This window comes from Pseudomonas sp. GW821-FHT01C01 (assembly GCF_059422645.1).
Genome location: NZ_JBWKXF010000035.1, coordinates 1 through 56,074, shown reverse-complemented (window position 1 = coordinate 56,074; position 56,074 = coordinate 1). Strand labels below are relative to the sequence as shown.

Annotated in this window: 56 protein-coding genes (1 of these 56 cut by a window edge); 27 read left to right on the top strand and 29 right to left on the bottom strand. The window is 59.3% G+C overall.

The window, feature by feature from the left end:
• Nucleotides 1-438: the 5' end (the start) of a LysR family transcriptional regulator gene (locus AC07XF_RS19920; RefSeq protein WP_495027814.1), read on the bottom strand. The gene continues 477 nt to the left of window position 1, outside the view; 438 of the gene's 915 nt are visible here — the first part of the coding sequence; it begins with the start codon at nucleotides 436-438; the stop codon falls past the left edge of the window.
• 151 nt (nucleotides 439-589) lie between these two features.
• Between AC07XF_RS19920 and speB the strand changes: the two genes are divergently transcribed.
• From speB to AC07XF_RS19895, 5 genes are all read left to right on the top strand, one after another.
• On the top strand, nucleotides 590-1,591 hold the full coding sequence (gene speB, locus AC07XF_RS19915; protein ID WP_108230635.1) for an agmatinase: 1,002 nt from the start codon (nucleotides 590-592) through the stop codon (nucleotides 1,589-1,591).
• A gap of 69 nt (nucleotides 1,592-1,660) precedes the next feature.
• Nucleotides 1,661-3,172: an aldehyde dehydrogenase family protein gene (locus AC07XF_RS19910; RefSeq protein WP_495027813.1), complete on the top strand. Its 1,512-nt coding sequence runs from the start codon at nucleotides 1,661-1,663 to the stop codon at nucleotides 3,170-3,172.
• Nucleotides 3,173-3,500: 328 nt separating this feature from the next.
• On the top strand, nucleotides 3,501-5,075 hold the full coding sequence (locus AC07XF_RS19905) for a purine-cytosine permease family protein (RefSeq protein ID WP_495027812.1): 1,575 nt from the start codon (nucleotides 3,501-3,503) through the stop codon (nucleotides 5,073-5,075).
• A gap of 17 nt (nucleotides 5,076-5,092) precedes the next feature.
• Nucleotides 5,093-6,781: a choline dehydrogenase gene (gene betA, locus AC07XF_RS19900; protein ID WP_495027818.1), complete on the top strand. Its 1,689-nt coding sequence runs from the start codon at nucleotides 5,093-5,095 to the stop codon at nucleotides 6,779-6,781.
• 198 nt (nucleotides 6,782-6,979) lie between these two features.
• Entirely contained in the window at nucleotides 6,980-7,438 is a 459-nt protein-coding gene (locus AC07XF_RS19895) for a GNAT family N-acetyltransferase (protein WP_495027811.1), read from the top strand.
• Nucleotide 7,439: 1 nt separating this feature from the next.
• On the opposite strand, the gene AC07XF_RS19890 is transcribed toward AC07XF_RS19895, so the two are convergent.
• Nucleotides 7,440-7,757: an NIPSNAP family protein gene (locus AC07XF_RS19890; RefSeq protein WP_495027810.1), complete on the bottom strand. Its 318-nt coding sequence runs from the start codon at nucleotides 7,755-7,757 to the stop codon at nucleotides 7,440-7,442.
• Nucleotides 7,758-7,987: 230 nt separating this feature from the next.
• Here AC07XF_RS19890 and AC07XF_RS19885 point away from each other — a divergent pair, with 230 nt between their 5' ends.
• A complete protein-coding gene (locus AC07XF_RS19885; RefSeq protein WP_495027809.1) occupies nucleotides 7,988-8,632 on the top strand; it encodes an ATPase in 645 nt (214 codons plus the stop codon).
• Between the two features lie 83 nt (nucleotides 8,633-8,715).
• A complete protein-coding gene (locus AC07XF_RS19880) occupies nucleotides 8,716-9,057 on the top strand; it encodes a hypothetical protein (RefSeq protein WP_495027808.1) in 342 nt (113 codons plus the stop codon).
• Between the two features lie 19 nt (nucleotides 9,058-9,076).
• Here AC07XF_RS19880 and AC07XF_RS19875 read toward each other — a convergent pair whose 3' ends face one another.
• The 4 genes from AC07XF_RS19875 to ppk2 all read right to left on the bottom strand — a co-directional run bounded on the left by AC07XF_RS19875 (nucleotide 9,077) and on the right by ppk2 (nucleotide 13,550).
• Entirely contained in the window at nucleotides 9,077-9,733 is a 657-nt protein-coding gene (locus tag AC07XF_RS19875) for a DUF2931 family protein (RefSeq protein WP_495027807.1), read from the bottom strand.
• 85 nt (nucleotides 9,734-9,818) lie between these two features.
• Entirely contained in the window at nucleotides 9,819-10,475 is a 657-nt protein-coding gene (locus tag AC07XF_RS19870) for a DUF2931 family protein (RefSeq protein ID WP_495027806.1), read from the bottom strand.
• A 2-nt stretch (nucleotides 10,476-10,477) separates the two neighbouring features.
• On the bottom strand, nucleotides 10,478-12,085 hold the full coding sequence (locus AC07XF_RS19865) for a phospholipase effector Tle1 domain-containing protein (RefSeq protein ID WP_495027805.1): 1,608 nt from the start codon (nucleotides 12,083-12,085) through the stop codon (nucleotides 10,478-10,480).
• 547 nt (nucleotides 12,086-12,632) lie between these two features.
• A complete protein-coding gene (gene ppk2, locus AC07XF_RS19860) occupies nucleotides 12,633-13,550 on the bottom strand; it encodes a polyphosphate kinase 2 (RefSeq protein WP_347911755.1) in 918 nt (305 codons plus the stop codon).
• A gap of 177 nt (nucleotides 13,551-13,727) precedes the next feature.
• On the opposite strand from ppk2, the gene AC07XF_RS19855 reads away from it, so the two are divergent.
• From AC07XF_RS19855 to AC07XF_RS19840, 4 genes are all read left to right on the top strand, one after another.
• Nucleotides 13,728-14,657: a Ppx/GppA phosphatase family protein gene (locus AC07XF_RS19855; RefSeq protein ID WP_495027804.1), complete on the top strand. Its 930-nt coding sequence runs from the start codon at nucleotides 13,728-13,730 to the stop codon at nucleotides 14,655-14,657.
• Between the two features lie 23 nt (nucleotides 14,658-14,680).
• Complete coding sequence (locus AC07XF_RS19850) at nucleotides 14,681-15,094, top strand: arsenate reductase ArsC (RefSeq protein ID WP_495027803.1); 414 nt, start codon at nucleotides 14,681-14,683, stop codon at nucleotides 15,092-15,094.
• A gap of 91 nt (nucleotides 15,095-15,185) precedes the next feature.
• Nucleotides 15,186-15,587, top strand: a complete 402-nt coding sequence (locus AC07XF_RS19845; RefSeq protein WP_495027802.1) for a DUF1801 domain-containing protein — start codon at nucleotides 15,186-15,188, stop codon at nucleotides 15,585-15,587.
• 174 nt (nucleotides 15,588-15,761) lie between these two features.
• Entirely contained in the window at nucleotides 15,762-16,151 is a 390-nt protein-coding gene (locus AC07XF_RS19840) for a c-type cytochrome (RefSeq protein WP_495027801.1), read from the top strand.
• Here the strand turns inward: AC07XF_RS19840 and AC07XF_RS19835 are convergent, their stop codons facing one another.
• Nucleotides 16,152-17,021 carry a LysR substrate-binding domain-containing protein gene (locus tag AC07XF_RS19835; RefSeq protein ID WP_495027800.1) on the bottom strand — a complete coding sequence of 290 codons (870 nt, stop codon included), beginning with the start codon at nucleotides 17,019-17,021 and terminating at the stop codon, nucleotides 16,152-16,154. It abuts the gene before it with no gap.
• A gap of 134 nt (nucleotides 17,022-17,155) precedes the next feature.
• On the opposite strand from AC07XF_RS19835, the gene AC07XF_RS19830 reads away from it, so the two are divergent.
• Genes AC07XF_RS19830 through AC07XF_RS19815 form a run of 4 tightly spaced genes read left to right on the top strand, consistent with a single transcriptional unit; the run spans nucleotide 17,156 to nucleotide 21,397 of the window.
• On the top strand, nucleotides 17,156-18,208 hold the full coding sequence (locus tag AC07XF_RS19830; protein WP_495027799.1) for an agmatine deiminase family protein: 1,053 nt from the start codon (nucleotides 17,156-17,158) through the stop codon (nucleotides 18,206-18,208).
• A gap of 4 nt (nucleotides 18,209-18,212) precedes the next feature.
• Nucleotides 18,213-19,121, top strand: coding sequence for an N-carbamoylputrescine amidase (gene aguB / locus AC07XF_RS19825; RefSeq protein WP_495027798.1), 909 nt, complete (start codon nucleotides 18,213-18,215; stop codon nucleotides 19,119-19,121).
• Nucleotide 19,122: 1 nt separating this feature from the next.
• Complete coding sequence (locus AC07XF_RS19820) at nucleotides 19,123-20,223, top strand: extracellular solute-binding protein (protein WP_495027797.1); 1,101 nt, start codon at nucleotides 19,123-19,125, stop codon at nucleotides 20,221-20,223.
• 49 nt (nucleotides 20,224-20,272) lie between these two features.
• A complete protein-coding gene (locus AC07XF_RS19815) occupies nucleotides 20,273-21,397 on the top strand; it encodes an agmatine deiminase family protein (RefSeq protein WP_495027796.1) in 1,125 nt (374 codons plus the stop codon).
• A 138-nt stretch (nucleotides 21,398-21,535) separates the two neighbouring features.
• On the opposite strand, the gene AC07XF_RS19810 is transcribed toward AC07XF_RS19815, so the two are convergent.
• The 11 genes from AC07XF_RS19810 to AC07XF_RS19760 form a co-directional block, all read right to left on the bottom strand.
• A complete protein-coding gene (locus tag AC07XF_RS19810) occupies nucleotides 21,536-21,964 on the bottom strand; it encodes a nuclear transport factor 2 family protein (RefSeq protein WP_495027795.1) in 429 nt (142 codons plus the stop codon).
• Nucleotides 21,957-22,700 (bottom strand): SGNH/GDSL hydrolase family protein, encoded by a 744-nt coding sequence (locus tag AC07XF_RS19805; protein ID WP_495027794.1) that lies wholly within the window; start codon nucleotides 22,698-22,700, stop codon nucleotides 21,957-21,959. The genes AC07XF_RS19810 and AC07XF_RS19805 overlap by 8 nt, the downstream gene beginning before the upstream one ends.
• A gap of 27 nt (nucleotides 22,701-22,727) precedes the next feature.
• Entirely contained in the window at nucleotides 22,728-22,928 is a 201-nt protein-coding gene (locus tag AC07XF_RS19800) for a helix-turn-helix transcriptional regulator (RefSeq protein ID WP_007988375.1), read from the bottom strand.
• Nucleotides 22,925-23,299, bottom strand: coding sequence for a hypothetical protein (locus AC07XF_RS19795; RefSeq protein WP_103395546.1), 375 nt, complete (start codon nucleotides 23,297-23,299; stop codon nucleotides 22,925-22,927). The genes AC07XF_RS19800 and AC07XF_RS19795 overlap by 4 nt, the downstream gene beginning before the upstream one ends.
• A 284-nt stretch (nucleotides 23,300-23,583) precedes the next feature.
• A complete protein-coding gene (locus AC07XF_RS19790; RefSeq protein ID WP_495027793.1) occupies nucleotides 23,584-24,156 on the bottom strand; it encodes a chorismate mutase in 573 nt (190 codons plus the stop codon).
• Between the two features lie 81 nt (nucleotides 24,157-24,237).
• Nucleotides 24,238-24,528, bottom strand: coding sequence for a DUF7693 family protein (locus tag AC07XF_RS19785; RefSeq protein ID WP_495027792.1), 291 nt, complete (start codon nucleotides 24,526-24,528; stop codon nucleotides 24,238-24,240).
• A gap of 183 nt (nucleotides 24,529-24,711) precedes the next feature.
• Nucleotides 24,712-26,265 (bottom strand): amino acid permease, encoded by a 1,554-nt coding sequence (locus tag AC07XF_RS19780; RefSeq protein ID WP_495027817.1) that lies wholly within the window; start codon nucleotides 26,263-26,265, stop codon nucleotides 24,712-24,714.
• Between the two features lie 161 nt (nucleotides 26,266-26,426).
• Complete coding sequence (locus AC07XF_RS19775; RefSeq protein ID WP_495027791.1) at nucleotides 26,427-27,587, bottom strand: iron-containing alcohol dehydrogenase; 1,161 nt, start codon at nucleotides 27,585-27,587, stop codon at nucleotides 26,427-26,429.
• 3 nt (nucleotides 27,588-27,590) lie between these two features.
• Nucleotides 27,591-28,982: an aldehyde dehydrogenase family protein gene (locus tag AC07XF_RS19770; RefSeq protein ID WP_495027790.1), complete on the bottom strand. Its 1,392-nt coding sequence runs from the start codon at nucleotides 28,980-28,982 to the stop codon at nucleotides 27,591-27,593.
• A gap of 7 nt (nucleotides 28,983-28,989) precedes the next feature.
• Entirely contained in the window at nucleotides 28,990-30,363 is a 1,374-nt protein-coding gene (locus AC07XF_RS19765; RefSeq protein WP_495027789.1) for a glutamine synthetase family protein, read from the bottom strand.
• A gap of 294 nt (nucleotides 30,364-30,657) precedes the next feature.
• Nucleotides 30,658-32,247: a winged helix-turn-helix domain-containing tetratricopeptide repeat protein gene (locus tag AC07XF_RS19760; RefSeq protein ID WP_495027788.1), complete on the bottom strand. Its 1,590-nt coding sequence runs from the start codon at nucleotides 32,245-32,247 to the stop codon at nucleotides 30,658-30,660.
• Between the two features lie 258 nt (nucleotides 32,248-32,505).
• On the opposite strand from AC07XF_RS19760, the gene AC07XF_RS19755 reads away from it, so the two are divergent.
• From AC07XF_RS19755 to AC07XF_RS19740, 4 genes are all read left to right on the top strand, one after another.
• Nucleotides 32,506-33,258, top strand: a complete 753-nt coding sequence (locus tag AC07XF_RS19755; protein WP_495027787.1) for an SDR family oxidoreductase — start codon at nucleotides 32,506-32,508, stop codon at nucleotides 33,256-33,258.
• A 44-nt stretch (nucleotides 33,259-33,302) separates the two neighbouring features.
• A complete protein-coding gene (locus tag AC07XF_RS19750) occupies nucleotides 33,303-33,716 on the top strand; it encodes a cupin domain-containing protein (protein ID WP_495027786.1) in 414 nt (137 codons plus the stop codon).
• Between the two features lie 97 nt (nucleotides 33,717-33,813).
• The gene (locus AC07XF_RS19745) at nucleotides 33,814-34,911 is read left to right on the top strand and encodes an HlyD family secretion protein (protein ID WP_495027785.1); all 1,098 of its coding nucleotides are present in this window, start codon (nucleotides 33,814-33,816) and stop codon (nucleotides 34,909-34,911) included.
• Nucleotides 34,908-36,476 carry a DHA2 family efflux MFS transporter permease subunit gene (locus AC07XF_RS19740; protein WP_495027784.1) on the top strand — a complete coding sequence of 523 codons (1,569 nt, stop codon included), beginning with the start codon at nucleotides 34,908-34,910 and terminating at the stop codon, nucleotides 36,474-36,476. Before AC07XF_RS19745 ends, AC07XF_RS19740 begins: the two co-directional genes overlap by 4 nt.
• A 69-nt stretch (nucleotides 36,477-36,545) precedes the next feature.
• On the opposite strand, the gene AC07XF_RS19735 is transcribed toward AC07XF_RS19740, so the two are convergent.
• The 6 genes from AC07XF_RS19735 to AC07XF_RS19710 all read right to left on the bottom strand — a co-directional run bounded on the left by AC07XF_RS19735 (nucleotide 36,546) and on the right by AC07XF_RS19710 (nucleotide 42,405).
• Nucleotides 36,546-36,947 (bottom strand): hypothetical protein, encoded by a 402-nt coding sequence (locus AC07XF_RS19735; protein ID WP_007996958.1) that lies wholly within the window; start codon nucleotides 36,945-36,947, stop codon nucleotides 36,546-36,548.
• 251 nt (nucleotides 36,948-37,198) lie between these two features.
• Entirely contained in the window at nucleotides 37,199-37,891 is a 693-nt protein-coding gene (locus tag AC07XF_RS19730) for an RES family NAD+ phosphorylase (RefSeq protein WP_495027783.1), read from the bottom strand.
• Nucleotides 37,885-38,289: an antitoxin Xre-like helix-turn-helix domain-containing protein gene (locus AC07XF_RS19725; protein ID WP_495027782.1), complete on the bottom strand. Its 405-nt coding sequence runs from the start codon at nucleotides 38,287-38,289 to the stop codon at nucleotides 37,885-37,887. The genes AC07XF_RS19730 and AC07XF_RS19725 overlap by 7 nt, the downstream gene beginning before the upstream one ends.
• A gap of 325 nt (nucleotides 38,290-38,614) precedes the next feature.
• Nucleotides 38,615-40,213: an ArnT family glycosyltransferase gene (locus AC07XF_RS19720; protein ID WP_495027781.1), complete on the bottom strand. Its 1,599-nt coding sequence runs from the start codon at nucleotides 40,211-40,213 to the stop codon at nucleotides 38,615-38,617.
• Between the two features lie 195 nt (nucleotides 40,214-40,408).
• Nucleotides 40,409-41,905, bottom strand: coding sequence for a methyl-accepting chemotaxis protein (locus AC07XF_RS19715; RefSeq protein ID WP_495027780.1), 1,497 nt, complete (start codon nucleotides 41,903-41,905; stop codon nucleotides 40,409-40,411).
• Between the two features lie 365 nt (nucleotides 41,906-42,270).
• Nucleotides 42,271-42,405 carry a hypothetical protein gene (locus AC07XF_RS19710; protein WP_495027779.1) on the bottom strand — a complete coding sequence of 45 codons (135 nt, stop codon included), beginning with the start codon at nucleotides 42,403-42,405 and terminating at the stop codon, nucleotides 42,271-42,273.
• Between the two features lie 341 nt (nucleotides 42,406-42,746).
• On the opposite strand from AC07XF_RS19710, the gene AC07XF_RS19705 reads away from it, so the two are divergent.
• The 4 genes from AC07XF_RS19705 (at nucleotide 42,747) to AC07XF_RS19690 (ending at nucleotide 47,770) form a co-directional block, all read left to right on the top strand.
• Nucleotides 42,747-42,995 (top strand): hypothetical protein, encoded by a 249-nt coding sequence (locus AC07XF_RS19705; protein ID WP_495027778.1) that lies wholly within the window; start codon nucleotides 42,747-42,749, stop codon nucleotides 42,993-42,995.
• 55 nt (nucleotides 42,996-43,050) lie between these two features.
• Nucleotides 43,051-43,233: a hypothetical protein gene (locus tag AC07XF_RS19700; protein WP_495027777.1), complete on the top strand. Its 183-nt coding sequence runs from the start codon at nucleotides 43,051-43,053 to the stop codon at nucleotides 43,231-43,233.
• A gap of 586 nt (nucleotides 43,234-43,819) precedes the next feature.
• On the top strand, nucleotides 43,820-44,398 hold the full coding sequence (gfa, locus tag AC07XF_RS19695) for an S-(hydroxymethyl)glutathione synthase (RefSeq protein WP_495027776.1): 579 nt from the start codon (nucleotides 43,820-43,822) through the stop codon (nucleotides 44,396-44,398).
• A 453-nt stretch (nucleotides 44,399-44,851) separates the two neighbouring features.
• Nucleotides 44,852-47,770 (top strand): multicopper oxidase domain-containing protein, encoded by a 2,919-nt coding sequence (locus AC07XF_RS19690; protein WP_495027775.1) that lies wholly within the window; start codon nucleotides 44,852-44,854, stop codon nucleotides 47,768-47,770.
• Nucleotides 47,771-47,980: 210 nt separating this feature from the next.
• Here the strand turns inward: AC07XF_RS19690 and AC07XF_RS19685 are convergent, their stop codons facing one another.
• Complete coding sequence (locus AC07XF_RS19685) at nucleotides 47,981-48,547, bottom strand: eCIS core domain-containing protein (RefSeq protein WP_495027774.1); 567 nt, start codon at nucleotides 48,545-48,547, stop codon at nucleotides 47,981-47,983.
• 432 nt (nucleotides 48,548-48,979) lie between these two features.
• On the opposite strand from AC07XF_RS19685, the gene AC07XF_RS19680 reads away from it, so the two are divergent.
• Nucleotides 48,980-50,407 (top strand): GGDEF domain-containing protein, encoded by a 1,428-nt coding sequence (locus AC07XF_RS19680; RefSeq protein WP_495027773.1) that lies wholly within the window; start codon nucleotides 48,980-48,982, stop codon nucleotides 50,405-50,407.
• 578 nt (nucleotides 50,408-50,985) lie between these two features.
• On the top strand, nucleotides 50,986-51,423 hold the full coding sequence (locus AC07XF_RS19675) for a GNAT family N-acetyltransferase (protein ID WP_495027772.1): 438 nt from the start codon (nucleotides 50,986-50,988) through the stop codon (nucleotides 51,421-51,423).
• Between the two features lie 126 nt (nucleotides 51,424-51,549).
• Here AC07XF_RS19675 and AC07XF_RS19670 read toward each other — a convergent pair whose 3' ends face one another.
• The 4 genes from AC07XF_RS19670 to AC07XF_RS19655 form a co-directional block, all read right to left on the bottom strand.
• A complete protein-coding gene (locus AC07XF_RS19670) occupies nucleotides 51,550-52,170 on the bottom strand; it encodes a tyrosine-type recombinase/integrase (protein ID WP_223507891.1) in 621 nt (206 codons plus the stop codon).
• Nucleotides 52,171-52,334: 164 nt separating this feature from the next.
• Nucleotides 52,335-52,904, bottom strand: coding sequence for a lipid-binding SYLF domain-containing protein (locus AC07XF_RS19665; RefSeq protein ID WP_030131011.1), 570 nt, complete (start codon nucleotides 52,902-52,904; stop codon nucleotides 52,335-52,337).
• 339 nt (nucleotides 52,905-53,243) lie between these two features.
• Entirely contained in the window at nucleotides 53,244-53,684 is a 441-nt protein-coding gene (locus AC07XF_RS19660; RefSeq protein ID WP_495027771.1) for a DUF2628 domain-containing protein, read from the bottom strand.
• Between the two features lie 284 nt (nucleotides 53,685-53,968).
• On the bottom strand, nucleotides 53,969-54,535 hold the full coding sequence (locus tag AC07XF_RS19655) for a TetR/AcrR family transcriptional regulator (protein ID WP_007995252.1): 567 nt from the start codon (nucleotides 54,533-54,535) through the stop codon (nucleotides 53,969-53,971).
• A gap of 113 nt (nucleotides 54,536-54,648) precedes the next feature.
• Here AC07XF_RS19655 and AC07XF_RS19650 point away from each other — a divergent pair, with 113 nt between their 5' ends.
• Nucleotides 54,649-55,296 (top strand): glutathione S-transferase family protein, encoded by a 648-nt coding sequence (locus AC07XF_RS19650; RefSeq protein WP_225603497.1) that lies wholly within the window; start codon nucleotides 54,649-54,651, stop codon nucleotides 55,294-55,296.
• Nucleotides 55,297-55,548: 252 nt separating this feature from the next.
• Entirely contained in the window at nucleotides 55,549-55,890 is a 342-nt protein-coding gene (locus AC07XF_RS19645; protein ID WP_495027770.1) for a hypothetical protein, read from the top strand.
• The last annotated feature ends 184 nt before the right edge of the window (nucleotides 55,891-56,074 follow it).

Here is a 56,074-nt window from a genome sequence, read left to right as displayed (position 1 = left end):
GAGCACCCGTTCTTCGAGCTCCGCCGGAGTGCCGACGTACACGTTCAGGTGCACGTCATGCCCGCGGGAGACGAAGCGCTGGGTGGTGCGCGGAATCGGTGAATCGGGGTCGGTAATCGTGGTGTCGATGATCCCCAGGTTGAGCTTGCCGCTGATGTGCTGCTTGAGCACGTCGGCGTCCATGCAGAAATTTTCCACCGCCGACAGCAGGCGCTGGGTGGCTTCATGAATCGCCACCCCTTGCTCGGTCAGGCGAAAGCCGCTGCGCCCGCGCTGGCAGAGTTTGACCCCGAGGCGGGTTTCCAGGTGGGTCATCTGTTCGCTGATGGTTGACTGCCCGGCGTTCAACGCCGCCTGCGCAGCGGAAAAGCCGCCACACCGGACAATCGTGGCAAATACTCTGAGCAACTTCAGATCGACATCGTGCAGCTGAATCACCTGGAACCTCCCGCCTGTGGATGCATCGGTAATGCCGATATGAGTATCTGATGTTTAGCATTTTTTCCACGAAAACCTGCGCCCATAGTCTTTCCAACGGCGGTCGCCTTGCAGTCCGCCAGGCCGATAACAAGAAGTGGAGAGGCTAGAAATGTCGAACAACGGTTATGAATCCGGTCGCCTGAACCTGCCATTCGTGGGTCATTGCACCTTTGGCAAATCCCCGGTGTGCACCGATTGGGACGCCCTGGATGCCGACGTCGCGGTGCTTGGCGTACCCAACGACATGGGCACCCAGTGGCGCTCCGGTGCACGCTTCGGACCACGCGGGATTCGCGAAGCATCGACGCTGTTTTCCTTCGGCCACGCCGGCGCCTACGACCACGAAGATGACGTGATGTACCTCACCGCTTCGGACGTGCGCATGGTCGACGTCGGTGATGCCGACATCGTGCACACCGACATGGAAACCAGTAACAAGAACACCGAATACGCCGTACGCAAGATCCTCGATGCCGGCGTGATGCCGGTGGTGCTCGGCGGCGATCACTCGGTGCACGCGCCGGTGATCAAGGCCTTTGAAGGCCGTGGCCCGATCCACATCATTCACTTCGATGCGCACCTGGATTTCGTCGACGAACGCCACGGCGTGCGCTACGGCCACGGCAACCCGCTGCGCCGTGCCTCGGAAATGAACCACATTGTCGGCATGACCCAAATGGGCATCCGCAACGTGTCGTCGTCCAACCGTGACGACTACGAAGCGGCCCATGAGGCCGGCTCGAAAATCCTTTCGGTGCGTGATGTGCGTCGCCTCGGCGTCGAGGGCGTGCTGGCGTTGATCCCGCAGAACATCAACTACTACATCACCATCGACATCGACGGTTTTGACCCGTCCATCGCCCCCGGCACCGGCACCCCGAGCCACGGCGGCTTCCTCTACTACGAAGTGCTGGAAATCATCCAGGCCCTGGCCAAGCGCAGCAAGGGCAACATCGTCGGCATGGACCTGGTGGAAGTGGCGCCGGTGTACGACCCGACCGGCATGACCTCGATCCTGGCCGCGCAACTGCTGCTCAACAGCATTGGTTTCATCTTCCACGAACGTGGCAAGGTGCGGGCCGCCGCCGAGAGCGAGTCGACTCCAGCCTGATCATCGAAACCACAAAGCTCAGAAACCAGAGCCCCGGCAGGACCTGACTGCCGGGCAGAGAGAATAAAAATGGACACGATCGTCAAAAGTTACCTGCAAAAATTCGGCGTCAGCGAAGCCACCCAGACCTTCCTCAGCAAGGTCCAGAAAATGTTCATCGGCGGCGCCTGGGTCGAATCCAGCAACGGCGAGACGTCAGATGTTATCGAGCCGTCCACCGAAGGCTTGATCACCCGCATTCCCATGGGCACCACCGATGATCTGGACCGCGCCGTGCAAGCCGCCCGTGCCCAGTTCGACGGCGGCGCCTGGCGTCAGGCCAAACCGGCCGAGCGCGAACGCATGATGCAACGCCTGGCCGACCTGATCGAGCAGAACGCCGCGGAGCTGGCGGAAATCGAATCCATCGACATGGGCAAATCCGTGGCCTTCGCCAAGGACGTCGATATCCAGGGCACCGTCGATACCCTGCGCTACTTCGCCGGTTGGGCCACCAAGCTCCACGGACGCACCGTCGAACCTTCGCTGCCGGGCAATTACCTGGCTTATACCCGCAAGGAAGCGGTGGGCGTGGTCGGCGCCATCGTGCCGTGGAACTTCCCGTTGCAGACCATGGCCTGGAAACTCGGCGCGGCCCTGGCGACCGGTTGCACCGTGGTAGTCAAACCCGCCGAACTGACCTCGTTGTCGGCCCTGCGCTTCGCTGAACTGGTGCAGGAAGCGGGCATCCCCGACGGCGTGATCAACATCGTCACCGGGCGCGGCAGCGTGGTCGGTGCGGCCATGGCCACCCATCCCGGCATCGACAAACTGACCTTCACCGGATCGACTCCGGTCGGTCAGACTGTCGGCCGCGCAGCGCTGGATGACATGAAGCGCCTGACCCTCGAACTCGGCGGTAAATCACCGGTCATCGTCTGCGCCGACGCCGACATCCCGGCCGCAGCGCAAGCGGTCGCCAACGGCGTGTTTTTCAACTCCGGACAGGTATGCGATGCCGGTACACGGGCCTATATTCATAGCAGCGTCTATGACGAATTCCTGCGCGAGCTGATCGCCTACACACGCACCCTGAAAATGGCCCCGGGCCTGGCCCCGGACTGCTTCATCGGCCCGCTGGTCTCGGCCCTGCAAAAGCAGCGTGTGACCGAGTACATCGAAACCGGCAAGGCGGAAGGCGCCGAACTGGTCTACGGCGGCCAACCGGTCGATGGCCCTGGCTTCTTCGTCGAGCCGACCATCTTCGCCAATTGCCGCAACGACATGCGCATTGTCCAGGAAGAGATCTTCGGGCCGGTGCTGGTCACCGCGCCGTTCGATGATGAGGAAGAGGCACTGGCCCTGGCCAACGACTCGCCCTATGGCCTGGCGGCCGCACTGTATTCCAACGACCTTGGCAAAGTGCACAGCCTGATCCCGCGCCTCAAGGCCGGTTCGGTCTACGTCAACGCCCACGGCACCCTCGATCCGTCGATGCCGTTCGGTGGCTACAAACAGTCCGGATTCGGCAAGGACCTGGGCGCCGAGCAGCTCGATTACCTGCTCGAGACCAAGGCAGTCTGGATCACGCTGCCAGGCTGACGCGCGCCCTTGTGGGAGCGGGCTTGCTCGCGAAGAGGCCGGCACATCCGACATCTATGTTGCCTGACCCACCGCTTTCGCGAGCAAGCCCGCTCCCACAGGTTTTGCGTCTTGATTCGTTCCAGTAAGGCATCTGCAACAACGCCAGGTAGGCACGGGCAACACTGAACCTGTGGCGAGGGAGCTTGCTCCCGTCGGGTCGCGAAGCGGCCCTGAAAATGGGACTGCTTCGCAGTCCAGCGGGAGCAAGCTCCCTCGCCACAGGGGAGTTGTTCACCCGAAAGAACGCGGTTATCTCGTCATGATCTTCCAACAATAAGAGTCCATCATGAACACTAACGCCAAGTCCGCCACGAGCGTGTCCAGCCTCGACGAAAAATCCGTCGTCGAGGGGCATTCGATTGACTTCATCCCCGAGAACGAGCGCACCGACAAACTGTCGAGCCAGGGCCCGTTCTGGTTTCTAGGCAATTTCACGTTCTTCACCATGACCATCGGCTTCGTCGGCCCGAGCGTCGGCCTGACCGCGCTGTGGACCACGCTCGCCGGCACGCTGGGCATCATGTTCGGCACGCTGTTCATGGCGTTCCATGGCTCGCAAGGCCCGCACCTTGGTTTGCCGCAGATGATCCAGTCTCGTGCGCAGTTTGGTTATCGCGGAGTGATCCTGGTGCTGTTGGCGACGCTGTTCGTGTTCGCCGGCTTCAATATCGTCAACCTGGTGTTGATGATGCAGGGGTTGCACACGCTGTTCGGGTTCAACCCCGCGGTGATCGCGGTGGCAGTGACCATCCCGGCGGCGGTGCTGGCAATTCTCGGCCACGACTGGATGCACCGCAGCTTCAAATGGGCATTGTTCCTGTCGCTGCCACTGTATGGCCTGGTGACCCTGGCAGTGTTGATGGGATGGGTGCCGGACGTGGCCCTGCCGGCGCTGGCGGCGGGCGAAGTGGCCCGGGAGCCGCTGGGTTTCAACTGGACCGGTTTCATCGCGCAGTTTGCGGCGGCCGCCAGCTACAACATCGCCTATGCGCCTTATGTGTCTGATTACTCGCGCTACCTGCCGAAGAACACCTCCAGCGGCAAGCTGATCGCGGTGGTGTTCCTTGGGGCTTCGCTGTCCGGTGCGTGGATGATTTCCGTGGGTGGCTGGCTGGCCGATCACCTGCATTCCACTGACGTGCTGGTGGCCCTCGGGCAAGTCGGCAACACCGTGTCGCCGCTGGTGGGCACGGCGGTGGTGGTCGTCACCATCCTGGCGTTCCTGCCGGTGATCGCGATGAACATCTACAGCGCCAAATTGACCACGCTGACCTGTGTCGACTCGATCAAACACATCGAGCCAACACGTAAGGCACGCATCCTGGCCATCGGCTTCGTGATCCTGCTGCAACTGGGCGTGGCGCTGAGCATCCAGAGTTCGGGCAAAGGCCTGTCGGTGCTGGGCATTTACCTGGTGGTGATGCTGTACTTCCTGGTGCCCTGGACCTCGGTCAACCTCACCGACTACTTCTTCGTGCGCAAGGGCCGCTACGCCATCCCGCACTTCTTCATGCCTCACGGCAACATCTATGGCAGCTGGGGACTGCGCGGGATCGCCGCGTATGCCATCGGTTTTATCTCGATGATCCCGTTCTTCTACATCTTCGATGGTGTTGAACAGCGCGAGGTGTATGTCGGCCCGCTCGCCAAGGCACTGGGCAGCATCGACATCGCCTGGCTGGTCGGGCTGATCGTCTCGGGGCTGGCGTACTACTGGCTGAGCCGCTCGATCGATCTCAAACGCGAAGAAGCGGTGATCCAGCACATCGAAAAAACCTCCCCGCAATACACCACCGGCGACACGCTGACCCACAAGCAGCAGCCACCGCGGGTATTCACTGAATCGACGGTCGGGAGATAACTATGACCACGCAAAGAATGACCACGCAAAAATACGACTACATCATCATTGGCGCAGGCTCGGCAGGTTGTGTGTTGGCCAACCGCCTGAGCGAAGACCCGGCTACCTCGGTACTGGTCCTGGAGTTCGGCGGCAGTGACAAGAGCGTAGTGATCCAGATGCCCAGTGCCTTCTCGATCCCGATGAACACCAAGAAATACAACTGGCGCTACGAGACCGAGCCGGAGACTTACCTCAACGGCCGGCGCATTCACTGCCCACGGGGCAAGGTGCTGGGCGGTTCGTCGTCGATCAACGGCCTGGTGTACATCCGTGGCCACGCGCTGGATTTCGACGAATGGGAATCTTTGGGTGCCGAAGGCTGGGGCTATCGCAACTGCCTGCCGTACTTCAAGCGCGCCGAAAGCTACGAGTCGGGTGGTGACAACTATCGCGGGCAGACCGGGCCGCTGCACACCACCAACGGCAACCACATGAAAAACCCGCTGTACGGGGCCTGGGTCGAAGCCGGTGCCGAAGCGGGCTACATCAAGACCGAAGACTGCAACGGCTACATGCAGGAAGGTTTCGGTGCCATGCACATGACCGTGAAGAATGGCGTGCGCTGCTCCACGGCCAACGCGTATCTGCGCCCGGCCATGGGCCGTCCGAACCTGACGGTGATCACCCATGCGATGACCCGCCAGATCATCCTCGAAGGCAAGCGGGCGGTGGGGGTCATGTATGACCACGGTGGTCAGACCCACCAGGTGCGATGCAACCGCGAAGTGCTGATCTCGTCCGGCCCCATCGGTTCGCCGCACCTGCTGCAACGCTCCGGCATCGGCCCCGCCGAGGTTCTGCGCAAGGCTGGGATCGGCGTGCGCCATGATCTGCCGGGGGTAGGGGAGAACCTGCAGGATCACGCCGAGGTGTATATCCAGTTCGGCTGCAAGGAACCGGTGACCCTCAACAGCAAGATGGACCCGCTGAGCAAACTGATGATCGGTTTGCGCTGGCTGCTGTTCAAGGATGGCCTTGGCGCCACCAACCATTTCGAGGCCGGTGGTTTCATCCGCTCCGAGAAGGGCCTGCGCTGGCCGGACATCCAGTTCCACTTTTTGCCGGCGGCGATGCGCTACGACGGCAACAAGCCGATCAAGGGCCATGGTTTCATGGTGCTGACCGGGCCGAACAAACCGAAAAGCCGCGGTTATGTGCGGGTACGTTCGGCCGATCCGTACGAGCATCCGGAGATTCGCTTCAACTACCTGCAACGGGAAGAGGACCGCGAAGGCTTCCGTCGCTGCATTCGCCTGACCCGGGAAATCATCGGCCAAAAAGCCATGGACCGCTTCCGCGATGGCGAAATCGCTCCGGGCGCACAGGTGACCAGCGATGAAGACCTCGACGCCTTCGTGCGTGACAACCTGGAAAGCACCTACCATCCGTGCGGTTCGTGCCGCATGGGCGAGGACGACATGGCGGTGGTCGATTCCGAACTGCGCGTACGTGGCATCGCCGGTCTGCGGGTGATCGATTCGTCGGTGTTCCCGACCGAGCCGAACGGCAACCTCAATGCGCCGACCATCATGCTCGCCGAACGGGCGTCCGATCTGGTGCGTGGCGTGAAGATGCTGCCGGCGTCGGATGTGCCGGTGGGGCTGGTCGACGGCTGGGAAAGCAGCCAGCGCACTTCGTTGCCGGGGCGTAACGTGCGGGTCTGACGGCAATCCGCAATCAATGTCGGAACCTAATGTGGGAGCGGGCTTGCTCGCGAAAGCGGTGGATCAGTCACATCCATGTTTAATGTGCTGCCGCCTTCGCGACCCACAGGGTTAACGGTGCTTTCAGGAAAATAGTGCGTCGTTGTTTCTTGGCCATTGCTAGTCTGTAAATCCTTGAGACCGCAATGGAGCACCCTCATGGCTATTCAGGCCCTGCGCGCCGACGCATCGCACATCGACCAAGTCGCCCCTTTGTTTGACGCCTACCGGATGTTCTACAAGCAGCCGTCGAACCTGGCGCAATCCCGTGCCTTCATCGCCGAGCGGCTCGCCCGGGATGAATCGGTGATTTTTCTTGCCCGGGACACCGACGGTGAAAACCTCGGGTTCGTCCAGCTGTTCCCGACCTTTTCCTCGATCGAAGCCCACCGCACCTGGCTGCTCGGTGATCTGTTCACCACGCCCGCCGCCCGGGGCAAAGGCGTCGGCACACTGCTGATGAACACCGCCCGCGACTTTGCCCGGTTGGCCGGCGGCAAGGGCATGACCCTGGAAACCGCCACCGACAACTTCACCGCCCAGCGCCTGTATGAATCCCTGGGCTGGGTGCGCGACACCGGTTACTACACCTATTGCCTGGATCTGAGAAAAGACTGAGTCAGCGATCCTGTTCGCCAAACACTGGCCGCATGAATGAACGCTCATAGCTGAGGATGAATTTCCTCTCTTCGGCGTACTTGAACGCCGCGATGCACTCCGGATCGTTCATCGATTGCTGCCGGTAATGTTCGTAGGCCGCCAGGCTGGGAAAGGTGAACAGCGCCAGGGCGATGTTGTTGGCGCCTTCCGACGGCAAAAAGTAGCCGTGGTGCTGGCCGCCGAACTTTTCCACCAGGGGGATCCACAGCTTGCCGTAGTGTTCGAAAGCTTCGAGCTGGTAGGGATCGAGCACGTATTTCAAGTAGCAGGTCACCATTGTTTCGTTCCTTGATCAGGTTTTGAGGGCAGTCGCCACTGTAATGAACCGTGGGCGCCCGGCACAGCCGCTTGTTCGACATTGACCGGTAAGTTTACGCCAGAGGCCTGCGCTGGCCCCGCCGCACTATTGGTTCAGTCAATAGTCACCATCAAGAATCGCAAGTTCTGTTTTTTGTGCAAAGGCGGAAAATCGCCTGCATTGAACACGCTGCTCAAGGAACCTGCGCGATGAAACTGTTGACCCGACTGGCTGTGATTGCCCTGTTGCTGGGCAGTGTTGCATCTACCGCATCGGCCTTTGCCGCAGATACAGCCGACTGCCATTTGCCGCCCATTGCCGGCGTGAACGCAGGGCTGCAATACGGCCAGACGGTCGGGGTGCTCTACAGCGAAGACACCGTGGAAAACCTGCAATACCTTGAGCAATACCACTCGGTGGCCGTGAATGGCGCGAAAGACGCACTGGATGCGCGGATTCGCCAGGCGTTCGTCAACAGCTCCGACCCGCAATTGGCCATCGACTGGCTGATGAGTTCACTGCACAACAGCTTTCTGTCCGTGACGGTCTACGCCAACCTCGATGCGCTGGTGCAGGCCCACCCGGATGTGGTGGTGATGCTCGATACCCACAACCAGTTGCTGACCCAGCGTAACGACCGGGTCGAAGCACGTTTCGCCGCGCGGTTCTACGACGCCAACCTGCAATACATCGGCAAGGCCGAAGGCGCGGTGGAAAAACAACTGCCGTCGGTGTGGGTGCATGACAAGGCCGCGCCCGAGATCGCCGCGCAAATCGAACAGCAACGCGACCTGCAACTGACCGCGCTGAAACAGTTCGATGCGTCATTGAAGGCGCTGGTAACGGCCGGCTGAAACGACAGCAAATTAACCAAACCCGTCGTCCATTGAACGGCGGGCACTCAATCAACCGTAGATTGCTTTTCAGGACCTGACTCATGCGCGCTTTCCTTGTCCCCGCCATGGCCTCCGCCTCGCTGCTGCTGGCCGGTTGTGCCGGCACGCCGAACGCCCCGACGCTGACCTTGCAGACATCAAAGTCGCCCGAGGAATACACCCATTGCGTGGTGCCGAAGTTGCAGCACGAAGCGCTCAACCCCACCGTGTCGCAGACCCAGCGCAGCTACCGCATCGTCGTCCCGAGCAAGGTGGCGGCGGACAATGTGATGGAAACCTACAAGGCTTCGAGCGGCGGCAAGGTGTTCCTGTACGAGCGCAAGCTGCTGGCGTCGACTTTCGTGCCATCCAGTTTCGAGCGTGCGGCGCAGGAATGTTTGTAGGCTAATGGCGGTTGAGGTTTTACCAACTGCCATAGGGAATGCCGAAGCGTTCGATGTAGCGTTGGGAGGAGTCTTTGATCTTCCATGCGTACCGGCCCTCGTTTTTTCCAAGATACGGACCTAAGGGCTCGACATTGACTTGCCCGCGGTCGACTTTGTGGGCGCGAAAGCAGTCGTCCCAGACCCAGACCTGAATGATGCCGCCCGGCGCCAGTCCAAGATTCAGGGCAGCACTTGGGTTGGCGGTGAACTGGGGAGTCTCGTGACAACGCTGGGCCGTCGAGTTGCGCATGATGTCGCGGGTCGATTCGGAGATATCGATCCAGCCGGCGTAGGTCTTGCGTTCGACAATCGATTGCCAGCGCACAAAGAGGCGTTTGGGTAGGTCGGCACCCGTGACGGGCATGCCGGCGCCACCCACACCTACCCAGCCGCGAGCATTTTCGGTGCCATTCTCATTATCACTGCGGGCTGCTGCGCCTGCCGCGATATGGTGAAGTACCCGTCCCTTTATGTCCTCGACAGCCGAGGTCTCAACCCAGACGGTCATGTGGGCGGGTTCGGTGAAACCGATGTACCACCAGGACGTTCTGTAATCATTTTTGGCCGACAGCGGATCGACGGGTTGGCACGCGCTTATCGCCAACGTGGCCAGTAGTGCAATGAGGGTTTTCATGGTGACAGCGTCCATTCTGGTACATGAGGGTGATGCACCCGCACGGCATCCGCCGTGGGGCATGGGCGAAAACCAAGGCTCCTGATTACCAACTGCCATAGGGAATGCCGAAGCGTTCGATGTAACGTTGGGAGGAGTCTTTGATTTTCCTGTAATGGCCGTTGTACTTGCCTTGATTAGGCCCCAAGGGCTCGATGCCGACTTGCCCGCGGTCGACTTTGTGGGCGTGCGAGCACTCGTCCCGAACCCAAACCTGAATGATGCCGCCCGGCGCCAGTCCCAGATTCAGTTGCGCACTCGAGTTAGCGCTATGCTGCGGGTACTTGTGGCAACGCCGGGCCGTCGAGTTGCGCATGATGTCGCGGGTCGATTCGGAGATATCGATCCAGCCGGCGTAGGTCTTGCGTTCGACAATCGATTGCCAGCGCACAAATAGGCGTTTAGGCAGGTCGGCGCCCACCACCGGCATGCTAGAGCCGCCAATGCCATCCCATCCGCGAGCGATTTCCTTGGTGTATTCACCGTCTGGAGTTTGCGCCGCTGCGCCTGAGGCCCCTGCGGGAATAAGTCGATCCTGTATATCGACAACCGCAGTCGTTTCCACCCAAACAGTCATGTAAGCAGGCTCGGTAAAGCCGATGTACCACCATCGTGTTTTGAAGTCATTTTTGGCCGACAGCGGATCGACGGCTTGGCAGGCGCTCATCAATAACATTGCCAGTAACGCAAACAAGATTTTCATGACTACAGCATCCATTCCGGAACATGAGGGTGGTGCACCCGTACGGCATCCGCCGTGGGGACATGGGCATAAGCCAGTTCGAATCGGGTGCTGCGAGGTCCGGAGAGGAAGGTCGGATTCCAGTGCGCCGACTGGTGGATGTAACGGAGCTTCAGCAGTTGCTCTTCGGCAGCGGTCAGGCTGTAGTCGCCCGTGACAAACCGCTCACACATGGGATGAAGTTCGACGGGTGGAACCAATTCGGGATCTTCTTGAGGGTCGTCAAGCTCTACTCCATGCTTTTTGGCGGCCTCACACATCACCCGCAAGGACACCAATGCCAACCCGGCACTGACCTTGCGCCGTAGCTGCAAGCCGACAAACACCCGCTTCTGTTTTGGCGCTGCCCGCTCTCTGGGGGCGAGCGGTAGCATTACCGGCTCTGGAGTCACCAACTCCAGCATTTCCAGTGGCCAGCCTTTGGCGTGCCATTTTGCCCGTTCCTGCTCGGCCTCGCGGTAGATCGAGGTGGTTTTGACATCGGTGCGTTCGCCCACGTCCAGGGCTTGCAGGGGGCTGAGTAGCACGCACTCTTCGACGTCGTCGCGGTAGCCCCCGCCGATGTCCGAGTGAGCCCCTGGCAGGCTGATTTCCGGATGGTCCGGGCCGACGCGATTGAGGGCGAAGTTGGCGCGGTATTCGTCCCGGGCCACCAGTTGCAAAACCTGAGGAAAGAAGCGCGGCGCCAAATGCAACTTGACCCCGGGGGCCGCCGGACTGCGCACATACCCCAGGTTGCTCAGGCCACCCACGGAAGCGACGGTGTCGAATAGACCGATGAACCCGGTCTTGACCCCTTCACCGAACACCTTGCTGAAGCCGCGGGCGAACAGGCGATCCGGCAGGTACAACGTATCCTTGAGCGGGCTGTTGATGCCGACCATGCACAAGTAGGCGAAGTGGCGGGCGGCGGCCGCGCCACGGCTGAAGCCGAAGACATCGAAGATCAGGGATTGGATCTGTATGTCTGGGTTGTCATCGTGAAAACCGCGCAACCTTAGTTTGACTTGACGGAACGCCTCAAACACTCGAGCCTCAATGCCAGTTTCGCCGCGACCAAACGCCATGCCCAGCAAGCGATCTTGTTCGCTTGTCGTTGTGCCAATACCCTCGATGTAAACCTTGTCGAACGCGAGTTTTTTCGTTTTGATCAGCTCAACGTTTTTGTCCTCTCTATACAAATCATGCAACCGCTTAACATTCGTCACTTCCCCCCCATAACTGCTCTCAGGGTCCCGCATATACGGCTTGCAACTACCATCCAGATCGTCCTCCGACACCGGATGATGAGCCCCGCATTTGCGCCCCATCTCGACATTGAACGGGTTGTTGCCGGTGCCGTCGAAAAACACGCCGATGCGCAGGGTGACCTTTACGCGTGCCGCCTCTTCCCGGGCCTTTTTTTCTTCCCACGCCTGGTTGGCCTGCTCTTCGCGCGCCCGTTGTCGGGCCAGCATTTCCGCGTATTTGCGTTGTTCCTCTGCCGCATCCCAGTGCTTGGGCTGTCGGGCGCGTGCCTTGGCCTGGTCGCGGCAGACCGCGCAGTGGTACCCCTCAAGATCCTGTTCCATGAGTGCATTCCTTTCAGCGAAATGCCCCTCCCTGGGCGCCAAATCAAGTGATCGCTTTTCAGGGACAAGAGTGCGCGCTGGGGACGTGGGAATGCTGTCGGTCGCGTCTTGAGCGCGTGTGGGATTAGGAGGCCTGTGTTGAGGTCCGTGGCTGTCAGAAAAGCCTTCAGCCAATCAATACACGGAAGGGGCGAGACGGATGGGGGGCTTTTGTATGAGGTTCAAGGGCATGCGCCCCGGCAATGCCTGAAAAAAACACAAAAAAAAGCCGCCAGAATTGGCAGCAGAAAGTTAAAGCACGCATTGGATGGCCTGAGTATGGCGGTTACTCCATGACGATTCGATGACGGCTTTATGGCCATTCGTCAGGACACCGCTAATCCAGCGACTGTCGATTAATTGTGGCGAGGGAGCTTGCTCCCGCTGGGTTGCGTAGCGACCCCAAAATCAGGCGGTGCGATTTGCCAGACAAACTGCACTGAAAGATTTTACGACTGCTGCGCAGTCGAGCGGGAGCAAGCTCCCTCGCCACAGGTCTTCTGTTGAGTCAGTAAATCTCCGGCACGATGATTTCCTGCGGTACAGGCCCCCGTGAATAGTCTTTCTGGCGCTCGCGCTGCGGCAATTCGATCACCGGCAGCTCGACCTCTTCATAAGGCATCTGGCTGAGCAGGTGATGGATGCAGTTGAGCCGGGCCTTTTTCTTGTCGTCGGCCTGCACCACCCACCACGGTGCTTCGGCGATGTGGGTGCGCTCGAGCATGATTTCCTTGGCCTTGGTATAGGCTTCCCAGCGGCGGCGCGACTCCAGGTCCATGGGGCTGAGTTTCCACTGCTTGAGCGGGTCGTGAATGCGGCTGAGAAAGCGCAGGTTCTGTTCCTGGTCGGAAATCGAGAACCAGTACTTGATCAATTGGATGCCGGAGCGGGCGAGCATGCGCTCGAATTCCGGCACAGTGCGGAAGAATTCTTCGTACTGGTCGTCATTACAGAACCCCATGACCTTTTCGACCCCGGCACGGTTGTACCAGCTGCGGTCGAACAGCACGATTTCGCCGGCGGCGGGCAAGTGCGAAACGTAGCGCTGGAAATACCACTGTGTGCGTTCGCGGTCGTTGGGGGCGGGCAGGGCGGCAACCCGGCAAACCCGAGGGTTGAGGCGCTGGGTGATGCGCTTGATCACGCCACCCTTGCCGGCGGCATCGCGGCCTTCGAACAGGATCACCACTTTGTGCCCGGTTTTCACCACCCAGCTCTGCAATTTCACCAGTTCGCCTTGCAGGCGAAACAGTTCGGCGAAGTAACGGCGTCGGGCTTCTTTTTCGCTGCCATCCTCGATGTGTTCATCGAACAGTGCGTCCAGATTGTGTCCGTCTTCCGATAATTCCAGTTCCAGCTCTTCGTCACTGATATCGAGCAGCTCGCGGTGGATGCGCTGGATCAAGGTGTCCTGATTGGAAAGCATGGTGAGACACTCGCGTCATGGGTGGCACTGCCGATCCTGGACAAAGTTTGTTACGAAGTAGTGATGCCCGGTGGTGTCATCTTGGTGTCATCGAAGCAATGGCAAGATCCTCGCAATCCGTCTTGAGTGCCCGGCGGCCGCCAACCTGCCGGCAGATGAATTTGCAAGGAACCCCGTATGAAAGACGCCCCACTGTTTGCCGCCATCGACCTGGGTTCCAATGCGTTTCGCATGATGATTGGCCAGTCGGTGAGACGGAACCAGCAGATGGTCATCCAGGAAGTGAAAACCCTGCGTGAACCCGTGCGTCTGGCCGAAGGCCTGCAGGGCGGGGCCCTCGATGAGTTGGCGCTGGACCGAGGCTGGCAGGCGCTGGCGCGATTCGGCAAGAAGTTGCGCGGCTTTGAGGCCGGGCGCGTGCGGGCGGTGGCCACCAGCGCCGTGCGCGAAGCGGACAACGCGCCGCTGTTCCTGGCCAGCGCCGAGCGCCACCTGGGCTTTCGCATCGACGTCATTTCCGGTCAGGAAGAAGCGCAACTGGTGTACGCCGGCGTGGCCCACACCTTGCCGGCGCAAAGCACGCGGCTGGTGGTGGATATCGGCGGTGGCTCCACGGAAATGATTATCGGCCGTGGCGACCAGTTGCTGGTCACCGAGAGCATTGCCATCGGCAGCGGAACCTTCGGTGCGCATTACTTCCACGGCGGGCGGATCGTGGCAGAAGCGCTGCTGGAGGCCGAACGCGCGGCCACCGTGCAATTCGAACGCATTGCCCGCCGTTATCGCGCCATGGGCTGGCAGCAGGCGATCGGCTCTTCCGGGACGGCACGGGTGCTGGCCAAGGTGCTCAAGGCCAATGACTTGAATGACGATGGTCAAAGCGGCATCACCTACGGCGGCCTGTTGCGCCTGTCGTTGCGGCTGCTGGAAGTCAAACATGTCAAACACCTCAAGTTGGCAGGCTTGCCAACCCATCGCATGAGCATTTTGCCCGGCGGTCTGGTCGTCATGTTGGCGGCGTTCAAAGTGTTCGGGATCACGCATATGATTGCGTCTGAACCGGGTTTGCGGTTCGGCGTGCTGCATGGATTGATGAGCAAACACTAATCACGAGCCAGTTGGGGTAAACCATGACCGAGCCACGTCGCGTACTGTTTGTCTGCGCCAGAAATGATGTCCGCTCACCCATGGCCGAAGCCCTGCTGCGCCATACCGATCCTGCTGACTTCCAGGCCTTCAGCGCCGGGCTGGAGGCCACCGGGATCGATCCGCGCACATTCGAATCCCTCGATCACATCGGCGTCGATGCCAGCGGCTTGCGCAGCAAGTCCCTCGAGGATTTCGAAGGCCAGGCGTTCGACTACGTCATCACCCTGTGCGACAAGTCTTCCGAAGAAGCCTCGCGGATGCCGTTCTCCGGCGAAGTGATCGTGTGGAACTTCGAAGACCCGACCACCAGCGAAAGACACGACCCGTTCCGCCACACCCTCCAGGAAATCGGCGACCGCATCAAAATGTTCATCACGGTGAAAACCCGGTCCTGATGCGAATGCCGTCAGTCAGCAGCGCGCAAAAAACCTCGAACGCCGTCTACCCTCATCGATCACAACCCTCATGAGGAAGGTGGAGATGGTGATGAAAACGGACAAGGTTGAACCAGGCGAGGCCTCGGCGCTGATCGACGAAAGAATCCGCGAACTGGCTGACTGGCGCGGTGAAACCCTGGCGCGCATCCGCAAGATCATCCAGCAGGCTGACCCCGAAGTGATTGAAGAGTGGAAGTGGCGGGGTGTGCCGGTGTGGTCCCATGCCGGCATCCTGTGTACCGGGGAAACCTACAAGCAAGTGGTGAAGATGACCTTCGCCAAGGGCGCTTCACTGGACGATCCGTCAAAACTGTTCAATTCCAGCCTTGAAGGCAATACCCGACGTGCGATTGATATCCACGAGGGCGAGCAAATCGATGAAACGGCGCTGAAGGCATTGATTCAGGCGGCTATTGAACTCAATGCATCCCGAACCCAATCCAAAAAGTAAGCCATGCACAAGTCCCTGTGGGAGCGGGCTTGCTCGCGAAGGGGCCTTCACATTCAACATCGCAGGTGACTGGACTATCGCTTTCGCGAGCAAGCCCGCTCCCACAGGGACTTGGGATATCCCCGACCACCGTGTTCCAATAGCCATCCGGCAACACCCGACTGGAAACGGAACATGAAGAAAATCGCCGCCCTGACCCTCGCCCTGGCGCTCACCGCTGGCCTGTTCAGCGCTCCCACCCTTGCTGCGGGCGATGTCCAGGCCGGGGAGAAAGTCTTCAAGCGCCTCTGCAGCGGCTGCCATCAGATCGGCGAATCGGCTCGCGCCTTCTTTGGCCCGCAGCTCAATGGCGTGATCGGTCGTCACTCCGCCGCCACCACGGACTACGTGTATTCCGATGCGATGAAATCAGCCAACCTGATCTGGACCCGCGAAACCCTGACCGCCTACCTCGAAGCGCCGAAGAAAGTCGTCCCCGGCACCCGCATGATTTTCTGGGGCCTGAGCGATCCGGAAAAAATCGAAGACCTGCTTGCCTACCTGCAAACCTTCCCGGCGCAATAATCACGTCTGCTGGTCGGCTACCAGATTGTCGACCAGCCATTCGGTGAAAGCGCGTGCCATCGGGATGTTCTCGCTGTCACGGTGCGTCAGCAGCGCCCAGTTCGGACCGCGGATGGTTTGCTCCACCATCGGCTGCAATAGCCCGGTGGCCCGCGCCTGCCGACTCAGCAACTGGCTCACCAGCGCAATGCCGAGCCCGGTGCAGGCCGCGTCCAGCAGTAAACCCGGATCGGAAAAATTCAGCCCCTGATCCATCTGCCCCACATCAATCCCCGATTCCACCGCCCAGTGGCTCCAGTCCATTTCCCGCTCGCCATGCAGGGTGGTGCGCTGTTCTGCCGGCACGGCCAACAGGCTCGGGTGACACGCCGGGTAGAGGCGGTCGGCGTGCAACACCTTGAAACTGCATTCGGCCTGGGAACTGATGTCGTCACGCACCGCGAGGTCGATGGTCTGGCTGGCCATGTCCGGCACTTCATCGGTGCTGAAGATCCACAGATCGACCTGCGGATGCTGGCGACGGAAGTCCCCCAGGCGCGGCAACAACCAGTGCCGGGCGAACGCCGGGGTGGTGTTGAGCACCAGTTGATTGGGTTTCTGGTACTGCCCCAGCCGGCGAATGCCCACGGCCAGTTGCTGCAACAACGCCTGGGTGGTGCTGAGCAAGTCGTGACCGGCATCAGTCAGGCTGACGCTGCGCCCGCTGCGATAAAACAGCGGTTGCTCCAGGTACGCCTCAAGGCTGCGGATCTGCTGGCTGATCGCCGACTGGGTGAGGTGCAACTCTTCGGCGGCCTTGTGAAAACTGCCCAGCCGGGCGGCGGCTTCGAAGCCGCGCAGGGTGCTCAGGGGCGGCCAGTGTTTGAGCATATCGATAAGTTCCTCTAATCAGTTGCCTGCAAAATCCATCGTTTGTTTGCCCGTTTTACCAGCCGTAGCATGCATGCCAAGACCGCCAAGGCAGTTTTCATTGAACACAATGACTTAACTTAGAGGTGCTTGTCATGCTGCAGAACGTTATTCAAAACAGCGGTTGGATGATGCCAGCCGAGTGGGTCACCCACGCCGCCACCTGGATGGTCTGGCCGCACAACAAGACCCTGTGGGAGTCAGGCTGGCGGGTGACGCTGCCACAGGTTCAAGAGGACTTCGCCCGCGTGGCGAACGCCATCGCCCGCTTCGAACCGGTGAAACTGGTGGTCGATCCTTCAGCGGTCGCCAGCGCCAAAGCCTTGTGCGGGCCGAACATCGAGTTGATCGAACTGACGGTCAACGACAGCTGGTGCCGCGACTCCGGCCCGAGCTTCGTCTGCCACCCGCAGCAAGGCCTGGCCGGTGTGAGCTGGCGCTTCAATGCGTGGGGCGGCAAGTCGGCCCACGATCTGGACGAAAGCCTGGCCCGCCGCGCGCTCAATCATTTGGGCCTGGAGTGTTTCGGCACGGCGCTGAGCAACGAGGGCGGCGCCATCCATGTGGACGGCGAGGGCACGCTGATCACCACCGAGTCGGTGCTGCTCAACCCCAACCGCAACCCGGGCGTGACCAAGGCCGAGATCGAAGAAATCTTCAGCCGCCTGCTGGGCGTAAAGAAAACCATCTGGCTGCCGGGCGATCCGGACTACGTGACCGGTGACATGACCGACGGCCATGTCGATGGCGTGTGCGCCTTTGCCCGCCCTGGCGTATTGCTGGTGGACGCGACCCACGACAAACAATCGGTGTACGCCGAAGTGGCCCGGGAGAACCGTCGCGCCCTTGAACTGACCACTGATGCCCAGGGCCGCCAGTTCGAGCTGATCGAACTGTATGAAGCCTCCGATGCGGTGGACACCGAGGCCGAAGTGTTCTGCGCCTCCTACACCAATTTCTACATCGCCAACGGCGCGATCATCATGCCGGCCTACGGCATCGATGCCGACAAGGTCGCCACCGAAGTGCTGGCGCAGGCGTTCCCCGGTCGCGAAGTGGTGCCGGTGCGGATCAACCATCTGGCCCATGGCGGCGGCGGTGTGCATTGCATCACCCAGCAACAGCCAGCCTGGCCGGTGAAGGGTTGAAGCCATGACCTTACTCACCATCGCCACCACCCAGATGCCCTGCACCTGGGACCTGAAACACAACCTCGACCAGGCCGAGCAACTGGTCCGCGAGGCCGCGGCCAAGGGCGCGCAAGTGATCCTGTTGCAGGAGCTGTTCGCCACGCCGTATTTCTGCATCGAGCAACACCACAAACACCTGGCCCTGGCCGAGGAATATCGCGACAGCCACGTGCTCAAGCGCTTTGCCGCACTGGCAAAAGAGTTGGGCGTGGTGCTGCCGCTGAGCTGGTACGAGAAGGCCGGCAATGCCTACTTCAATTCGTTGAGCGTGGCCGACGCCGACGGGCGCCTGTTAGGCGTCTATCGCAAGACCCACATCCCCAACGCCATCGGCTATCAGGAGAAGGAATACTTCAGCCCCGGCGACAGCGGTTTCCGCGTCTGGGACACCGCGTTCGGGCGCATCGGCCTGGGCATCTGCTGGGACCAGTGGTTCCCCGAGACCGCCCGCTGCCTGGCCTTGATGGGCGCCGAAGTGCTGTTGTTCCCGACTGCCATCGGCTCCGAGCCGGGTTGTGCAACCCTGGATTCGCGCGATCACTGGCAGATGACCATGCGCGGCCACGCTGCCGCCAACCTGCTGCCGGTGGTGGCGGCCAACCGTGTCGGCCGGGAAGCGGCGACCACCGACCCGACTCTGCAAATGAGCTTCTACGGCTCATCGTTCATCTGCAATCACAAGGGCAAGTTGCTCGCCGAAGCCGACCGTGACACTACCGGCGTGCTGGTCCACACCCTGGACCTGGCGGCCATGCGCGAAGACCGCCTGACCTGGGGCATCTACCGCGACCGCCGTCCGGAAATGTATGGCGCATTGCTGACCCAGGACGGTCGCCAGATTCACTCACGCTGGGCAACCCAAGGGGTGTGACATGAACTCGATCAACAAGCTGTGCCTGGCCATGGGGCTGGCGCTGACCTGTGCGGTGCCTTCGCTGCACGCCGAGGAGAAAACCCTGCGGCTGTACAACTGGGCCGACTATTTTGCCGAGGACACCCTCGGCAAGTTCACCGCCGAAACCGGGATCAAGGTGATCTACGACGTCATGGACGGCAGTGAAACCCTGGAAGCCAAGATGCTCGCCGGCGGCAGCGGCTACGACCTGATCTTCCCCGGCGACACCGTGGCCGAACGCCTGATGCGTGCCGGCAGCCTGCAACCGCTGGATCAGTCCAGGCTCACTGCCCTGAATGACGTCGAGCCCGGATTGCAAAAATTGCGCTCGCACTATGAGCATTCGAGCAAAGCCACGGTCCCGTACACCTGGGGCACCATCGGCCTGACCTACAACGCCGGGCAGATCGCCGAGCGTGCGCCGGATGCACCGGTCGACAGCCTGGACATGCTGTTCAAACCGGAACTGGCGGCCAAATTTGCCGATTGCGGCATCTCGATGATCGACTCGCCGGACGAAGTGCTGGCCGTGGTGCTCAACTACCTCGGGCGCGATCCGCGCAGCGCCAAACCGGCAGATCTTGCAGCGGCGAGTGAACTGCTGATGAAACTGCGGCCGTACATCCGCAAGTTCCAGTCGCAACCGGTGACCGACCTGGTCAATGGCAACCTGTGCATGTCCCTCGGCTACAGCGGCGACATGACCCAGGCGCAGCGCACGGCCGACAGTGCCGGCAAGAAAACCACCTTCCACTACCGCATTCCCCGCGAAGGCACCACGGTGTGGATGGACACCATGGCCATTCCCGTCGACGCCCGGCACCCGGAATACGCCTACGCTTTCATCAACTTCGTGATGCGCCCGGAAAACATGGCGGCCATCAGCAACTTCACCGGCTACCCGACCTCCAACGCCAAGGCGCGGCCGGACGTCGATGCCGCGATGCGCAACAACCCGGACATCTACCTCGATGAAGCCACCTACGCGCGGCTGATTCCCGGCAAGGACATTCCCCAGGCCGACATGCGGGCACGCATGCGCACCTGGACCAAGTTCAAGACTGCTACGGTCAAATGATCACCGGCCGGCCCGAGGGCCGGCCAAACCCCGGATTTCAGGAAAACACATGCCGACACGTCGAACATTCATCAAGCAGGTATCGGTCATCGCCGGACTGGGCGCAGTAGCCTCCATGGGATTGGGCTTGGGGTCCATGCCGGTGCGCGCAGCCGGCAAAGAAAATTGGTACATGCCCGATGAAGGGGACAAACACCAGCGGGCCTTCATCGCCTTCGGGGCACAGGCCGCGATCTGGGAGGATTTCACGCCCCACGTGCAAGACGCCCTTGGCCGGATCGCCCGTAGCATCGCCGAATATGAACCGGTCACCGTGTTCTGTCGCCAGAGCGAACGGCGCCTGGCCGAAGACAAGTGCGGCAGCCACAACACCACCTTCGTGATCACCGAACTGGACGACATCTGGATGCGCGACATCGGCGCCAACTTTGTCGTCGATGGCAACGGCGACCTCGGCGCCGTGGACTTCAATTTCAACGGCTGGGGCAATAAACAGCAGCATGCAGACGATGCGCAACTGGCCGCCCTGGTCGCCGAAAACGCCAAGGCGGATTACCAGCGCAGCGAACTGGTGGGCGAGGGCGGTGGCATCGAAGTGGACGGCCACGGCACCGGGATCATGACCGAAAGCAGCTGGATCAATCGCAACCGCAATCCGGACTGGAGCAAGGCCGAGGTCGAAGCGGAACTGAAAGAACGGCTGGGCCTGCGCAAAATCATCTGGCTGCCAGGCATCAAGGGCAAGGACATCACCGACGCGCACGTCGATTTCTATGCGCGCTTCGTCAAGCCCGGCGTGGTCATCGCCAACCTCGACAATGACCCCGAGTCCTACGACTACAAGGTCACTCGCGCCCATCTGCAGATCCTGGAAAACGCCACGGATGCCGATGGCCGAAAATTGCAGGTGCATACCGTGTCGCCACCGCTCAACCCGCGCAACAGCCAGTTCAGCAAGGACAACCAGGACTTCGCTGCCGGCTACATCAACTACTTCGTGATCAATGGCGCGATCATCGCTCCGCAGTTCGGCGACGAGGAAGCCGATGACAAAGCCTTCGACCTGCTGTCCGAACTCTACCCGGACCGCAAGGTGGTGCAGCTCGACATCGACGCGATCTCCGCGGGCGGTGGCGGAATTCACTGCGTGACCAGTCACCAGCCGATGGTGTGAAGACTCCAGGTTTTACACAACTAATGTGGGAGCGGGCTTGCTCGCGAAAGTGGAGTGTCAGTCAACACCTCTATCGACTGGTTCGCCGCCTTCGCGAGCAAGCCCGCTCCCACAAGGGTATTTGTTGAATCAGATAAATCAGGCCTTGCTTGCCTTCAGATAAGCCCCCAACCGCCGGCCCATTTCCTCACCCAGCGCCTGCAAGCCACTCAGCGGTCGAACCATCACTTCAAACTCGACAATCCTGCCCTGTTCGTTGAAGCGGATCATGTCGATGCCCTTCAACTCTTTCTCGCCGACTCTGGCGCTGAATTCGAGGATCACGTTCAAGCCATCCGCCGTCGCCAGCTCGCGGTGATAGGCAAAGTCCTCGAACACGTTCATGACCGTGTTGAGGATCATCGACACCACCGGAGCCCCCGGATACGGCGTGTGCGCCATCGGCGAACGGAACACCGCTTGCGGATCGAGCAATTCGGGCAAGCCACTCAAGTCGCGGTTGCCGATCATCGCGTGCCAGTGCTTCAGGGACTTTGCGACATTGGGGTTCAGGTTCAGCTCAGACATCTTCAACTCCTGTTTTTATTGTTGTGGTGCGAAAGCGTTGGTCGATAACCCTGGCGGCATCGTCGGCCCATTGACGGTAGAGCATCGGCCCCGGATGAAAACCATCGCTGGCCATCAAGCCCGGTGCGGGTGCCAGCGGGGTTGTCAGCATCGTACATTGATCCACATGTTCCGCCAGATCCGCCAAATGTGCATTGAAACGACGAGCCCTGAAACCCAGAAACCAGCGCAGTGGCTGGGGCAGGGCGGGGAACAGGTGCATGGGTGGAAGCGGCGACAGCACAATCTGCCTCACCGCGAATTTGTCGCACAACAGCGCCATCAAGCGCCGTTGCCGAGCCAGCCACTGATCTACCGCGAGTGTGCTGGTGACATCGTTAACGCCAATCGACAACAGCGCCACATCGAACGGCTCGGCGGCGTGCTGTTCAAGCAGCTCCAGCAACCCTTGCGAATCCAGACCGGAGCGCGCCAAGAGTTTCCACGCCACCTGATAATCCTCGGCCAGGCGCTCGACCAGCCGACCGCTGAGGGCTTCGCCTTGAGTCGCCGCACCCACACCCGCAGCGGCGCTGTCGCCGACAATCAACAAGCGCAGAACATCGCCGCTGCCGGCTTCGCCCTGGCGCTCCCCTGCGGCCTCCGGCAACCTGGGCGTCATCCGACGGGTATACAGGCCCTGCACCAGCAACAACGGGCCGAGCAGGATTTTGGCGAGGGTTTCAGTGTGGCTCATGGACAGGCGCCTGATTGAAGAGAGAGATTACCCAGCGAACTCATCATCGAAGATGCTCTCAATAGGCAGCGCAAATGCCCGGGCAATCTGGAACGCCAAGGGCAGGCTGGGATCATAGCGGCCGTTTTCGATGGCATTGATGGTCTGCCGCGAAACATTCAACAACGCCGCCAGATCGACCTGCGACCACTTGCGTTCGGCACGCAGTTCCTTGAGACGGTTTTTCATTGGTAGCGCCGCTTGGCCAGTCTGAGCCCGATCATCCACATCAGGCCCATCACTGGCCACACACAGACCCAGGACACGTGTGGAAATCCGACATTCTCCAGAAAACCGTAAGTGAAGGTCAGCAATGCCGATGCGGCAAAGGCAAAACCGAGCGCTTCGTACTGGATACGCAAGTGCATTTCGTCCAGCGTACGCATGTTGCGCACCACTGCCCAACACATCAGCCCCGCAGGAATCACAGGCAACAACGTGATGATGATCTTCAGCGCCATTGCCATTTCCTGCTGATCCTTGAGCAGGATGACCGACAAGATCAACAATACCGAGTACAGCGCTGCTGCGGCGCCCATTTCCATGTAATAGCGTTTCATTGCTTTTCCCTGATGTAAAAGACCCTTTACATATTCGGCGGCTTTTTCAGCGGTGTAAAGGGTGTTTTACATTTGGCGTGCCGGTTTTCCATTGGCGCAGATCGGGTATTTGCATCGCCATTGCCAGTCTGCCGACGGGGCAAGGCCCGTTGTTCAAGCCGTAATGAAATACCCTGTAGGAGCGAGCTTGCTCGCGAAGGACTCAAGAGCGCCGCAATTAGTCAGTTAACACGCGTTATCGTTAACGCCCATCGCGAGCAAGCTCGCTCCTACAGTAGACAATGTCATCGACCAACGATGCACAGCTCACCGGTCGCACGAATCATCGCCTGGTCATGCAGGTAATCCTTGATCAGCGCGGAGCGTTCGGTGGCCAGCCATTGCGGGCAGTTCGGGTCTTTGCGGTAGGGCAGGAAATCGGCGTACTGCTGGAGCAGCAGGTTCTGCAGTTTGTCGAGCTTGGGCCGGATGTCGTGGTTGAGGTCTGGCCGTGGCGTGTCCGGCGCCTTGTGCGTCGCTTGCCATTGCGCGAGCCGGCCGTATTGCACCAGTTTGCTGGCTTCGATCTGGGCAGCGATCAGGTCGGCGACATCGTCGGGGTCGAGTTTGTGCCGGGTGGCTTGCATGCGGGCGTTGGCGATGACTTGCGCTTCCCGGGCGTTGTCCTGGACCGGTTTGCCGCTGTCCCACTTGGTCAGCGCCACCAGCTCGCTGATGTACAACCGCTCATTCATCGTCGCCAGCAAGGGTTGCAAGGCATCGGGTGCCGGGGGCGTCGTGCTGGCCTGGGCACCGCCAGCGAAGAAACCGAGCAGGGCACAGGCCAGCCAGCGCGACAGACGAGGGGAACGGGGCATGGGCGGAACCTCCTTGGACGCAGAAAACACTCAGGCTTGTTTATCACAAGTGCGGCCAGGGAACGACAGGTTGCGAAGGATTCAGGCCAGCAACCGTTCAATCTGCGCCAGCTCCCAGGTGCTGAGCAAACTCACCGGATCGGTGCCAAAGCGCTGCCCGTTGTCGAACGCATACTCACGGCCATCTGGGCTTAGGCCGTGCAGGCAGTGGCGCAAGTGGCCGGCATCGACGTCGAGCGTCAGGCGCCAGCCGTCGATGTCGACCCGTACATGGGCAGACTCGCACGATTCGTCGACTCGCTTGAACGTACGAATGCCTTGGGCGGCATCGCGCAACGGCTGGTAAACCTCGCGGGCGGTGAGGGCGGGCACAGGTGTCTCCGGGGTGGTATCGGGGGGACACAGAATAAACGATCACAGCGCTGTAATTGTGGCGAGGGAGCTTGCTCCCGTTGGGGCGCGAAGCGGCCCCCCCTTATCTCTACAGAAGAGGGGGGACTGCTGCGCAGTCCAGCGGGAGCAAGCTCCCTCGCCACAGGTTACTTGTTGCGCTCTCTATTTCTTGTTCAATACCGCTTCCGCCGCGGCGATTTCCGCCTGACGCTTGACGATCATGTCGCCCACCGGCGGCCCCTGGAAGCGCCGGGCTTCAAAACCGAACCAGACGATGGCCGTCAGGATCAGGAAACCGATGGTGATGTACAGCGCCCAATCGTTCGGTGGCTGGATGCCGATGACGAAAATGATCACCATCGCGAGGACCGAGAGGACGGCGAACACCGAGTACCAGAATCGCCCCATGTTCCATGGCCCCATGGTCGGCCACTTTGACGTCCCATAGGTGAACAGCCCCAGCACGATGGGGATGGCGAAGGAAAAGAACAGGAAGATCACCGTGCAGGACACCACGATCGTATAAACCGGCGTTGCCCCGACGGAGATCACCGACGAGCCCCAGTCGAACAATACCGCGAGGGTGGCACCGGTCCAGATCGCCGCCACCGGGCTGCGACGGGTCGGCGAAACTGAGGCCAGGGCTTTTGAGCAGGGCAGGCCACCGTCCCGGGAGAACGCGAAGATCATGCGCGAAACCGAGGTGACCGTGGCCAGCCCGCAGAGCACCTGCGAGATGAAAATCGCCACGTAAAGCACCAGTTTCAATGTCGGGTTGACCTGGGTGTTCATGGCCCAGAAAAACACATTCCAGCCTTGCTTGGCCGCCTCGTCCATGTTCGGCAGCATGAGCACGAACGCACTGAGCATCAGCCAGCCGAACAGCAACGACCAGACGACCGACATGACCATGCCACGCGGCACCGACATGGCCGCATTACGGGTTTCCTCGGAGGTATGCGCAGAGGCGTCATAGCCGGTGATGGTGTAGATCGGCAACAGCAGGCCGAGCATGAAAATCCAGCCGTTCGAAACTTGCGGCCAGACGCTGCCACCCACCTCGCCGGAATAGTTGTTGAAGGTCCACAACCGCGCGAACTCATAGCTGGGTGCCGAGATCAGGCAGACGATGGTCAGTGCCAGCGCCGTGGCGAAGATCAGGTAACCGGAGAAGTCGGTGAGCCTGGCGGTCAGGCCGATACCCAAGTGGTTGCACAACGCCTGCAGGCCCGTGAGGATCGCCAGGAAAATCACCCTGACCGTGGTCGTATCCTCCATGCCCAGTGCCGGTCCGAAGGCACCGAAAAAGAAGTAATAGGTACCGACGTTGATCGCACCCAGCACCGTGACCAGCCCCAACAGGTTGAACCACGCGGTCAGCCAGCCGGTGAAGCGGTTACCAAGGATCGAGCCCCAGTGGTACAGGCCGCCAGCGGTGGGGTAGGCCGAGGAAATCTGCGCCATGGCCATGGCGAATACCCCGGAGATCAGGCAGCCGATCGGCCAGCCGATCCCGATGGATATACCACCCGCGCCCGAGGTGCCCTGGGCCAGCGAGTTGATGCCACCCGAGAGGATGCAGATGATCGAAAAGGAAATGGCAAAGTTGGAGAAAACGCCCATTCGTCGTGAGAGTTGCTGGGCATAGCCCATGCTGTGCAGCACCTTGACGTCATCGTCGTGCGCGTCGGTGCCTGGCTGGCTTGCTGGGTTCATCATGTGTGCCCCTTGTCAGGTTTGGACAGGCCGAACTAAGCCGCCGTAGGCTCGACCTTGGTTTTCTGTAGGAGCGAGCTTGCTCGCGATGGACTTGAGGACGACGCGGGGTGTCAGGCTCCCCGCGTCATCGTTGATGTCCATCGCGAGCAAGCTCGCTCCTACAGACGGCCGTGATACGCCGCTGCAAAAATTTCCGCCACGCCGTCCCGGGTCAATGGCAGCGGGTTGCCACCGGCAGAGGGGTCGACAATCGCCATGTCCGCGATCAGGTCGGCCTGCCGGTCATCCACGCCCAGCTCAACCAGCGTATGGGGTACGCCGATGTCCTTGCGCAGCTTGAGGACGAAGGCCATGAAACTGTCGAACCCCGGCGAGGGCAGGCGCAGGTACGCCGCCAGGCGGGTGATGCGCTCCTCGATGGCCGTGCGATTGAACTGCAGGACATAGGGCATGAAAGTGGCATTGGTCATGCCGTGATGGGTGTCGTACAGCGCACCCACCGGATGCGAGAGTGCATGCATCCCGCCCAGGCCTTTCTGGAATGCCGTGGCGCCCATTGCCGCCGCTGCGAGCATTTGCGCTCGCGCCTCAAGGTCCGACGGCGTGTGTACTGCCTTCACCAGAGCGTTGGCCACCAGGCGCATGCCTTCCACGGCAATGCCATCGGCCAGGGGGTGAAAACCGGGGGCGCAGTACGCTTCCAGGCAATGCGATAACGCATCCATGCCGGTGCCGGCGGTGACCTTGGCGGGCATGCCGACGGTGAGGGCCGGGTCACTGATCACCACGCGCGGCATCATTTTCGGGTGGAAGATGATGCGTTTGGTGTGGGTACGTTCGTCGATGATTACCGCTGCACGCCCGACTTCGGAGCCTGTCCCCGCCGTGGTCGGCACCGCAATGACCGGGGCGATGCGGCTGTCGTCGGCGCGGGTCCAGTAATCGCCGATGTCTTCGAAATCCCAGACCGGGCGGGTCTGGCCGCTCATGAACGCAATCAGCTTGCCCATGTCCAGGCCACTGCCGCCGCCGAATGCGATCACGCCGTCGTGCTTGCCGGCACGCCAGGCGTCGAGCCCGCCGGCCAGGTTGGCTTCGACCGGATTGGGCTTGAGGTCACAAAACAGCGCGACACCCAGACCGGCGGCGCGCAACGCGTCCAGCGCCGCCGTGGTGATCGGCGCGCGCGCCAGGCCACTGTCGGTCACCAGCAACGGTCGCTGGATACCCTGGCTGCGACAGACCTCGGCCAGTTCGGCGATGCGCCCGACACCGAAACGAACGCTCGTGGGGTAGTTCCAGTTTCCTGTCAGGTTCATGGTCTACACCTCGTGACGCAGATGAAAGGATTTGGCCCGGGTCAGGTGCTCGTAGCCCAGTGGCGACAGGGTGACGCCGCGCCCGCTGTGCTTCACACCGGTCCAGGCCAGTGCCGGGTCCAGGTAATCGCAGCGGTTCATAAACACAGTGCCGGTTTCGATTTCGTTGCCCAGGCGTTCAGCCGCTGCGAGGTCCTGGGTCCAGATGGACGCGCTGAGCCCGAACTCACTGTCGTTCATCAAGGCAATGGCTTCTTCATCACTGGCCACCGGCATGATGCCGACCACCGGACCAAAGCTTTCGTCGCGCATTACCGACATTTGATGGCTGACGTCCACCAGCACCTGCGGTGCAAGATAGGCACTGCCCGGCACGTCGGCGGGAAACGCCCCGGCATCGATCAATGCCTTGGCGCCAAGAGACAACGCTTCGGCGATCTGTCTGCGCACGAAGTCAGCCGCGCCGGGATTCACCAGTGGACCGAGGGTGGTGGCTGCGTCCAGTGGATTGCCGAGCACGTACTGGTTGGTCAAGGCGACAAAGCGCTCGACAAAGGCCGGGTAGATTTTTTGATCGACATAGATGCGTTCGATGGCGCAGCAGCTCTGCCCGGAATTGAAGAAGCTGCCGTCCACCAGGTTTTCCACCGCATGTTCGAGGTTGGCGTCTGCCCGCACGTAGGCCGGGTCTTTGCCGCCGAGTTCCAGGCCCACGCCGATGAAGCGCCCCGTGGCGGCACTTTCCATGGCTTTGCCGGCGTCGACCGAACCGGTGAAATTGACCTGCTGTACGCGGCCCGAAGCAATCAGCGCGGCGGTCTGCCGATGATCGAGCAGCAGGTTATGGAACAACCCTTCCGGCAGATTGGCACGGCGCATGGCCTCGGCAAAACGCTCGCCCACCAACAGCGTCTGTGACGCATGTTTGAGGATCACGCTGTTGCCGGCCATCAGCGCCGGGATAATCGTGTTCACCGCCGTCAGATAGGGGTAATTCCACGGTGCGACCACCAGCACCGTGCCCAACGGCTCGCGTTTGATGTAACGTCGAAAACCCGCCACCGGTTCCGGTTCTACAGCGGTCAGGACGTGCGGCGCGATAGCGATCATGTGCCGGGCGCGGTCGGCAAAACCGCGCAGTTCGCTGGCGCCAAAACGCACCGGTCGACCCATTTGCCAGGCCAGTTCCGGCACGATGTCAGCCTGCATCGACAGCATCGCGTCCACCACGGCATTGCAAAAAGCTGCGCGCTCGCTCAGTGAGCGGCGTTGCCATGACGCCTGTGCGCTGGCAGCAGCCATCAACGCCTGCTCGACCTGCGCCGCATCGGCCAGATCGCCTTCGACGTACACCCGGCCATCGACCGGTGAGATCAGTTGAACCTTCGCAGTCATGATTTTCTCAGTAGCGCTCGAAACCGCGCTGCAATTCCCAGTCGGTGATTCGCCGGTCGTACTCTTTCTGTTCCCACTCGGCGGTGTGCACGTAATGGTCGACTACCTCGTCGCCGAACGCCTCGCGCAACATGCTGGAGGCCTTGAGTGCGGCGCTCGCATCGCGCAGTGTCTTGGACACTTCCGGCAAGTGCTCATCCAGATAGGCGTCGCCTTCGAACGGCGGCGCCAGATCGAGCTTCTCGTCGATACCGGCCAGGCCCGCCGCGATCAACGCGGCGAAAGCCAGATAGGGGTTGAGGTCGGCACCGCCGATGCGGCATTCGATGCGGATGGCTTTGCTGCCTTCGGCACACAAGCGAAAGCCGGCGGTGCGATTGTCGCGGCTCCATACCGCCCGCGTCGGCGCAAAAGTGCCGACCTGGAAGCGCTTGTAGGAGTTGATGTAGGGCGCGAGAAAACAGGTGATGTCGTTGGCGTACTTGAGTTGCCCGGCGACCCAGGCACGCATCAGTTTCGACATGCCGAACTCGGCTTTCGCGTCGAAGAACAGCGGCTTTTTGGCGTTCTTGTCCCACAACGAATTATGGATGTGACTGCTGGAACCGGCAGCGTCGTAGCGCCACTTGGCCATGAACGTGATCGCCTTGCCCTGCAACTGCGCGATCTCTTTGCAGGCGTGCTTGATGATGACGTGGTGGTCGGCCATGGTCAGGGCATCGGCATAGCGGATATTGATCTCTTCCTGGCCCGGGCCCCACTCACCCTTGGAGTTTTCCACGGGAATGCCCGATGCCTGCAAATGCTTGCGAATCGCCCGCAGCACCGGCTCTTCGCGGGTGGTCTGCAGGATGTTGTAATCCTCGATGTAATGGCCGGCGGTTTTCGGTTTGTGATAGTTGCGCTGGTGGATCGCCTCGTAACTCTCATCGAACAGGTAGAACTCGAGTTCCGAGGCAAACATGCCGGTATAGCCGCGCTCACGCAGGCGCTCGACCTGTTTTTTCAGAATCGCCCGCGGGCTGTGGGGCAGGTCTTTGCGATGGTGATGATCGAGCACGTCGCACAGCACCAGCGCCGTGCACTCAAGCCACGGCACGCGCCGCAGGGTAGACATGTCGGGCTTGAGCACGAAATCGCCGTAGCCCTTGCTCCAACTGGCCGCGGCGTAACCGGGCACGGGCTCCATGTCGATGTCATCGGCCAGCAGGTAATTGCAGCAGTGGGTTTCTTCGTGGCCGCTGTCGATGAAAAACTCGACCTGGAACCGCTTGCCGACCAGGCGTCCCTGCATGTCGATCATGCAGACCAGCACGGTATCGATTTCGCCGGCGGCAGCGGCGCGCTTGAGTGCATCAAGACTGAGAAGGGGCTCGGTCATCACGTCAATCCTGCGTGAAAGGTTTGGGGCTGTCTGAGATAGCTGTTGCAGACGCTCTCCAGAAAAACCCAAAACCTGCAGAACCGAGCATCATGAGCAACGAGTTGATCAAAGCTTAGCCTACCGTTGCAATGTGCAACTATTGCCAGGTAAAAGCTAATGCACGACCTGATCCCTGTAGGAGCGAGCTTGCTCGCGATGGACTTGAAGACACCGCGTTTAATCAGAAAACCCGCGTCATCGTTGACGACCATCGCGAGCAAGCTCGCTCCTACAGGTTAAGGTCAGTCGCCATCACTCCGGCAACCCCGCCAGCCGCAGTCCATAGACGAAACGGGCGAAGTCCTCGGGCCGTTGAATGGGCAACCAGTCCTTGAGGGTGCAGAGGCGCAAAGAGGGATCCAGTGCTTGCAGACGTTGCATCGCCCACGTCGCTTTATCCATTCGACCGTCGAGCGCATGACTGGCCGCCACCAGTGCCGCGGCGACCAGCAGACTGGGCAGGTTGCCCAGTGCCTTTTCCGCCCAGGCCGCAGCGGTATCGAAGTGCCCGGCGAAGAAATGCGCGAGTGCCATGCCGACCTGCATCCTGAACATTTCCGGGTCCAGCGGGCTCAAGCGCACGGCATGGTTCAGATGCTCGATGGCCGCGTTCGTTTCACCGTGCAGCGCCCGCAGGATACCGCCCAGAAACCAGGCGGGGGCGAGGTTGGGATTGAGCAGGCGCGCCCGGTCGAGCAGTGCAATGCCGCCGTCGACTTCGCCGGCGAGATGGGCCAGCGCATGTCCGCCCCGGGTCAAGGCGACGGCATCATCGCGGCCGAGGGCCACCGCCAGCCGCGCCAGTCGTATGCCCTCGGTGATTTCTGCAGGCCGATCGCTCATCCAGCCATTGAGCTTGCGCCAGAAGTGGCACCAGGCGGCCATGCCATAGGCCGAGGCAAATTCCGCATCGAGCTCGATGGCCTGGTAGAACATCGGCAGCGCCTGCTCGATGGCTTCCCGGCTGCCGCTGTGCAGTTTTGCCATGCCACGCAGGTAGTAGTCATAGGCGTCCAGGCTTTCCGTCGGCTTGCGTTTGGCGCGTTCGATTTCCGCCCGTTCCAGTTGCGGCGCGATGGCACCGACGACACTCTGGGTGATTTGATCCTGCAGCTCGAAGATGTCGTCGAGCAGGCCTTCGAAGCGCTCCGCCCAGATGTGCGTCCCGTTCGTCGCGTCGATCAGTTGCCCGGTAATGCGCAGCTTGTTCCCGCACTTGCGCACGCTGCCTTCGAGCACGTAACGAACGCCCAACTCCTGGCCGACGCCCTTGGCGTCCACCGCCCGGCCCTTGTAGGTGAAGCTCGAATTGCGCGCGATGACGAACAGCCAGCGAATACGCGACAGGGCGGCAATGATGTCCTCCACGACGCCGTCGGCGAAGTATTCCTGCTCCGGATCGCCGCTCAGGTTCTGGAACGGCAGGACTGTAATCGAGGGTTTGTCCGGCAGGGCGAGCGCAGAGGAGGGGATTGGCTTCGGGGCAGCGGTTGAGCGTTCGTCGATGTCGGGCTGTCGCGCTTCCCCGGCCGTGTCGCCGTTGATCCGGCCGACGAAGCGGTAGCCCTTGCGGGCGACGGTGCGCACCAGACGCTGTTCCTCACCGGTATCACCGATGGCCTTGCGCACCGCATTGATGTGGCTGGTGATCGTCGATTCCGAAACGATCCGGCCGCTCCACACTGAATTGAGCAATTCGTCCTTGCTGAGGACTCGATCGGGATTGTTGACGAACAGCAGCAACAGATCGAAGACCTGCGGTCCGACGGCCACGACTTGCCCACGCAGGGTTAGCTCCCGGCGCTCCTGATCGAGTACGTAGTCTTCAAAACTGAATGGCAAGTTGGGCATCCCCTGGCGAAGCGCCCTCAACTCCGTGTCCCAGGCGGCTGATTGGTAACTGAGAAGGATGATACGGCAGCTCGACACCCGCTGCACCGTCAGCAGCAAGGGAGGCTGGACGAACGTCAGTTGCCTTGGACAAAAATCCAAGCGCTTGCCAAGGCAAACCCAAGCCCGGCGCAAGGACTTGCCTCACGCGTGCAGGCAATCTCGCTCTACACCGACGCAATTGTTGCAGTCGACAAGTGGAGAAAAGCCATGAAGATCGTCGTCATCGGAGGCTCCGGCCTCATCGGATCGAAACTTGTGAATATCCTTCGCGAGCGCGGCCATGATGCGCTTGCCGCCAGCCCCAGCTCGGGCGTGAACAGCATCACCCGCGAAGGCCTGGCCGAAGCGATGGATGGTGCCGATGTGGTTGTCGACGTGGCGAATGCGCCGTCGTGGGAGGACCAGGCCGTTCTCGATTTCTTCCAGACCTCCAGTCGTAACCTGCTGGCCGCCGAAGCGGCTGCCGGGGTTCGTCATCACGTTGCCCTGTCGATTGTCGGCAGCGAGCGGCTTCCCGACAGTGGTTATTTCCGGGCCAAGGTCGCACAGGAAAACCTGATCAAGGCCTCTGACATTCCTTACACCATTTTGCGTGCCACGCAGTTCTTCGAATTTGTCGACGGCATCGTCCAGTCGTTCAACGTCGGCGAGGAGTTTCGCGTTTCGCCGGCGTTGATCCAGCCGATAGCGTCCGACGACGTGGTGGCGGCGCTGGCCGCTGTCGTGCTGGCAGCGCCGGTCAATGGCACGGTTGAAGTGGGCGGCCCGGAAGCCATGCCGCTTGACGAACTGGCCAGGCGTTTTCTGCGAGTGACCCAGGACAACCGCAAGGTCGTGCCGGACGTGCACGCGCGTTACTTCGGTGCCGTGCTCGACGATCAGTCGCTGGTTCCCGGCAAGAACCCACGCCTGGGGGCGATCCGCTTCGAAGACTGGCTGGCCCGGTCGACAGCGCAGTAACGGATCGCACCCTCGCATATCCCTTCTAATCCAGGAGAAATCCCATGGTTATCCGATTGCTAATGGCCGCTGTCTTCGCCGCGCTCTCGATCAGCGCAGCGTCGGCCGCCGAGCCGCCTCCCGGCAAGGTGACGGTCGTGTTCGACCGTCCCATTCCCAATATTCCGGGCAAGAGCATGAGAGGCGTGGTCGTCGAGTACGGGCCGGGCGCAGCATCGCCGGCCCATACCCACCCGAAAACAGCCTTCATCTATGCAACGGTGCTGGAGGGCTCGTTTCGCATCCAGGTCAAAGGCCAGCCGGAAAAGATCTACAACGTCGGCGAAAACTTCGTAGAGGAGCCGGGTTCCGTGCACCTGGTCAGCGCCAACGCCAGTGACACCCAACCTGCACGCCTGTTGGCGGTATTCGTACTCGACACCGACGAAAAGGTGCTCGTAACACCGATCAAACAGTGAGCCGATCAATGCGCTCATGAAGGCTCGACAGCCCGGGCGGCAGATCATGCCGCCCAGTGGCTGCTTAAGTTCTTGGCACTGAACAGGAAATGAAAAAATGAACTCGCTCCAGGACAAGGCCGCCATTGCCTCCGGCGCAAGTACCGGAATGCCTGAGGTCGTGGTGCGGCGCAGCAAGCGCAAGGCCATCGGCCTGTCGCTGTGTGTCGCGGCCGTGATGGTCGTGGCGGTTTGGGGCGTCATGGCGTTTTCCAGTGGCGTGACCTCGACCGACAACGCCTATGTACGCGGGGATGTCACCTCGCTGGCCGCCAAGGTCGCCGGCTATGTCACGGCGGTCGAGGTCGGGGACAACCAGGCCGTGCACGCGGGTGATGTGCTGTTTCGTATCGATGACCGCGACTATCGCGCCAAACTTGCGCAAGCCGAGGCCAACGTCAGCGCCGCCCAGGCGCGCCTGACCCATGTCGATGCGCAGATTCAGCTTCAGCATGCGCTGATCCGACAGGCCGAAGCACAAAGGCGCTCGGCCACCGCCGACATGAGCCTGGCGGCCAAGACCCACGACCGCAGCCGCAAACTGATCGTCAGCAACGCGGTGAGCCAGGCCCTGGTCGATGAAACCGGCACGGCGCAATCCAGAGCCGCGGCTTCGGTATCGGCCGCTTCGGCAACGGTCGAGGCGCAACAACAACGCATCACAGTGTTTGTGGCCGAACGGGAGGCTGCCGTGGCGGCCGTGACGCAAGCACAAGCCGCGCGAGATCTCGCCCGGATTGATCTCGAGCACACCGTGGTACATGCGCCGGTGGATGGTGTGGTCGGTAACCGTCAGGTTCGCCTCGGCCGCTTCGTCACGCCGGGCGTCTCCCTGCTCGATATCGTGCCGGTCAACGATGTGTGGGTCGTGGCGAATTTCAAGGAAACCCAGCTCGAACATATTCGCCCCGGCCAGCACGTGCGCGTCACCGTCGATGGCTACCCCGATGCGGCACTCGATGGCGTGGTTGACAGCTTTGCACCGGGCAGTGGCTCGGCGTTCAGCCTGCTGCCGCCCGACAACGCCACCGGGAACTTTGTGCGTGTGGTGCAGCGCGTTCCGGTGAAGATCCGCCTGGCTGGCAACCCGCTGCCGGGGCGCATCGTGCCGGGCCTGTCTGCGCGGGTAGAGGTTTCGCAAGGGGTCGGCTCATGAGCAGCGCCAGACCGACGACCGGCGTGCTGCTCATCGCGGGCATCGTCCTGGCCACGTTGACCGAAGCGATCGCCAGCACCGTGCTGGCTCTCGGACGCGGCGACATCATCGGCGACACTTATGCCACGCCTGATGAATTCGCCTGGCTGGACGTCGGCTACATCGCACTCAAGCTGATCGGGTTCATGATCGCCCCTTGGCTGATGCAGCGGTTTTCTGCGCGCAACGTGATCATCGGCGCCACCCTGGTCATGGGCCTGGCGTGCTGCGTGGCTGCCGTTACCGCCTGGCTGGAGTTGCTGATCGCATTGCGCATCCTGCAAGGCTTCGCCGGCGGTACTTTGCTGGTGGCGGGCCAGGCGATCATATTTCGCGGTTATCCGCGCGCCCTTCAGCCGATCCTGCAAGCCCTGTTCGCCATGGCGGCCGTGGTCGCGTCCGCGACCCTCGCGCCGGCCCTGCAAGGGTGGTTGATCGACAGCCAGTCCTGGACCTGGATTTTCTTCAGCGTGGTGCCGCTGGCTTTGGCGGCGATCGGCCTTTTGCTCATCGCCGAGCACCCCATGCCCGCCAGGGGCCGGCGATGTTCGTTTGACTGGCTCGGCTGTGCATTGCTCGCTGCCGCACTGTTGTGTTTCACCTACGTGCTCAGCCAGGGCAGTCGCTGGGACTGGTTCGAGGAACCGCGCATCCAATTGCTGACGGTGATTGGCGCCGCCGCGCTGCTGGCCTTTCTCGGCCAACAGGTTTTGGCCAACGGCCAGGGGCTGCTCGATTTCAGCCTGTTCAAAACAAGCGATTTCACCTTTGCCTTTATCGTCAGTTTCGTCGCCGGTGCCGCGCTGTTCGGCAGCGCCTACCTGATCCCGGCGTTCGCCCTGTCGGTACTCGCCTTCACACCGACCGATGCCGGCCTGCTTCTGTTGCCCAGCGGCGGGTTTTTTGTCGGTTCGCTGCTCATCGCTGCCTGGTTATTCAAAGTCCGCCGCGTGCCGCCGGTGGCGACCGTGCCCCTGGGCATCCTGCTGATCATGGCGGCAATGTGGATGCTCTCCGGTTCCACCAGCGAAAGCGGCACCAATGACATGATGGCGGCCATCCTGCTGCGCGGCCTGGGCCTTGGCTTCCTGTTTCTGTCGATCACGCTGATTGCTTTCAGCCACCTCAACAGCCGCAACCTGGCCAGCGGCATCGGCCTGTTCAATACAGGGCGCCAGTTGGGTGGCTTGATGGGCGTCGCGGGGCTGCAGACCTTGATCGACCATCACCTGGTCAGCAATGGCGTGGTCCTCGGCGCCAACGTCACCCCTGGGGGGCACGCGGTCATCGAACGGCTGACGACCACAACCGCGATGCTGGCAGGGAAGGGCATGGATCAGGTGGCTGCTGGCCGGGCAGCCATGAGCCTGCTAGGTAAGGCGGTGTCGGGTCAGGCCACAGTGATTGCCTTTGACACGGCGTTCTTCGCCGTGGCCCTGCTGTTCGTCTTTGCCGCACCCATCCTGGTCGGCATCAAGATAAGTCTCTCGCGCTTCGCGAAAGCGCATGAACTACGGACGAATTGATCACCCGCACGAAAAAGCCCGGCTGTTGAGGCCGGGCTTTTCGTTGAGTCCTGCGGTAAAGCACTGCATTCAGACGGCGCGGCTTTCGATCAGACGGTCGGAGCCACCTTCGGCGACGCGGTTTTGCAGCAGCTTGTCGGAGCCGCCTTCAGCGACGCGGTTTTGCAGCAGTTTGTCAGAGCCACCTTCGGCAACGCGGTTTTGCAGCAGTTTGTCGGAGCCGCCTTCAGCGACGCGGTTTTGCAGCAGTTTGTCGGAACCACCTTCGGCAACACGTTTTTCCAGCAGGCGATCCGAACCGCCTTCAGCCACACGATTCTCGATCAGACGATCGGAACCACCTTCAGCCACACGGCTTTCAATCAGGCGATCCGAGCCGCCTTCAGCGACCACAGGTTGAGCGGAGGTTGCGGCGAAAGCGTTAACTGCGAAAACCGAGAAAGCGATGCTGAGGAGGGTCTGGCGTTTCATGATGGTGTGCTCCGGGGGTGCTTATGGGGTGGTATGGAGCAGATGTTACGCCGTGGATTTTTTAAGAGAACTTCATTGAATCAATGGTGACTATCGACGCAGTCAATGGATCGAACACTGCGTGTGCGGCGAGGGGACTTTCTGTGGCGAGGGAGCTTGCTCCCGCTGGGCTACGCAGCAGCCCTTTTTTTGGGGCCGCTTCGCGACCCAGCGGGAGCAAGCTCCCTCGCCACAGGGTTATCGCAAAGCTATCAAGCCTCGCTGATCTGGCTGACACTGGTGATCTGCCCATTCCAGACCATCTCGTAATGCGCCGCTTGAATGATCGAGGACACGGGCCTTGGTGTCATCAACGCCCAGCAATGACTGCCCGGCATCCGCACCGAGTGATAACGCAAGCCGGGGCAACCGGCGTCCCGCACCGCCCGCCCCAGAACACGGGAATGGCTGTAGTCGTCCGGCGCATACACCGGATCGCTCATCGGCAGTGCAGTAGCATCCTTCATCCCTGCATCGCCAAAAGCACAAGCCAACCCCCGAAACACAAACCGCTCATAGTTCAGGCTCGGCACCTTCGACCAATACAGAGCCTGGTGATGCCGCACCTCGGCCAGTGCCGTTTCCATTGAATCCGCCAGATACAACACGCCAAAACTGCCGTCACTGAAGCGCGAACCCGCCGGGTTCACATGAGTAAACGGCGCGATGGCATAAGAGCAACCCGCAATCCCGAACGGGATCTCGCTGCGTGCAATCAACTCCAGATGACCGACCTCATTCTTCAACCGCGGATTGGTCAGCGCCTGAATCTCGAACAACACCTCAAACTCATCCGCGTCCGCCACATCATCAAACAGCGCAATGGGCGGAAACTTCGAGTTGACCAGGCGATAAGCCTGCAACGACTCACCGGCAAACACCGCCAGTTCACTCGCCATCACCATTGCGCCCCCCGCAGCATGTCGATGCGGCGGAAGGTTTCATACAGCGAAATCATGTCGCCCTGAGCCATGATCTCCAGCGGGCTACGACCATTGAAAAACTCATTGTCGTTGGTCATCGAGGCAAAACCGTAGACGTTCTCCGGGTTATCGAACACCAGCCGCAATGTGGCATGAATGTTCAGCACAAAACTGATGCGCTGCATCTGGTCCGCATCCAGCGCCACCGCCCAATCCGGGTCTCGCTGACGGGCGCGGGTGTAGGTACTGCGGGAGATGCGCAGGATGCGACAGGCCTGATCGCTGGTGGCCTGCCACTTTTCAAGGATGCTCACAGCGGCGCGCAGACCGGTGACGCATTGGTTTTTGGTAAAGGATTGGGCTTGGGCGAGGACGGCCATGTTCGTGTGCTCGTGTTGCATCTATAGATTCAAATGTAGATAGATTGAATCTACAGAGCAATGTTGGTACGACCAGTGGACTGGATGCGGACGAAAAAAAAAGCGTCTGCAAGGCTAATGCCGATCAGTTAAGCCACAACGCAACCTGTAGCAGCTGGCGTAGCCTGCGTCCGGCTGCGCAGCAGTCGCAAAATCAGAGTTCGCGGTACGTCAGAGAGATCGTGCAAGCCGGATTTACGACTGCTACGCAGCCGGACGCAGGCTACGCCAGCTGCTACAAGGAAGGCGTAGCGCCCTGTTTCGTTGATTGATCACCTCAATACATCTATTGAACCGAGGCTTGCGCTGCAACTGGTCCGGGCACGGGGTTAGCCGCCGTTTTCCCACTGGGAATAAACGCCGCACTGCCATTCTCATGCGCATGAAACAGCCGTGCGCCGTTGTTGGGTTTGGTGGTGATCAACCGATGGTCCGCCGTCAGATACTCCAGCGGCAATTGTTCAAGGTCCTTGTACTGCTCGACGATGATCGTGCGCTCGGGATTCCAGGTCTCGCCACTTTTCTTTTCCAGCCACGCCATCAGTGCAGCACTGTCGCCTGTTTGGGGAATGTCCGAATCCGGGAGCACGTAATAGAACGGAGCGCCATGATTTTGCAGGTACATGGGCAGCTTGTTGTCGACATCCACCAGCACCATGCGCCATTCGTTCCACGGCGCCGTCTTGATCGCTTCGGCACGCACATCCTGGGTGAATTGCATGACACCGCCGGCGCCGCCGTTGGTCCACGGATAGACAACGCCCAGAATCAAAAACAAAAGACCTGCCGCCCCGGCAATACCCTTCGTCCAACCCGGCCCGCTGACTTTACCGGCAGCCTGACGCACGGCCATGCGCCGGGTGACCCACCAGGCCGCCAGCAACTGGGCAAACGGCACCAGCGGCAATACGTAGTAACTGCGTCGACTGCCACTGGCGGTAAAGAACAGAAACAGCAATCCCAGGCCACAAATCAGCCAGCGAACATTGGGTTCGGTGTGCTTCCAGCTGCGCACGGCCACCCACAGGCCAAGTATCCAGCAGGGTGCCCAGGGCAGGGTGTAAACCGGCAGATAGAGCAGATAGGTATAGATCGGGCCGATGTTGTCGAACGGCTTGAAGAATCGAACCACGTTTTCCTGAAACACCAGGCCAAGCCCGCTCGGCCCATAAGTCGGCGTGCCATAGCGGTGCGATAGCATGAACGGCAGCATGTAGACCACACCGCCCACCAGCATCGCCAGAAACAGGCGTGGATTGAGGTGGTTTTTCCAGCGCTTCTCGCTGAGCAGGTGCGGCAACAGCATCAGCCCCGGCAGGATGAACCCGATCAAACCCTTGAACAGCGACGTCAGTGCCAGCATCAGGAAAAATACGATGTAGCGACTCAGCCGGGTGTCGTCCGGGCCGCGCCAATACCACCAGACAGCGGCCAACACACCGCAAACCGTTAAAATGTCGGCCGTGGCAACCCGCGCCCAGAACACGAAAAAGAACGTCGTCGCCAGAAACCAGCCGGCAATCAGGCCGGTGCCTTTGCTATACAACTTTTCACCGATCAAATAGACCAGCCAAATACTCAGCCAGGCCGCCAGAACCGAAGACAAGCGCAGCGACCAGTGCCCGAGGCCACCCATCAGGTGGGCAGTGGCGGTAATCAACCAATAGGAGGGCAGCGGCTTGTCGTAATAGGGCATGCCCTTTAGATAGGGGTCGAAATAATCGCCGGTTTGCAACATTTGCAGCGCGATGTTCGCCCAGCGCGTTTCCGCCCCCCAAAGCTCCCTTGTCCCCAACCCGAACAGCAATAGCAATGCGGATACGCCGAGCAGAAGGATCAGCGCACCCTGGTCACTTTTCAGAAAACTGACTAACGAATTTTTCATCACTATTTCGCACGTTGCGCTCGCCGTGGTGACGGAGAAGCGGCTGGAGCAACAAGGCTATCCGGCGAAATGTGATGGGATTGTCAGTAGATTGCGAATAAACCATTAGTTCTGTTTGAGGCTTGGTTACTCCATCAAGCGATGTAAGGCTGTGATTTACAAGATGAAAAATTGTTCATGTAAACCACCGCTCCATCATTGATGAAACGTACGCCCCAGTGCATCCAGGCGCGTGGCAATAGGTGGCAAGCGCCGACTGCTCGACGCCAGGGTTTCCACATCGTCCGCGGTGTTCTGCGCAATGCTCTGCACCGACTGCAAGCGCCCGACGATCTCGAAACTCGCCGTGGATTGTTCGCGGGTCGTCGTGACAATCCGTCCATTGAGTTCATCGATCTGCGAGATGTCACTGCCCACTGCCTGCAACATCGCCGCCGCCAACTGACTGTCCTCGACACAGCGCTCCACACCTTCGCGACTGTCCTGCATGGCCTCGACCGCTTTGCGGCTGCCTTGTTGCAAGGCCTCGATGATGGTCCGGATTTCTTTGGTGGAAACCGCCGTGCGCTGCGCCAGGCTGCGCACTTCATCGGCCACCACGGCAAAGCCCCGGCCTTGCTCGCCGGCACGTGCCGCTTCGATAGCCGCGTTGAGCGCCAGCAGATTGGTTTGCTCGGCGATGCTGCTGATCACCTCCAGCACCGTGCCGATTTGCTGCGCTTGTCCCGCCAATACCTGCACGGTCTGGTTGGTGCCTTCCAGGCGCGACGCCAACTGAGTGATTTCCTGCCGCGCCCGGTTCACGCTTTCCTGACCGCGAGTGACTTGCGCACTGGCCTGGCCGGCATGTTCAACGGCATGCTCGACATGCACCGCGATATGCTCCATCGCATCGCCCATGCGCTGCATCGACCCCGTCATCTGCGCGATTTCCGTCAACTGGTGTTTCGCGCCTTTCTCCAGCGTATTACTCGCCTTGGCCAACTCCTGGCCCAACTGACCCAAACCGTGAGAGTCACGCACCACCCCGTCCACCAACGCGGTGATCTGCATCAAAAACTGATCGAAACGCTGCGCCAGCGACACATGCACCCGCGCCTTGTCACCCTGTTCGGCATTGGCGGTGAACTGCGACGTGGTGGCGAGCATCTTGTCCAGCATGTCCTGGCTCTCCACCGCATCGGCCTGGCTGTGCACCGCCAGATAGAGCAGCGCGACCGTCTCCATCACCACATAAAAAGCGTGAACGAACACCATCGTCCACCCACCGTGATGCGCCATCACATACACCGGAAAACCCTGATGCTGCAGCACATGAAACACCACGTGATGCACGGCAATCGCAGCCGCCGCCACCAGAATCGGCAACCAGTCGCGATAAAACGTCAGCACCGCCAACAACGCAAAAATCCCGAAGTGCGACTCAATGACCCCCTCGGCCTGATTGATATGCAACGCCGCCATCACCATCAACCCAACACCCAGAAAACAGCGCATTAACCGCGACCCGCCGATGGCGCGATACAACACCGTCAACAACACACTGCTGCCACCGCCCACTAACAACGCTTGCTTGAACGTGTCGTGCCAGAACGCCAGGCCCAGCGCGAAGACGAACATCAGCCAGATCAGGCCCAGCATGATGCGATCGGCTTTGCGGTAGTGGTCGAGGAAACGAGGGGGGAAGGGCATTCACGTTTACTCCATGTAGTTGAGTGAGGATGAAGCAGGGGCGGATCTGATACCGACCCTGTGGCGAGGGAGCTTGCTCCCGCTGGACTGCATAGCAGTCCCCTTCTTGGGGCCGCTTCGCAGCCCAGCGGGAGCAAGCTCCCTCGCCACAAGTTCTTTATCGCTCAAGCAATTGGGGCAAATCTGTTGCCGCCATGGTCGAGGTGTATTTGAGAAATCCTGAGGAGCATAGCCGTTTGCCATCATTCTTGAATTGGTTGGCGGGGCATGGGGGGAACAATGGCAGATTTAGAGGCAAGTAATGCTGCATTGGCGGGGGGTGTACGACAGACTCCGTTGCAAAGCCTGTCGTACACCCAAGGTCATTACGACTTCTTCGGCGGATAGTTACCGCGCAAACCACCGGACTTGTTGCCGGTTTTGCTCGGCAGGTTCGGCACGACCGGACGGGATCTGGGCTGGGGGTTGGAGCGGCTTTGGGGTTGAGGTTGTTTGCTCATGCTCGCCTCCTGACTGTCAGGGCTTCGCGACGTGGTTTACTCATGAAGTTTAGCCAATTGACTGTGGACAGAGTCGTTTGGCACTTGGGGAAGGTGTTGTGAGCGATCAGTTTTTCTTTTTCGGCTCCATTCTCGGATTTTGCCTACAACTTCGGCAGGAGTAACCCACTATTCCAAGAGTGAAAAACGGGAAATATTGACGGCGCAGAAAGGGGGGGCACCGGCTAATGCCAGTCAGTTAAGCGGTAATGCGATCTGTAGCAGCTGCCGAGCCCGCGAGGCTGCGTTCGGCTGCATAGCAGTCGTGAGTCCAGCTGACGCGGCCTGCCTGACGTACCGCAATGACTGATTTTGCGACTGCTTCGCAGCCGAACGCAGCCTCGCGGGCTCGGCAGCTGCTACAAAACGACCGCAACAATCTGGAGCTCGATAAACTACAAGTCGAAATCCGAAGGTCCATGGCCGAAACCCGAAAACTCACGGCAGAAGAACGCAAGCTCAGGCAAGAGACCTTCTGGTCCCCGATCGCGGTGGGGGCTGGTACGGTGACCGCTATCGTCGCCGCTGTCAGCCTTTGGGCGAAGTTTTGAGCATTCGTACTCGCCACAGCAGACACGACTCGTGACCCACACAGGAAGTAGCAGCATGCCCACACAACCTACGAATCAATCCAGCATTGAACAACTGCACCGCGACGTTGCAGCTTTTGCCGAAGAGATGCGTAGACCCGCCCCGAACGCGATCCGCTCTGCTGTGGTGCCGTTCAGCATCGGTGCCGCCCTGGCACTAACAATCTTTGCCGCCGCCATAGTCGTCCGACTGCTCTAGTCTCTTGTCTTCCCTCCGATCTCGGGTGGGTGTGTTGTTGCTTTACACGCATTGAATCGAGTACCGCACGTCGTCCTCAACTGACTTCGAAATAGACAGAAAGAAGAACACAGGCGCCTTCAGCGTCCATATGAAGTTACTCCCTAGTCTGCGCTCGCAACCATCGTGCAACGGAATGGCCCGCAGTTTGGAAAAATCCGACAACACACTGTGTCGCAACCGATTCCGGATCGGTAGGCAATGCTTTCCAGCACCTGCGTGACCGCCCGAACACAACAATCAGCCATTGCTTACAGAACATTGTCTAGTCCTGAAATAGGTTTACACCTGTTTCACCCCAGCGCCCGTGCACTGGCCCGAGCCGCGCTCGAGGTGTCATCGCAGACTATTCTTGATCTGGGTAACCGACCGGTCGTACCGAAGGAGGTCACTCGTTTATGCACTGTGTCTTTTTCGAAATCCGCCGCGGTTCGATCTGATGCATGAAGGCAAATTGATCCGGGCCGTCATCGAGTTCCGATGAACTACGAGTCTGGGGCACGGCCCCAGGCACTTTTGTCTGACACCCTGAAACGGAGACGCCAGCATGAGCACCTTGCAACTTCACCCTGCACCGGACAATGGTATTCAACCCGCCGCCGCGAATTTCGCAGGTGGCACCCTGCAATGCCTGTGTGCGACCGACAAAGTCGAGGTCAAGATCGACGCACAAACTCTGCATAACCACGCGTGCGGCTGCAGCAAATGCTGGAAACCACAAAACGCGACATTCGCCGTCATCGCCGTGGTGCCTCGAGATAAGGTCAGCGTCATTGCCCACGGCGAAAAACTGGCGATTGTCGACGAAACCGCCACCATCCAGCGCCACGCCTGCAAGCAGTGTCACGCCCATCTCTTTGGGCGCATCGAGAACAAGAACCATGCGTTTTATGGCCTGGACTTCGTCCACACCGAGCTTTCGCCACAGAGCGGTTGGGCTGCGCCGGGATTCGCGGCGTTCGTGTCCTCCATCATCGAAACCGGCACACCGCCAGCGCAGATGAAGGCTATCCGCGAGCGCCTGCGTTCGATCGGCCTGGAGCCCTATGACTGCCTGTCCCCGGACTTGATGGACGCACTGGCGACTCATGTCGCCAAACAGAAAGGCCTGCTCCCCGCCGCCTGATTGATCGGTCGCCGCGGTTTCTATTGCGGACCGCGGCTCCGATTCACCTTTGATGTTGTGCGCCCCACATACTTGACTGGGGGCTGTCGTCATCAAGACAACAGGTTACGCCAGCTTTCAATTTCGCTCGTACCAATTTTGTACCACCAGGCTCTCAACCCACCTTTTCGCCAAGGCTAACTGCATCCATACCCCACACAATCGCCCCCTGTATTGGGGGATATACCCCGTCATCGGGGCTTTACCCCCGGTTTCTCATACGCCTGCTTAAAGCCAGCAGGCAAGGGGGGGGATGGCGTAGAGCCATTGGTCACTTCCTGTCATTTTTGGCAGGAAAGTTGCGTCGTCAATATCCCGGCTCGAAATCAACCGTTTCGCCAGCCGGGCTAGACGCAGTGGTTCGTTGCCCCTGTATTGCCACGCACTCCGAAGAACCAGTCAGAGGTGTTTGCGATGAAACTAGATACCGGAAGGTTGAAAACTAGTCCATTGTCCAAAACCAGGCTGGCGCTGAGTATCTCTGCTGCCGCGATCATGCTGGGGCTGGGCTTTTCCCAGACCCAGGCAGCCCCCCTCGACAACACCGATCCACCGCCTCCTACCGACCCGTCGGCATTCACCAATCAGCCCGCCGACCCCAATGCCGCATTGCGGGACTTGCTCAAGCAGCCTCGTGCAAACGTTGGCGCCTTTGACTTACCCAATGGCGTGGTCGGTGACCGCACGACCCCCTTGGTCGACAATGTGCTGCCACCCGATCTGCAACCCAGCTTCAACATCCCCACTAACGGTAATGCCAGCCCAGTGTTCGGGGCTCAAGCGTTCACCCAGAAGCTTGAGCTTTTCGAGGAGTTCGGCTCGAACAAACTGGATCCGACCGACCCGCCATCACCCGTTCCGTTTCCGGTTCCGACGGTCGGCCCCGCACCGGCGCAAGATCCATTGAAGGTGGCGCGTAGCGGCCCGTCGCCGGCTGCACTGGATGCCTTTCTCAGGCAGCCGGCATTGACGCCCTTCCCGACAGAGTTCTCCAATGTACTGGACCGCAACCCCTGGAAGGCGCAGATCGAGGATTTCCTCAATCGCCGGGTCGATTCGCCCGCAGAAGGCCGGCCACCGGGAAAAGGCTGGTCGCACCAGCGTTTCAATGAGTTTCTCCCGCGCAACGCCTTCAAGACGGTGCAAGCGGGCGCGCACGTCAACAGCGGCTTGCGTGATCGTATGCAACGGCATAACTACGCCGTGGGGGAATTCGCGCCAGGCGGGCTCTATCACAACACCAACGGCGACCCGGCCAACGAGGGTACAACCAAGGGCATTCAAGTGCAGTTTCACCCCAACTTACCTGTCCAGGACCATAATGCGTTGTGGACGTTCGACGGCACCTTTCCGCCCAAACTGCTCCAGGTGCGTTATGGCCAGGCGATGCTGATGCGTCATTACGATGCCTTGCCCATTGACCCATCGGCCAACCGGGGCTTTGGCTTGCACACCATCACCACCCATGAACATAACGGCCACTCGCCCGCGGAAAGCGACGGTTTTACCAACGCGTTCTTCTTCCCGGGCCAGTACTACGACTATCGCTGGCCAATCCAGTTGGCCGGTTACGACTCCATCAATACCAAGGCCGAGGACCCGCGGGCAGCGTTCCCGTGCGACCCCGGTGAAATCCTTTTCGTCAACGACGCCACCCCCGGCTTCAAGACCTGCAACAACGGCACCATCAAGATCCGTGGCGACTGGCGCGAAACCATGAGCACCCACTGGTTCCACGACCACATGCTCGATTTCACCGCGCAAAATGTCTACAAGGGCAATGCGACGATGATGAACTACTACAGCGCCGTGGACCGTGGCAACGAATCGGTCGACGACGGGGTCAACCTGCGCTTGCCCAGCGGTTCGGCGCTGGGTTGGGGGAACCGCGACTATGACATCAACCTGACGATCGCCGACAAGGCCTGGGATCAGGCCGGACAGTTGTGGTTCAACCCCTTCAACACCGACGGTTTTCTCGGTGACCAGGTGCTGACCAACTGGGAGTACAAGCCCTTCCTGGACGTACGTGCCCGCCGCTACCGTTTCCGGATTCTCAACGGAGCGGTTTCTCGCTACTTCAAGCTGGCGGTGGTGCGCCAGGTCAATGGTAATGGTGGCGAGTTTCCTGGCCCGAAAAACTCCGGGGTTTCCTATAACCGGGTGCCGTTCCACATGATTGCCAACGACGGCAATATCATGGAGCACGCGGTGCCGTTCGATGGCAGCCTGGACCTGGACGGCGACGGCGATAAACAGGACAACAATGCCATTCTGCCGATGCTGGGCATTGCCGAACGCTATGACATCGTCGTCGACTTCGCGAAAAACGGCATCAATCCGGGCGACAAGATTTTCTTCGTCAACATCGAGGAGCATGAAAACGGCAAGCGTCCCAATCGTGACATTCCATTGGCGGATGTACTCTCCGGGAAGTACCTGCCCGTCGTCAGGCAAACCAGCCACGGGCCACAGTGGGTCAACGGTGACCCGGGCGTGGGCCTGTTCATGCAACTGAACGTCAAGCCTTACACCGGCCAGGATGTCAGCCTGAACCCGGTCGATTTCGAGCCCGCCAAGCCTGGCAAGCCCGAGGGCAGGTTCATGATCCCGCTGCCCTTGCACCGTGATGACCCTGCCGATATCGCCCGGCTTGCCCAAGCGCGGCACCGCACCTTTATCTTTGGCCGCTCCGACGGAACAGATTTTGCGCCATGGACGATCAAGACCGATGGCGGCCCAGGTTTCAACATGGACCCGCGCCGGATTTCAGCCGCGCCACAACTGGCCACTGGCCCGACACCGGCAGGTTTCAAGGGGGAAGGCACGCTGGAAATCTGGAAGATCCAGAACGGCGGCAATGGCTGGGATCACCCGGTGCATGTGCACTTCGAGGAAGGGGTCATTCTCACTCGAGGTGGCAAAACACCACCAGAATGGGAAAAAGGGGCGCGCAAAGATATCTATCGGATAGGCCCCGATCCGGACAGCGGCGACAATGTCGAAATGGCCATACGTATCCGTGAGTTTGTCGGTACCTATATGGAGCACTGCCACAACACCCAGCATGAGGACACGTCGATGCTGTTGCGCTGGGACTCTGAGCACCCGGGCCAGATCCAGTTGATGCCCACACCCTTGCCCAGCTGGGACGGCGTGAAATTCGTGGCCTCGGTTGCGTTACCGACATTCCGTACGGGAGATGGCGTCGGGCCACAGGTCAAGGTCAACAATGACCAAGGAAGTAGCAGTGGCAGCGGCAGCGGCAGTGGAAGTGGCAGTGGAAGTAGCAGCGGTAGCAGCAGCGGCAGCGGAGGCAAAGGCAAAGGCTAGCGTCGTCTATCAAACGGCTGGTTATGTCGTCAGCAAACGCAAAAAACCGCTTACATGACCGTTTCAATCCCAAAGCCGCCTGTCATCGCAGTCGGCTTTGGGGCGGTTGCTGTCCTTCGCGACGGGCAGCATTCACCCTTGAAAACCTGGGCAACGCTATTCAATAAGACGACTGCTTTTCGCCGGTAATGACAGACAGCTTGGCCCCCTTCAGTGAGTCCCTTCCCGCACCGACCGTCTGACCTCAGCCTGTATGGCATAAGCCGGCGCCTCCACGGCATTGAAATCTTGTGTATACCGCTGGGCAAATCCGTCTACCCCCCATTCCTGGTACTGCTGCACATGCTTGAGTTCGTGAGCCCAGAGCGCGATGTCCTGTTCTGCGGTTTGAGCGTCCCGGAAGAGGATGATGTCGATCAGCGTCACCGCACCGACATCGGGGTTTTGCAGCATGGCTGTGGCGGCAGTGAATTGGTCGTTGTCGCTGACTTTGTAGCGCACGGCATCGAGGACGCTCGGGTCGTACCAGCGCAGCAGTTGCTCCCGAATGTACGGTGGAATGGGTTGGATGTCGGCGTTGGCTGCTTCAGCGCGGGCTTGGGTGAGCCACATCGCCAGGGCGGGTGCCGCGACCTGGTAGATGTCATCTGGCAAGCAGATGCAAACATCCAGGCACACTTGTTTTTCGCCAGGTGGACAAGCGTCGGTCTGGGCTGGCACTTCAAAAGTCAGGCATAAAACAAACAGCGCCACCAGGCGCGTGATGATGGGCGGCATTGGGCGCTCCAAGGGACGGACGCAGCGCGAACAGTGCGGTCACAATTGATCGACGATCCGCATGGCTTTAGCGTAGTCCCGAACCAGGCGCCCCCAAGATAATCGCAGGAAGTGACAAACCACCTTTCCTGCGAGCCCCCCACTTTAATAGACATGCGTCCGCGGCTGCTCCTGGCTGTTAGCCGCCTGATTTGGAGGAAGGACAGCTAACCCTTGGCCGATGAAAACAACGAGACATTCGTTAGTGGTTAATGGCGTTCGCGTGAACATTTTTACCGGCTTCTGCAGCAGAAATTGGTAAGGAGTCTAATATTGAAATGCCGTAGATCGCTCCATCCCATACTTGCGTAATGATGCGAGGGACCGTTGGCATGCAGGTGGCTCCAACACCGGACCGGTGCTGGCTAAATGGATTCAAACCTGGAGGGAACCATGAGCAATCCCATCGCCATTGGCGAGCCACCTGAAGCCGTTCGCCTCATAGTCAAGGTTTACGCCTTCTTGCTGCTCGCAGGTTTTGCGCTTGTTCCGGCCTATCTGATTGGCTACTTATACTTCTTTCAGGACCCCACGCTTATATTCGAGAATCACCTGTTCCATATAGTTGCGATCACGGCAGCCACCTTGGCGGGCTCGTTTGTTACATACGTAACGTGGCGCTGCTATCAGTCATCGGGAGATCCGCTACTGCGATGGATGACGCTTGGTTTTCTCGGTTTTGTCCTGATCTACGCGTTGCACGGTGCGTTCACTGGGCAGGCACACAACAATATCTGGCTCTTCCTGCTTTATGGACCGGCCTCTCGACTGGTCATGTCGATTCTGCTGTTAGTCGGAATGCTGTCGTACCACCGCCCACCTGATGCCGCGGACCAACGAATGAAGGCCCGCTCCTGGTTGACCTGGATAGGACTGTTCCTGCTGGTTGACGTGGCAGTGGCGTACGTCGCGTATTCGCCGATCGCCGGCAATCTCGCGGTGCGCCTCTCGATGGAAGGTGGTGCCTTCGTTCTTTCCACATTGACCGTGATAATGCTCCTGCTGCGCCGTATCCATTCGCCGCTGATGATGATTTTTATCATCTCGGTCACCGCGTTCGCGCTGTCATCTCTTGCCTTCATCCTTGCGCGTCCGTGGAACCACATGTGGTGGCTCGCTCATGCGATCTTCGCCGGTGGATTCTTCATGTTGAGCTATGGGGTAGTGCAAGCGTTCCTCACCACACGGTCGTTCTCGAAAATTTACAGCCAAGAGGAGTTGATGGTGCGTCTTGCCGAGTCGATGGCGTATACCGAGAGCGCCCTGCAGGAACTCCAGCGCGCCAATCAAGAACTCGGACACCTTGCAGCGACCGATCCACTGACAGGCGCTGATAATCGGCGTCGGTTCATGGAGCGGGTCGAAGACGAAATTGGCCGGACCCTGCGCGGCAGTGCGCCGTTCTCCGTTTTGGCACTCGATCTGGATAATTTCAAGTCCATCAACGATCGCTTCGGGCATCAGGTTGGCGATGACATCCTGAAGAGTTTCGTGGAGATATGCCTCGACTCGATCCGGCCGTATGACGGCGTAGCCCGAGTGGGCGGGGAAGAATTCATGATACTGCTGCCTCAAACTTCACTTGAAGGCGCGCACGTAATCGCTGAGCGTCTGCGAAGCACCGTTGCTAATAATTCTTTTCATGGCCTGCAGCGGTCGACCGCGGTCACAGTGAGCATCGGCGTATCGCAATCCGGCCGCGACGGCGACACCATCGGAGTAATCCTGCGTACAGCCGATCAACGCCTGTATCACGCTAAACACGAAGGCCGTAACCGTGTGGTCACTACCTTCAAAACCAGCCTTCAATCTCTGCCCTGACCATCGTCTCGAAGTCGCTGAAAGCGTCGGCACCGATACCCGGCTTCGCGCCACAGCATGGAGCGTTATTCGATCTGCACATTCGCAGCGCTCCTTGCACAACGTGCAGGCTGCGCCTGGCTTCGACCGACTTTGCGATCTGCTGAGTATCAGCCCGGCACATTGTGGGCAAGTCAGGCGCAACGGTGGTTAGTTAGCTGTCCGGCACAAGACACGCATATCGGGCGCTTTGGGCTAATGGAAGGGGCATCTTGGGCAAGACAAGGGGTGTTGATTTGTCCTTGATGTCGAGCTGGGTCAAAACATTCAGGAATGTCTGCAATGGTCGATTTCCGACAGTCGTGACAGGCAGAAGTCGGCCAAAAGCAGACCATGGACACGCAGCTAATACATTCAGTAATGTGCAAAAAAATATGCCGCTTTCCCCCTTCTTGATGCTGCGTTTACAGACTCGATTTTTTGATTGCTCAAGGGATTACGCATGAACATGGAAAGTTATGCGACATCGCATGTCGCAAAATTAATTGTCATGCCAAAAGCCGTACGGCACCTCAAAGTTGAATGACAGGAGCAATAAAGTGGAAATCAAGATTGATATATTGGATTCTCCAACGGAAAAGGATCAAGGAGTTCTGAATAATAGGTTTTCAGAATATCTTCGAGTCCAATATCCAAATCTACCGCCAGAATCGGAAGATAAAATATTTATGGTGGTTGCACACGATGAAGTAGGCGACTACATCGGTGCAATAAGCTGTAATTGTTACTGGGATGGCTTAGAAATTGACACCTTTTGGGTTAAGGAATCTCATCGCGGTAAAAAAGTAGGCTCTATGCTATTGGAAAAAGCAGAAACGATTGGCGCCAACAATGGGGCAGTAGTTGCATTCTTAAAAACCGTTGATGCTAAACAGTTCTATGAGCGGCATGGGTATGAGATTTATGGTGTTCTTGAGGATCGACCAATCGGGACTAACCTGTATCATTTAAAGAAACGGCTAGTAAAACATGCATAACAACTGGTTCAAACCGTTCGCTTCGCTCACTGGCACGGGCTAAAGCCCGCCCCTTAACCAAATGCTGGTCAGCGTCCGCATTGGGTCGGATAGCAACGGTCTAGCATCGACCGTCACTATGGATGATCAGACCTCCGTTTGTTCTGCCATTTCCAGGGCATCATCGACCTCAATTCCCAGGTATCTGACAGTGCTTTCAAGCTTCGTATGACCAAGCAGGAGTTGGACAGCTCTCAGGTTCTTCGTCCTGCGATAGATCAACGATGCCTTGGTTCTCCGTAGCGTGTGGGTACCGTACATGGTTGGATCAAGGCCAATGGCTGTCACCCACGCTTTGACTATTCGAGCGTATTGCCTGGTGGAAAGATGGTCTGAGGCGTGCAATCGGCTCGGGAACAAGAAGTCCTCGCTGCGGAGACGAGCCCGATGCATCCAAGCCTCCAGAACCGTTCGGGTTTGCTCAGTGATTTCAAATTGCACTGGGTGCTGAGTTTTCTGCTGCATCACGATGGCCCGTGACGACACATGCTCCCCATGAGCGATGTCTCGGACTCGCAACTTGGTTAAGTCACAGGCACGCAGCTTGCTATCGATGGCCAAGTTGAAGAGCGCCAAATCACGCGTCTTCTCAGCAAGCTGAAGTCTTACTCGAATGGCCCAGATATCTCTGACTCGAAGCGGAGCTTTCTGCCCGACAAGCTTTCCCTTGTTCCAAGGCTGATGGCTGTATCTAGCAATAGTGTTCATGGCTCGTCCTCCACGTTGAGGGGAGGACAAGGGTGGATCAGTCACAATGGCTGGTGGTCGCTATTCGACCCATTGCTGCCCTCCGCTAAGGGCAGCTAGGGATTGTGAATTCAGCAGGTCGATGCAACACAACTAAATTCTGTGTAAACGACATGCAGACGGCCTCAGCGATTGAGCCTGGTAATTTTTGAACCCTGCAATCCCAGCCCGGCCATTAAGCCCTTTTGATCAAAGATGAACGCATAGACATCGGACTGAGCCGTTGAAGTAGTCATCGACTTGGCCATGCCTGAATCTACGACCACGATGCTTGGGCCCACGCCGACCTCGAATCCATTAACATTTTTCAGATCGTTCATCGCTGAATAGGTCATGAAGAACATCACGTATCCAAACCGCTGCACGCCCGCCTGAAGGCCGTATGAGGCTGCTGTGGTCGCGTAGTAGCCCGTCACTTTTCCGTTCTCAATCAATTCGCCTTCGCCATGCTGTGCGCCGGCGATGAGGCCCGCTTTCAGCACATCAGGGAAAACGAGGATACCCTTGGCTCGCTGCGCGAGGGCGCGCGCTTGCGGCGTTTTGGTATACAAACTCTGTAACGCCGCTTTCGCCTCGCGGTCCATTTCCGCGTTAGCAGCCATCGCATCAGAGGCGGAAGTTGATTGACCCATTTGGCAGCCCGCCGTGATCGCGAGGATTGAAATCATTGCCATCATTCGAAGGTATTTGATCATGAGCAATACTCCGTTTCTGTACCTGCCATTGAGGAACCTGCGTGGCGATAGCCGTTGCGGATCAAAGACTGACGGGGTCGATCTTTCCCTTAGACTTTAATCCTAATAAGCAGTTGGTCAAATGCTATGCACATGCATGTTCCTCAGACGAAATCGACAGTCAGCTGCTGGCCGGAAACTGACGTTGACGAGAGGCAGCTGCCGGACAAAGCCTGTCTGCTGGACTCGGCTGAAATAAACCCAGGGCTGCCGTCTTGGAGAGGCCGATTAGAGTAGAAGAAATAAATATGCGCCCAGTTTTCAAACGAAGTAAGCGGTGGTTGAGCGCATTGTTAGCTGTTACCACCATCCGTTGCTATGTAGGACGGTTTTTTTGTAAAAGTCTATGTTTGCGCGGAGTGCATAAAATGCACTTACTCCATATTTAAGGGCATTGGATAATTCGGGGTATCCGAGCGCATCTAGAAGAAGACTTAGGGCTATAACAATGGCAACTGACAAGATTAAGTATGTGATTGATTTCTTCCACATTCCTTTGGATAGGTAATATATTGGGCCGAAGAGATACGCCAATATGTTAAAAGAGAAGGCTTTTCTTCGCTCCGGCTTTGGAAGATTTTTGAGGTTGGGTAGCTTTGGCCCGCCTGCATGAGCGATTGCCTTGAAGCGCTCTTTCCAAACTGCAGAAATCGGTAGGTTTTCTATCATTTCGTCAGTTGGTTGTTCGTTGAGTTCGAGAACCACTGCGGTGGGTGGGGAGTAGGGATTATGAGATTCCATGAGGCTTCCTTATTGATGGTGGCTAACTATAAGTAGACGGCAGAAGTGGCGTAGTATTTTCCGTCGTTTCTGTCGCATAACGTTCCTTGCTCATGCGTAACTCCCTGTTTTGCTTGAGTGTCGCGCCAGAAACACGAAATGAGGCGAGTAGGAATGGCGGCATTGTCTTTGGCCTCATTGCGGAGTCTAGCAGCGCGCCCGAGGTCTTCTATTGGCCGATTTCTGCCTCTGACGTGGGGCCGCGTGCGACCCAATACGGTCGTTTCGTTGCTTGCTAAGTCATGTCATAGCTCAACGAGCTGCAAACATCCCTGTTGACAGGCTGTGAGAATCTCTTGCGCCAACTGGTCATCGGCCACAGCTCGAGCTAGTGCCAAGCCACCAATCATCCCTACGGCAATTTGCACAGCATGCTGGCGTGTATCCGTCTCTGTCGTCGATTTCAGTCCGGATTCCAGGCGTGTAATGAAAGCTGCGAGCACTTGGGTGTAGCTCTCCTGGATGGCTCCGTCCTGCTGAGCAGCATCATTGACCATGAAAGCTAACGGACAGTGCATACGGCTTGCATCCCGATGGTCCATGCGCAGATAGTCTTTCACTACCTGTTGTAAACCGTCTTTACCAGCCTCCTCCAGTATCGCGCCCCCCGCGTTCGCGGCATTTCTAATAGCTTCGGTGTAAAGCTCCGTTTTGGATGCGAAGTGACTATAGAAGGCCCCCCGGGTCAATCCGGCACTCTCCATAATTGAGTCGATACTGACTTTTTCGAAACCTTCTAGTGCGAAGAGTCGCGCTGCGCTATCCAGAATCATCTGTCGAGTGGTTGCGCGCTGTGTAGCAGGCCAGGGCATACATCTTCTCCTCAGTAAAGCGTGAGATGGAGTATGACAAAACGGGACTTTATGTTCTTGAACATAAAGTCATACCGACCAGAATTGCCGACTCTTCCCTCAAGGAGCTACTCATGAGATTGCACATACTGGGACCTGGATTTAGCACCTTCGTACGTAGTGTCAGACTTTACTGCGAAGAGAAAGCGCTGGATTACACACACGGGATGCACGTGGATGGTAAAACGATCACGCTCCACAGCCCTGAACACAAAGCACTGCATCCTTTTGGCAAGGTCCCGGTATTGCTGCATGGTGAGCGGAACGTAATCGAAACAACCACCATTTGCCGCTACCTGGATGAAGCCTTTGCGCATACTTCTCTAAGACCCGCAGACTTGGCCCAGAAGGTAAAGGTCGATCAGTGGTCCGCTGCCCTGGCGATGTATGCCGATGATCGACTGATACGTCGTTATCTTTTATTGCTGGTTTCACCTGCGCAGCCGTCACGCCCTATCGATAGAGAAGCTGTGGCTACCGCCGAGCCAATGGCGATCCAGACACTTGGGCTGCTGGCGAAGCATTTGGACGGGCAGCCATTTTTCTGCGGGGCGGACTACAGCATGGCGGACGCCATCCTGACGCCTATGCTCGATTATTTGGAACGCGTGCCCGAAAGTGCGCAGTGGCTGAAAAAAACATCAAATCTTCGTGATTATCTTTTTCGCATGCGATTGCGCCAGTCAGGGCGCAATGTGTTGACCGAACCGAACTTTAGTTAATGCAGAAAATGATGGACTTATCGTTCGCCCAAGGGCCGCTTTTGGCCCGTTTCTGCCGGTTCCCACCGACTGCTTTGGGGCGGTTTCAGCCGATCGTGGAAGGCAGAGATCGGCCAATTGCCGTCACTCGGAATCGACATTCCACCTGGATATCAAGCTGTCCACGAACCTGAAGACCCCCACTCCTACGCAGCTTTCGTGCTGCTCCCTCGTTGGCGATAAAGTCCCGCCAAATCTTAACGAGGGAACGACATGAAATTGTTCGTAGGAGCTTTGGCGGTGGCGATGTTGGCGGGATGTGCTGACTCTGGCCCCATAAAAGTTGGCCCAGACACCTACACGATTTCAACGCGTGTTCCTTTCGGTGGTCCTGCCTCCGCGAAAGGGCAAGCTTTGAAGGAGGCAAACGCGTTTTGTGTGTCCCAGGGAAGGGAGATCCTCCTCGACCATATGCAGGCGAGTGAATGCGCGCTACACGGTGGCTGTGGGGAAGCAGAGATATTTTTCTTTTGCCTAGCCTCGAGTGATCCGCAGCTGAAGCGTCAAAAATACAGCCCCGACCCGACTCAGAAGATCGAAATTGATCAGCAGTAGACAGCTCCTGTAGTAGGCTCGGTTGAGGACCGCGGCAGCCTAAAGTTTCGGAAGTCCTGACACGAAAAAGCCCAGACTAGTGCTTAATGCTGTTCAGTTAAGGATTCTGTAGGAGCGAGCTTGCTCGCGATGGACTCAAGAGCGCCGCGTTTAGTCAGTAAACACGCGGCATCGTTAACGACCA

Bases quoted from the DNA above. Each gene is read 5' to 3' on its own strand.
- AC07XF_RS19720 (WP_495027781.1), bottom strand. From the start codon at position 40,213: ATGAAAAATTCGTTAGTCAGTTTTCTGAAAAGTGACCAGGGTGCGCTG.
- AC07XF_RS19835 (WP_495027800.1), bottom strand. From the start codon at position 17,021: ATGCTCAAACACTGGCCGCCCCTGAGCACCCTGCGCGGCTTCGAAGCC.
- AC07XF_RS19645 (WP_495027770.1), top strand. From the start codon at position 55,549: ATGAAATTGTTCGTAGGAGCTTTGGCGGTGGCGATGTTGGCGGGATGT.
- AC07XF_RS19765 (WP_495027789.1), bottom strand. From the start codon at position 30,363: ATGACCGAGCCCCTTCTCAGTCTTGATGCACTCAAGCGCGCCGCTGCC.
- AC07XF_RS19905 (WP_495027812.1), top strand. From the start codon at position 3,501: ATGAACACTAACGCCAAGTCCGCCACGAGCGTGTCCAGCCTCGACGAA.
- speB (WP_108230635.1), top strand. From the start codon at position 590: ATGTCGAACAACGGTTATGAATCCGGTCGCCTGAACCTGCCATTCGTG.
- AC07XF_RS19715 (WP_495027780.1), bottom strand. From the start codon at position 41,905: ATGCCCTTCCCCCCTCGTTTCCTCGACCACTACCGCAAAGCCGATCGC.
- AC07XF_RS19660 (WP_495027771.1), bottom strand. From the start codon at position 53,684: ATGGAATCTCATAATCCCTACTCCCCACCCACCGCAGTGGTTCTCGAA.
- AC07XF_RS19755 (WP_495027787.1), top strand. From the start codon at position 32,506: ATGAAGATCGTCGTCATCGGAGGCTCCGGCCTCATCGGATCGAAACTT.
- AC07XF_RS19875 (WP_495027807.1), bottom strand. From the start codon at position 9,733: ATGAAAACCCTCATTGCACTACTGGCCACGTTGGCGATAAGCGCGTGC.
- AC07XF_RS19750 (WP_495027786.1), top strand. From the start codon at position 33,303: ATGGTTATCCGATTGCTAATGGCCGCTGTCTTCGCCGCGCTCTCGATC.
- AC07XF_RS19685 (WP_495027774.1), bottom strand. From the start codon at position 48,547: ATGCCGCCCATCATCACGCGCCTGGTGGCGCTGTTTGTTTTATGCCTG.
- AC07XF_RS19770 (WP_495027790.1), bottom strand. From the start codon at position 28,982: ATGACTGCGAAGGTTCAACTGATCTCACCGGTCGATGGCCGGGTGTAC.
- AC07XF_RS19865 (WP_495027805.1), bottom strand. From the start codon at position 12,085: ATGGAACAGGATCTTGAGGGGTACCACTGCGCGGTCTGCCGCGACCAG.
- AC07XF_RS19910 (WP_495027813.1), top strand. From the start codon at position 1,661: ATGGACACGATCGTCAAAAGTTACCTGCAAAAATTCGGCGTCAGCGAA.
- AC07XF_RS19740 (WP_495027784.1), top strand. From the start codon at position 34,908: ATGAGCAGCGCCAGACCGACGACCGGCGTGCTGCTCATCGCGGGCATC.
- AC07XF_RS19775 (WP_495027791.1), bottom strand. From the start codon at position 27,587: ATGAACCTGACAGGAAACTGGAACTACCCCACGAGCGTTCGTTTCGGT.
- AC07XF_RS19815 (WP_495027796.1), top strand. From the start codon at position 20,273: ATGCCGACACGTCGAACATTCATCAAGCAGGTATCGGTCATCGCCGGA.
- AC07XF_RS19890 (WP_495027810.1), bottom strand. From the start codon at position 7,757: ATGGTGACCTGCTACTTGAAATACGTGCTCGATCCCTACCAGCTCGAA.
- AC07XF_RS19805 (WP_495027794.1), bottom strand. From the start codon at position 22,700: ATGAGCCACACTGAAACCCTCGCCAAAATCCTGCTCGGCCCGTTGTTG.
- AC07XF_RS19830 (WP_495027799.1), top strand. From the start codon at position 17,156: ATGCTGCAGAACGTTATTCAAAACAGCGGTTGGATGATGCCAGCCGAG.
- ppk2 (WP_347911755.1), bottom strand. From the start codon at position 13,550: ATGCTTTCCAATCAGGACACCTTGATCCAGCGCATCCACCGCGAGCTG.
- AC07XF_RS19870 (WP_495027806.1), bottom strand. From the start codon at position 10,475: ATGAAAATCTTGTTTGCGTTACTGGCAATGTTATTGATGAGCGCCTGC.
- AC07XF_RS19710 (WP_495027779.1), bottom strand. From the start codon at position 42,405: ATGAGCAAACAACCTCAACCCCAAAGCCGCTCCAACCCCCAGCCCAGA.
- AC07XF_RS19790 (WP_495027793.1), bottom strand. From the start codon at position 24,156: ATGCCCCGTTCCCCTCGTCTGTCGCGCTGGCTGGCCTGTGCCCTGCTC.
- AC07XF_RS19735 (WP_007996958.1), bottom strand. From the start codon at position 36,947: ATGAAACGCCAGACCCTCCTCAGCATCGCTTTCTCGGTTTTCGCAGTT.
- AC07XF_RS19745 (WP_495027785.1), top strand. From the start codon at position 33,814: ATGAACTCGCTCCAGGACAAGGCCGCCATTGCCTCCGGCGCAAGTACC.
- AC07XF_RS19855 (WP_495027804.1), top strand. From the start codon at position 13,728: ATGAAAGACGCCCCACTGTTTGCCGCCATCGACCTGGGTTCCAATGCG.
- AC07XF_RS19780 (WP_495027817.1), bottom strand. From the start codon at position 26,265: ATGAACCCAGCAAGCCAGCCAGGCACCGACGCGCACGACGATGACGTC.
- AC07XF_RS19725 (WP_495027782.1), bottom strand. From the start codon at position 38,289: ATGGCCGTCCTCGCCCAAGCCCAATCCTTTACCAAAAACCAATGCGTC.
- AC07XF_RS19680 (WP_495027773.1), top strand. From the start codon at position 48,980: ATGAGCAATCCCATCGCCATTGGCGAGCCACCTGAAGCCGTTCGCCTC.
- AC07XF_RS19850 (WP_495027803.1), top strand. From the start codon at position 14,681: ATGACCGAGCCACGTCGCGTACTGTTTGTCTGCGCCAGAAATGATGTC.
- AC07XF_RS19730 (WP_495027783.1), bottom strand. From the start codon at position 37,891: ATGGTGATGGCGAGTGAACTGGCGGTGTTTGCCGGTGAGTCGTTGCAG.
- AC07XF_RS19820 (WP_495027797.1), top strand. From the start codon at position 19,123: ATGAACTCGATCAACAAGCTGTGCCTGGCCATGGGGCTGGCGCTGACC.
- AC07XF_RS19885 (WP_495027809.1), top strand. From the start codon at position 7,988: ATGAAACTGTTGACCCGACTGGCTGTGATTGCCCTGTTGCTGGGCAGT.
- AC07XF_RS19880 (WP_495027808.1), top strand. From the start codon at position 8,716: ATGCGCGCTTTCCTTGTCCCCGCCATGGCCTCCGCCTCGCTGCTGCTG.
- AC07XF_RS19705 (WP_495027778.1), top strand. From the start codon at position 42,747: ATGACTGATTTTGCGACTGCTTCGCAGCCGAACGCAGCCTCGCGGGCT.
- AC07XF_RS19800 (WP_007988375.1), bottom strand. From the start codon at position 22,928: ATGAAAAACCGTCTCAAGGAACTGCGTGCCGAACGCAAGTGGTCGCAG.
- AC07XF_RS19840 (WP_495027801.1), top strand. From the start codon at position 15,762: ATGAAGAAAATCGCCGCCCTGACCCTCGCCCTGGCGCTCACCGCTGGC.
- AC07XF_RS19670 (WP_223507891.1), bottom strand. From the start codon at position 52,170: ATGAACACTATTGCTAGATACAGCCATCAGCCTTGGAACAAGGGAAAG.
- AC07XF_RS19810 (WP_495027795.1), bottom strand. From the start codon at position 21,964: ATGTCTGAGCTGAACCTGAACCCCAATGTCGCAAAGTCCCTGAAGCAC.
- AC07XF_RS19690 (WP_495027775.1), top strand. From the start codon at position 44,852: ATGAAACTAGATACCGGAAGGTTGAAAACTAGTCCATTGTCCAAAACC.
- AC07XF_RS19845 (WP_495027802.1), top strand. From the start codon at position 15,186: ATGAAAACGGACAAGGTTGAACCAGGCGAGGCCTCGGCGCTGATCGAC.
- AC07XF_RS19895 (WP_495027811.1), top strand. From the start codon at position 6,980: ATGGCTATTCAGGCCCTGCGCGCCGACGCATCGCACATCGACCAAGTC.
- AC07XF_RS19795 (WP_103395546.1), bottom strand. From the start codon at position 23,299: ATGAAACGCTATTACATGGAAATGGGCGCCGCAGCAGCGCTGTACTCG.
- aguB (WP_495027798.1), top strand. From the start codon at position 18,213: ATGACCTTACTCACCATCGCCACCACCCAGATGCCCTGCACCTGGGAC.
- AC07XF_RS19700 (WP_495027777.1), top strand. From the start codon at position 43,051: ATGCCCACACAACCTACGAATCAATCCAGCATTGAACAACTGCACCGC.
- AC07XF_RS19665 (WP_030131011.1), bottom strand. From the start codon at position 52,904: ATGATCAAATACCTTCGAATGATGGCAATGATTTCAATCCTCGCGATC.
- AC07XF_RS19655 (WP_007995252.1), bottom strand. From the start codon at position 54,535: ATGCCCTGGCCTGCTACACAGCGCGCAACCACTCGACAGATGATTCTG.
- betA (WP_495027818.1), top strand. From the start codon at position 5,093: ATGACCACGCAAAAATACGACTACATCATCATTGGCGCAGGCTCGGCA.
- AC07XF_RS19650 (WP_225603497.1), top strand. From the start codon at position 54,649: ATGAGATTGCACATACTGGGACCTGGATTTAGCACCTTCGTACGTAGT.
- gfa (WP_495027776.1), top strand. From the start codon at position 43,820: ATGAGCACCTTGCAACTTCACCCTGCACCGGACAATGGTATTCAACCC.